General features: G+C 37.1%; 60 protein-coding genes, 1 pseudogene and 1 riboswitch (1 of these 62 only partly in view). Of the genes and pseudogenes, 49 read left to right on the top strand and 12 right to left on the bottom strand.

Going from position 1 to position 57,671, the window contains the following annotated elements:
* Positions 1 to 401 precede the first annotated feature (401 nt).
* Positions 402 to 1,127, top strand: a complete 726-nt coding sequence (locus CLLU_RS02255) for a DUF434 domain-containing protein (RefSeq protein WP_106007949.1) — start codon at positions 402 to 404, stop codon at positions 1,125 to 1,127.
* Positions 1,128 to 1,172: 45 nt separating this feature from the next.
* On the opposite strand, the gene CLLU_RS02250 is transcribed toward CLLU_RS02255, so the two are convergent.
* The 4 genes from CLLU_RS02250 to CLLU_RS02235 all read right to left on the bottom strand — a co-directional run bounded on the left by CLLU_RS02250 (position 1,173) and on the right by CLLU_RS02235 (position 5,208).
* On the bottom strand, positions 1,173 to 2,345 hold the full coding sequence (locus CLLU_RS02250) for a trans-sulfuration enzyme family protein (protein ID WP_106007948.1): 1,173 nt from the start codon (positions 2,343 to 2,345) through the stop codon (positions 1,173 to 1,175).
* A gap of 90 nt (positions 2,346 to 2,435) precedes the next feature.
* Positions 2,436 to 2,540: riboswitch (SAM riboswitch) on the bottom strand.
* 65 nt (positions 2,541 to 2,605) lie between these two features.
* Positions 2,606 to 3,322: an acetolactate decarboxylase gene (gene budA, locus CLLU_RS02245; protein WP_106007947.1), complete on the bottom strand. Its 717-nt coding sequence runs from the start codon at positions 3,320 to 3,322 to the stop codon at positions 2,606 to 2,608.
* Between the two features lie 55 nt (positions 3,323 to 3,377).
* Positions 3,378 to 3,836, bottom strand: coding sequence for a DUF441 domain-containing protein (locus tag CLLU_RS02240; RefSeq protein ID WP_106007946.1), 459 nt, complete (start codon positions 3,834 to 3,836; stop codon positions 3,378 to 3,380).
* A 100-nt stretch (positions 3,837 to 3,936) separates the two neighbouring features.
* Positions 3,937 to 5,208 carry a DNA recombination protein RmuC gene (locus CLLU_RS02235; protein ID WP_242977456.1) on the bottom strand — a complete coding sequence of 424 codons (1,272 nt, stop codon included), beginning with the start codon at positions 5,206 to 5,208 and terminating at the stop codon, positions 3,937 to 3,939.
* Between the two features lie 243 nt (positions 5,209 to 5,451).
* Here CLLU_RS02235 and CLLU_RS02230 point away from each other — a divergent pair, with 243 nt between their 5' ends.
* Positions 5,452 to 6,024, top strand: a complete 573-nt coding sequence (locus CLLU_RS02230) for a DUF3867 domain-containing protein (protein ID WP_106007944.1) — start codon at positions 5,452 to 5,454, stop codon at positions 6,022 to 6,024.
* Between the two features lie 69 nt (positions 6,025 to 6,093).
* Here the strand turns inward: CLLU_RS02230 and CLLU_RS02225 are convergent.
* Positions 6,094 to 8,141, bottom strand: a pseudogene (locus tag CLLU_RS02225) (thioredoxin domain-containing protein).
* 207 nt (positions 8,142 to 8,348) lie between these two features.
* Here CLLU_RS02225 and CLLU_RS02215 point away from each other — a divergent pair.
* The 3 genes from CLLU_RS02215 to CLLU_RS02210 all read left to right on the top strand — a co-directional run bounded on the left by CLLU_RS02215 (position 8,349) and on the right by CLLU_RS02210 (position 9,250).
* Positions 8,349 to 8,564 carry a hypothetical protein gene (locus CLLU_RS02215; protein WP_106007941.1) on the top strand — a complete coding sequence of 72 codons (216 nt, stop codon included), beginning with the start codon at positions 8,349 to 8,351 and terminating at the stop codon, positions 8,562 to 8,564.
* Positions 8,554 to 8,688 (top strand): hypothetical protein, encoded by a 135-nt coding sequence (locus CLLU_RS19275; RefSeq protein ID WP_273346348.1) that lies wholly within the window; start codon positions 8,554 to 8,556, stop codon positions 8,686 to 8,688. Before CLLU_RS02215 ends, CLLU_RS19275 begins: the two co-directional genes overlap by 11 nt.
* Before the next feature lie 160 nt (positions 8,689 to 8,848).
* On the top strand, positions 8,849 to 9,250 hold the full coding sequence (locus CLLU_RS02210; RefSeq protein WP_106007940.1) for a hypothetical protein: 402 nt from the start codon (positions 8,849 to 8,851) through the stop codon (positions 9,248 to 9,250).
* Positions 9,251 to 9,470: 220 nt separating this feature from the next.
* On the opposite strand, the gene CLLU_RS02205 is transcribed toward CLLU_RS02210, so the two are convergent.
* Positions 9,471 to 10,160 (bottom strand): response regulator transcription factor, encoded by a 690-nt coding sequence (locus CLLU_RS02205; protein ID WP_106007939.1) that lies wholly within the window; start codon positions 10,158 to 10,160, stop codon positions 9,471 to 9,473.
* 141 nt (positions 10,161 to 10,301) lie between these two features.
* Between CLLU_RS02205 and CLLU_RS02200 the strand changes: the two genes are divergently transcribed.
* Positions 10,302 to 11,681 carry a D-serine ammonia-lyase gene (locus tag CLLU_RS02200; RefSeq protein WP_106007938.1) on the top strand — a complete coding sequence of 460 codons (1,380 nt, stop codon included), beginning with the start codon at positions 10,302 to 10,304 and terminating at the stop codon, positions 11,679 to 11,681.
* 55 nt (positions 11,682 to 11,736) lie between these two features.
* Here CLLU_RS02200 and greA read toward each other — a convergent pair whose 3' ends face one another.
* On the bottom strand, positions 11,737 to 12,198 hold the full coding sequence (greA, locus tag CLLU_RS02195; RefSeq protein ID WP_106007937.1) for a transcription elongation factor GreA: 462 nt from the start codon (positions 12,196 to 12,198) through the stop codon (positions 11,737 to 11,739).
* Between the two features lie 148 nt (positions 12,199 to 12,346).
* Here greA and dut point away from each other — a divergent pair, with 148 nt between their 5' ends.
* On the top strand, positions 12,347 to 12,778 hold the full coding sequence (dut, locus tag CLLU_RS02190; RefSeq protein WP_106007936.1) for a dUTP diphosphatase: 432 nt from the start codon (positions 12,347 to 12,349) through the stop codon (positions 12,776 to 12,778).
* Positions 12,779 to 12,821: 43 nt separating this feature from the next.
* Here dut and CLLU_RS02185 read toward each other — a convergent pair whose 3' ends face one another.
* On the bottom strand, positions 12,822 to 13,547 hold the full coding sequence (locus tag CLLU_RS02185) for an adenosylcobinamide amidohydrolase (protein WP_106007935.1): 726 nt from the start codon (positions 13,545 to 13,547) through the stop codon (positions 12,822 to 12,824).
* 15 nt (positions 13,548 to 13,562) lie between these two features.
* Entirely contained in the window at positions 13,563 to 14,300 is a 738-nt protein-coding gene (locus tag CLLU_RS02180) for an MBL fold metallo-hydrolase (protein ID WP_106007934.1), read from the bottom strand.
* A gap of 132 nt (positions 14,301 to 14,432) precedes the next feature.
* Here CLLU_RS02180 and CLLU_RS02175 point away from each other — a divergent pair, with 132 nt between their 5' ends.
* The 33 genes from CLLU_RS02175 (at position 14,433) to CLLU_RS02015 (ending at position 41,888) form a co-directional block, all read left to right on the top strand.
* On the top strand, positions 14,433 to 14,804 hold the full coding sequence (locus CLLU_RS02175) for a VOC family protein (protein ID WP_106007933.1): 372 nt from the start codon (positions 14,433 to 14,435) through the stop codon (positions 14,802 to 14,804).
* Between the two features lie 113 nt (positions 14,805 to 14,917).
* A complete protein-coding gene (locus CLLU_RS02170) occupies positions 14,918 to 15,253 on the top strand; it encodes a single-stranded DNA-binding protein (RefSeq protein ID WP_242977455.1) in 336 nt (111 codons plus the stop codon).
* 133 nt (positions 15,254 to 15,386) lie between these two features.
* Entirely contained in the window at positions 15,387 to 15,728 is a 342-nt protein-coding gene (locus CLLU_RS02165; protein ID WP_242977454.1) for a hypothetical protein, read from the top strand.
* 168 nt (positions 15,729 to 15,896) lie between these two features.
* Complete coding sequence (locus CLLU_RS02160) at positions 15,897 to 17,336, top strand: cell wall-binding repeat-containing protein (protein ID WP_158255869.1); 1,440 nt, start codon at positions 15,897 to 15,899, stop codon at positions 17,334 to 17,336.
* 43 nt (positions 17,337 to 17,379) lie between these two features.
* The gene (locus tag CLLU_RS02155; protein ID WP_106007930.1) at positions 17,380 to 18,237 is read left to right on the top strand and encodes a flagellin; all 858 of its coding nucleotides are present in this window, start codon (positions 17,380 to 17,382) and stop codon (positions 18,235 to 18,237) included.
* 409 nt (positions 18,238 to 18,646) lie between these two features.
* Positions 18,647 to 19,048 (top strand): flagellar basal body rod protein FlgB, encoded by a 402-nt coding sequence (gene flgB, locus CLLU_RS02150; protein ID WP_106007929.1) that lies wholly within the window; start codon positions 18,647 to 18,649, stop codon positions 19,046 to 19,048.
* 25 nt (positions 19,049 to 19,073) lie between these two features.
* A complete protein-coding gene (gene flgC, locus CLLU_RS02145; RefSeq protein ID WP_106007928.1) occupies positions 19,074 to 19,505 on the top strand; it encodes a flagellar basal body rod protein FlgC in 432 nt (143 codons plus the stop codon).
* A gap of 18 nt (positions 19,506 to 19,523) precedes the next feature.
* Complete coding sequence (fliE, locus tag CLLU_RS02140) at positions 19,524 to 19,892, top strand: flagellar hook-basal body complex protein FliE (RefSeq protein WP_106007927.1); 369 nt, start codon at positions 19,524 to 19,526, stop codon at positions 19,890 to 19,892.
* Positions 19,893 to 19,908: 16 nt separating this feature from the next.
* A complete protein-coding gene (gene fliF / locus CLLU_RS02135) occupies positions 19,909 to 21,495 on the top strand; it encodes a flagellar basal-body MS-ring/collar protein FliF (protein ID WP_106007926.1) in 1,587 nt (528 codons plus the stop codon).
* 5 nt (positions 21,496 to 21,500) lie between these two features.
* Positions 21,501 to 22,517, top strand: coding sequence for a flagellar motor switch protein FliG (fliG, locus tag CLLU_RS02130; RefSeq protein ID WP_106007925.1), 1,017 nt, complete (start codon positions 21,501 to 21,503; stop codon positions 22,515 to 22,517).
* Positions 22,501 to 23,268, top strand: coding sequence for a FliH/SctL family protein (locus tag CLLU_RS02125; protein ID WP_106007924.1), 768 nt, complete (start codon positions 22,501 to 22,503; stop codon positions 23,266 to 23,268). The genes fliG and CLLU_RS02125 overlap by 17 nt, the downstream gene beginning before the upstream one ends.
* Before the next feature lie 30 nt (positions 23,269 to 23,298).
* Entirely contained in the window at positions 23,299 to 24,606 is a 1,308-nt protein-coding gene (gene fliI / locus CLLU_RS02120; RefSeq protein WP_106007923.1) for a flagellar protein export ATPase FliI, read from the top strand.
* A 19-nt stretch (positions 24,607 to 24,625) separates the two neighbouring features.
* Positions 24,626 to 25,060: a flagellar export protein FliJ gene (gene fliJ / locus CLLU_RS02115; RefSeq protein WP_106007922.1), complete on the top strand. Its 435-nt coding sequence runs from the start codon at positions 24,626 to 24,628 to the stop codon at positions 25,058 to 25,060.
* A gap of 50 nt (positions 25,061 to 25,110) precedes the next feature.
* Positions 25,111 to 26,622, top strand: a complete 1,512-nt coding sequence (locus CLLU_RS02110) for a flagellar hook-length control protein FliK (RefSeq protein ID WP_106007921.1) — start codon at positions 25,111 to 25,113, stop codon at positions 26,620 to 26,622.
* A gap of 20 nt (positions 26,623 to 26,642) precedes the next feature.
* Positions 26,643 to 27,428 carry a flagellar hook assembly protein FlgD gene (locus CLLU_RS02105; RefSeq protein WP_106007920.1) on the top strand — a complete coding sequence of 262 codons (786 nt, stop codon included), beginning with the start codon at positions 26,643 to 26,645 and terminating at the stop codon, positions 27,426 to 27,428.
* 20 nt (positions 27,429 to 27,448) lie between these two features.
* Positions 27,449 to 27,847, top strand: coding sequence for a TIGR02530 family flagellar biosynthesis protein (locus tag CLLU_RS02100; protein WP_106007919.1), 399 nt, complete (start codon positions 27,449 to 27,451; stop codon positions 27,845 to 27,847).
* A gap of 246 nt (positions 27,848 to 28,093) precedes the next feature.
* On the top strand, positions 28,094 to 29,254 hold the full coding sequence (locus tag CLLU_RS02095; protein WP_106007918.1) for a flagellar hook-basal body complex protein: 1,161 nt from the start codon (positions 28,094 to 28,096) through the stop codon (positions 29,252 to 29,254).
* Positions 29,255 to 29,483: 229 nt separating this feature from the next.
* Complete coding sequence (locus CLLU_RS02090; RefSeq protein WP_106007917.1) at positions 29,484 to 29,678, top strand: flagellar FlbD family protein; 195 nt, start codon at positions 29,484 to 29,486, stop codon at positions 29,676 to 29,678.
* 46 nt (positions 29,679 to 29,724) lie between these two features.
* A complete protein-coding gene (locus CLLU_RS02085) occupies positions 29,725 to 30,252 on the top strand; it encodes a flagellar basal body-associated FliL family protein (RefSeq protein WP_106007916.1) in 528 nt (175 codons plus the stop codon).
* A gap of 16 nt (positions 30,253 to 30,268) precedes the next feature.
* Positions 30,269 to 30,682, top strand: coding sequence for a flagellar biosynthetic protein FliO (locus CLLU_RS02080; protein ID WP_106007915.1), 414 nt, complete (start codon positions 30,269 to 30,271; stop codon positions 30,680 to 30,682).
* A gap of 16 nt (positions 30,683 to 30,698) precedes the next feature.
* Positions 30,699 to 31,448, top strand: coding sequence for a flagellar type III secretion system pore protein FliP (gene fliP / locus CLLU_RS02075; RefSeq protein WP_242977460.1), 750 nt, complete (start codon positions 30,699 to 30,701; stop codon positions 31,446 to 31,448).
* 11 nt (positions 31,449 to 31,459) lie between these two features.
* On the top strand, positions 31,460 to 31,729 hold the full coding sequence (gene fliQ / locus CLLU_RS02070) for a flagellar biosynthesis protein FliQ (RefSeq protein ID WP_106007913.1): 270 nt from the start codon (positions 31,460 to 31,462) through the stop codon (positions 31,727 to 31,729).
* Positions 31,730 to 31,769: 40 nt separating this feature from the next.
* Complete coding sequence (locus tag CLLU_RS02065) at positions 31,770 to 33,593, top strand: fused FliR family export protein/FlhB family type III secretion system protein (protein ID WP_106007912.1); 1,824 nt, start codon at positions 31,770 to 31,772, stop codon at positions 33,591 to 33,593.
* Between the two features lie 55 nt (positions 33,594 to 33,648).
* Complete coding sequence (gene flhA / locus CLLU_RS02060; RefSeq protein ID WP_420866701.1) at positions 33,649 to 35,664, top strand: flagellar biosynthesis protein FlhA; 2,016 nt, start codon at positions 33,649 to 33,651, stop codon at positions 35,662 to 35,664.
* On the top strand, positions 35,664 to 36,806 hold the full coding sequence (gene flhF / locus CLLU_RS02055) for a flagellar biosynthesis GTPase FlhF (RefSeq protein ID WP_106007910.1): 1,143 nt from the start codon (positions 35,664 to 35,666) through the stop codon (positions 36,804 to 36,806). Before flhA ends, flhF begins: the two co-directional genes overlap by 1 nt.
* Positions 36,800 to 37,675: a MinD/ParA family protein gene (locus tag CLLU_RS02050; RefSeq protein ID WP_106007909.1), complete on the top strand. Its 876-nt coding sequence runs from the start codon at positions 36,800 to 36,802 to the stop codon at positions 37,673 to 37,675. Before flhF ends, CLLU_RS02050 begins: the two co-directional genes overlap by 7 nt.
* 14 nt (positions 37,676 to 37,689) lie before the next feature.
* Positions 37,690 to 38,361, top strand: a complete 672-nt coding sequence (locus tag CLLU_RS02045; protein ID WP_106007908.1) for a flagellar brake protein — start codon at positions 37,690 to 37,692, stop codon at positions 38,359 to 38,361.
* A 5-nt stretch (positions 38,362 to 38,366) separates the two neighbouring features.
* Entirely contained in the window at positions 38,367 to 39,104 is a 738-nt protein-coding gene (locus CLLU_RS02040) for a FliA/WhiG family RNA polymerase sigma factor (protein ID WP_106007907.1), read from the top strand.
* A 22-nt stretch (positions 39,105 to 39,126) separates the two neighbouring features.
* Positions 39,127 to 39,621: a hypothetical protein gene (locus CLLU_RS02035; RefSeq protein ID WP_106007906.1), complete on the top strand. Its 495-nt coding sequence runs from the start codon at positions 39,127 to 39,129 to the stop codon at positions 39,619 to 39,621.
* Positions 39,618 to 39,821, top strand: coding sequence for a hypothetical protein (locus tag CLLU_RS02030; protein WP_106007905.1), 204 nt, complete (start codon positions 39,618 to 39,620; stop codon positions 39,819 to 39,821). Before CLLU_RS02035 ends, CLLU_RS02030 begins: the two co-directional genes overlap by 4 nt.
* Entirely contained in the window at positions 39,818 to 40,585 is a 768-nt protein-coding gene (locus CLLU_RS02025; RefSeq protein ID WP_106007904.1) for a flagellar basal-body rod protein FlgG, read from the top strand. The genes CLLU_RS02030 and CLLU_RS02025 overlap by 4 nt, the downstream gene beginning before the upstream one ends.
* 33 nt (positions 40,586 to 40,618) lie before the next feature.
* Positions 40,619 to 41,404 (top strand): flagellar basal-body rod protein FlgG, encoded by a 786-nt coding sequence (locus CLLU_RS02020; protein WP_106007903.1) that lies wholly within the window; start codon positions 40,619 to 40,621, stop codon positions 41,402 to 41,404.
* A gap of 82 nt (positions 41,405 to 41,486) precedes the next feature.
* Positions 41,487 to 41,888, top strand: coding sequence for a hypothetical protein (locus CLLU_RS02015; RefSeq protein ID WP_106007902.1), 402 nt, complete (start codon positions 41,487 to 41,489; stop codon positions 41,886 to 41,888).
* 66 nt (positions 41,889 to 41,954) lie between these two features.
* On the opposite strand, the gene CLLU_RS02010 is transcribed toward CLLU_RS02015, so the two are convergent.
* The gene (locus CLLU_RS02010; protein ID WP_106007901.1) at positions 41,955 to 43,271 is read right to left on the bottom strand and encodes a putative manganese-dependent inorganic diphosphatase; all 1,317 of its coding nucleotides are present in this window, start codon (positions 43,269 to 43,271) and stop codon (positions 41,955 to 41,957) included.
* Positions 43,272 to 43,563: 292 nt separating this feature from the next.
* Between CLLU_RS02010 and CLLU_RS02005 the strand changes: the two genes are divergently transcribed.
* From CLLU_RS02005 to CLLU_RS01990, 4 genes are all read left to right on the top strand, one after another.
* Positions 43,564 to 46,113 carry a calcium-translocating P-type ATPase, PMCA-type gene (locus tag CLLU_RS02005; RefSeq protein ID WP_207655935.1) on the top strand — a complete coding sequence of 850 codons (2,550 nt, stop codon included), beginning with the start codon at positions 43,564 to 43,566 and terminating at the stop codon, positions 46,111 to 46,113.
* Positions 46,114 to 46,385: 272 nt separating this feature from the next.
* Positions 46,386 to 47,852 carry an aminoacyl-histidine dipeptidase gene (locus CLLU_RS02000; RefSeq protein WP_106007899.1) on the top strand — a complete coding sequence of 489 codons (1,467 nt, stop codon included), beginning with the start codon at positions 46,386 to 46,388 and terminating at the stop codon, positions 47,850 to 47,852.
* Between the two features lie 172 nt (positions 47,853 to 48,024).
* Complete coding sequence (locus tag CLLU_RS01995; RefSeq protein ID WP_106007898.1) at positions 48,025 to 49,944, top strand: OPT/YSL family transporter; 1,920 nt, start codon at positions 48,025 to 48,027, stop codon at positions 49,942 to 49,944.
* Positions 49,937 to 50,284 carry a PqqD family protein gene (locus CLLU_RS01990; RefSeq protein WP_106007897.1) on the top strand — a complete coding sequence of 116 codons (348 nt, stop codon included), beginning with the start codon at positions 49,937 to 49,939 and terminating at the stop codon, positions 50,282 to 50,284. The genes CLLU_RS01995 and CLLU_RS01990 overlap by 8 nt, the downstream gene beginning before the upstream one ends.
* A gap of 91 nt (positions 50,285 to 50,375) precedes the next feature.
* On the opposite strand, the gene CLLU_RS01985 is transcribed toward CLLU_RS01990, so the two are convergent.
* The gene (locus CLLU_RS01985) at positions 50,376 to 50,783 is read right to left on the bottom strand and encodes a hypothetical protein (protein WP_106007896.1); all 408 of its coding nucleotides are present in this window, start codon (positions 50,781 to 50,783) and stop codon (positions 50,376 to 50,378) included.
* A gap of 209 nt (positions 50,784 to 50,992) precedes the next feature.
* On the opposite strand from CLLU_RS01985, the gene CLLU_RS01980 reads away from it, so the two are divergent.
* Entirely contained in the window at positions 50,993 to 53,323 is a 2,331-nt protein-coding gene (locus tag CLLU_RS01980; protein WP_106007895.1) for an AAA family ATPase, read from the top strand.
* 64 nt (positions 53,324 to 53,387) lie between these two features.
* Here CLLU_RS01980 and ychF read toward each other — a convergent pair whose 3' ends face one another.
* The gene (gene ychF, locus CLLU_RS01975) at positions 53,388 to 54,485 is read right to left on the bottom strand and encodes a redox-regulated ATPase YchF (RefSeq protein WP_106007894.1); all 1,098 of its coding nucleotides are present in this window, start codon (positions 54,483 to 54,485) and stop codon (positions 53,388 to 53,390) included.
* 304 nt (positions 54,486 to 54,789) lie between these two features.
* Here ychF and mraZ point away from each other — a divergent pair, with 304 nt between their 5' ends.
* The 4 genes in view from mraZ to CLLU_RS01955 are tightly spaced (at most 36 nt apart) and all read left to right on the top strand, a layout consistent with a single transcriptional unit that may run on beyond the window.
* The gene (mraZ, locus tag CLLU_RS01970; RefSeq protein ID WP_106007893.1) at positions 54,790 to 55,218 is read left to right on the top strand and encodes a division/cell wall cluster transcriptional repressor MraZ; all 429 of its coding nucleotides are present in this window, start codon (positions 54,790 to 54,792) and stop codon (positions 55,216 to 55,218) included.
* Between the two features lie 21 nt (positions 55,219 to 55,239).
* Positions 55,240 to 56,169, top strand: coding sequence for a 16S rRNA (cytosine(1402)-N(4))-methyltransferase RsmH (gene rsmH / locus CLLU_RS01965; protein WP_106007892.1), 930 nt, complete (start codon positions 55,240 to 55,242; stop codon positions 56,167 to 56,169).
* A 36-nt stretch (positions 56,170 to 56,205) separates the two neighbouring features.
* On the top strand, positions 56,206 to 56,679 hold the full coding sequence (locus CLLU_RS01960; protein ID WP_207655934.1) for a hypothetical protein: 474 nt from the start codon (positions 56,206 to 56,208) through the stop codon (positions 56,677 to 56,679).
* Between the two features lie 6 nt (positions 56,680 to 56,685).
* On the top strand, positions 56,686 to 57,671 hold the 5' portion of the coding sequence (locus CLLU_RS01955) for a stage V sporulation protein D (protein ID WP_106007987.1). 856 nt of this gene lie beyond the right edge of the window; only the first 986 of its 1,842 coding nucleotides appear in the window; the start codon lies at positions 56,686 to 56,688; its stop codon lies off the right edge, out of view.

Genomic DNA, 57,671 nt, shown 5'->3' with positions numbered 1-57,671 from the left:
TCTATTGTAACTGCTTCATGTCTGCATCTGCAGCATTATACGAACGCATTTCCATCATAGGCAGCGATAATTCACCCCGGTTTGTCTTAAAATAGTGAATAAATTTTATACTATGCAGGAAAATAAAGCCCAACTTGCAATTTCTATATTTTTCTCAATAATATCATTAAATTGATAATATGTCAATACTTGAATAAAGACCAACTCCATGTTCCTCTAAAAAATTTAATGCAGTTTAAATAGAGTATTTGATATAAAATCCAGTGGGAAACGTAAAATCTATCTGCAGAAATTTTGTGAATAAAGGTTTAAAATTGAAATTGCATAGTATAACCTTTATAAATGGGGTAAAATAGATGTTGATGAATTGCTTTATTATTATTTGTTGTGGGAGATATGATATGTGTGGGAAATTAAAGACGGTTAATAGGGGAATTGATGCTGAAGATGACAGGTGGTTTTCAGGAGAAGCTGTTGTAAAGCTTCAGAAGGCCCAACATGAGATAAAATGGCTTCTCAATAGAGATTACAATGTAAATTCTGTTCTGAAGATGGTTGGAAACCATTACCAGTTTTCTTCCAGGCAGAGAGATGCTCTCAGGCGTTCTACAGCATCGGATGAAAAATCAGAGGCTAGAATATCAAAGTGCATTTGTGGAAATGCATTGAAGAACAGCATTTTGTATATAGATGGATTTAATTTGATCATTACGTTGGAGGCAGCCTTTTCAGGAGCACCTATAATACTGTGCAGTGATGGTACATTCAGGGATCTGGCAGGGCTTAGAGGTACATATAGGATTATCGATAAAACTCGTCTCGCCGTAAATGCGGTAGGAAAAGAACTTTACATCACGGAGGCCGCCGGGGCTGAATTTTTTTTGGACAAAGGCGTTTCAAATTCTGGAAGATTGAAAAAATTCATATTGGAGAGTTCTGCAGGCTGGAATACCCGTGTGAAGGTAGAGCTCATGGATTCAGTGGATTCTTTTTTATATGGCAAAGAATATGTAGTGACCAGCGATTCCATAATACTTGATCAGTGTCTAAGCTGGTGCAATTTCGCCAGGATTATTGTAGAGAACTGTATTCCGGATACGCATATAGTGGATTTAAGTGGTAAATAGGGGACTGACCCCCTTCTATTTTATGGAAGGGGGTCAGTCCCTGTTTTATAGTCCGCATTTTTGCAAGGCCTGTTTTAAGTCTTCAATGATGTCTTCCGCACTTTCAAGTCCTACACTGAATCTTATGTATCCATCTCTGAAATTTTCTGGATAAAAATTGATCCTTTCATCACTTGCTCCAGTGTATACAATCAGGCTCTCGTCATGTCCCAGGGAAACCGCAGGGACGATGAGCTCAAGTGAATTTATAAATTTATTATGAGTTTCCGCATCTGCTTTAAGTGCAAAAGCTATAATTCCTGAGTAGAGCTTCATCTGTTTTTTGGCAATTTCATGCTGCGGATGGCTTTCAAGACCCGGATATGCCACGAACTTAACTGAAGAATTTGATTCCAGATATTGGGCAACTTTGAGAGCGGTATGGCTGTGCTGCTCCATACGCAGGGGAAGTGTCACAACACCTCTCATTATAAGCCATGCATTAAAAGGACTTATAGTTCCCCCCAGATTCACCATGGCCTGGGCTTTAATTTTGTCTATGAGATCTTTTTTGCCCAGCACTGCTCCACCCATGGCATCACCATGTCCATTTATATATTTTGTCAAACTGTGTATAACAAGATCTGCTCCCAGTTCAAGAGGGCGCTGCAGGTATGGGGAAGCAAATGTGCTGTCAACACTAAGTAGAGCTCCTGCGGATTTTGCAATTTTTGCAATTTCTTCAATGTCGCTTATCCTCGTAGTGGGGTTTCCTGGAGTCTCAACATGAATGAGCCTGGTATTGGGGCGTATGGCCTTTTTTATTTCTTCCAGGTTTGAGGTATCTACAAGGGATGTCTCTATATTGTATTTTTCAGGAAGATATTCGTTTAACAGTCTGTAAACTGCTATATATGATACATTTGAACAGATTACATGTGAATTTTTGTCAAGGAAAGTAAAAAATACACCTGCCAGTGCAGCAACACCACTTGCAAGGACCACACAGTCTTCTGCACCTTCCAGTGAAGCAAGTCTTTGCTGAAGATAAAGTTGATTTGCAGAGGTATTTCTGGTATATAATATCTGGTTTGGATCACTCCAGTTGATTGAAGATGCATCTTCGGGGAGCCTGTAACAGTTTGCCATGGTTATTGGCCGCCTTATGGCCCTGGTTTCTTTGTCAATACCATTTCCCACGTGAATGCATTTTGTTATGAAACTAGTTTCTTTGCTCATATATTTTCCTCCTCGTGAATTGTATATAGTATAAAATAAAAAGCTGTTTTTCATAAGAAAAACAGCTTTAAAGTTACAACTTGAAAATTTTTCTTATCTTTCAGAATAATCTGTTGGAATTAACACCATACATTAAATGAAATGTTGGTTGTCGGGCATCATAGGGCCAAATCCCTCCACCGCTCTTGATAAGATTTAAATTATTTGATTTTTTCTATAATATACCTAAATAAAAATTTTGTCAATGGGGTCAGTCCCCTTTATTTCTCAACTTGTTTTATTTCATTATTTCTGTTTGTGACTTTCATGTTGTAGAAATTCTCATTATCGGGAAGTTCCATTCTAAAGCAGGAACACTTTTGAATACGAACATCTGCATTTTTAATGGAGAATTCACTTACATGTCCGCCCAATTTTTTATCTTTGCTTATAAAATGAAAATGATATCCTGGAACGTTGAGACCTTCTACAAAAGAAGGGCATCTAAATCCCATCAGGTGTCCTTCGACCTCATCATATTCAAAAACATGTTGATCTCTAATGGCATTCAGCATGGGCCTGTAGGGTAAATTCTGTTTTACTACGGTTTTGGTCTTCATGTGGCTGAATACACCGTTAAAATAAAAAGCATAAAATACATTTTTACTCTCGATTAAATTGTCAAGGTATTTTTTTATATTGGCATAGCAATTGCAATCTCTGATGCTGTAAGTACGGTATTCCTCAAATTCGGTTACCACAGCAAAAGGAACAAATTCATTTTTTGTGCATTTGTAAACACTTCCATCAGGTCTTGTGCGGTAAAAGCTGCCATTTAGCAAAGTCAATTCACCGTCTAGCCCTTTGAAGGTGCCTATTCCGAAATTTCCTTTTTGAAGAAGCTTATTTAATGAGATGCATCCATCGTAAAGTCCTGACACTAAAGCATTTATTGTTGACATTTGATATATGTGGTTTGGAATTTTTGATTCATCCATTGCATTCACCTCGGGATAATTATATCATAATAAGAAAGTTAACTAGCATATGTGTTTAAATTTTGTGGAAAAGTTTTAATCCGAATGCAATTATTCCTGAAGTTATAAGTGGACCTACTGGAACTCCTCCTAAAAATGCAGCTGCAATTACTGCTCCAAGTATCAGGGCAGGCATGACTTCGCTGTGTCCCTGTACAGTCAAATACTGCATTCCAAGACCACTTAAATAAGTTGTAAAAAGTGAGGCCAGCAGAGCAAATAATCCGATCCATGAGGTAAATATGCCTATGATATTTGTATATTTTACATTTCCGTTTGCTATTGGAATTAGAATGGAGGCAACCAGTATCACAATTCCCCAGAAAACTCCGTTTTTCTCTAAAGAGGGAAATATGTACTTATCCACATTTAAAAGTTTCAAAAGTAAAAGTATGCAGACAGCTGTGGCAACAGAGTTTGCTCTGCCTATAACTGCAGCTGCCAATATTATAATTAATATAACAGTTGATTCCAATATGATCATCTCCTGAATTAGTATATGATCCGAAAAATTATATTATGAGCTGTTCAGGTAAAATTATATTATGAAAATAAAATATAGGAGAAATATCAAATTATTCCTTTGCCTCTAGTATACTGCTGCTCTTATCTAAAGGTAACTCTTCCACTGATCTTAATTTTCTTTCTATAGTTCTTGATTTTCTTGAAGCTGTTTCTATGGTATTGCTGGCTTCTTGAAGTTTTTTCTGAGTTTTTTCAAGAATATCACCAAATTTTGAAAACTGGGTTTTAACAGCACCAAGAAGTTCCCAGACTTCACTGGAACGCCTTTCGATTGCCAGAGTTCTGAAGCCCATCTGGAGACTGTTTAGAAAAGCCGCTATTGTAGATGGACCGGTTACTATAATTTTGAATTTTTTTTGCAGCTGTTCCATAAGCCCCGCTTCCTTTACTACCTCTGAATAGAGACTTTCAGTGGGAAGAAATATGATCCCAAAGTCAGTCGTATTTGGAGGATCAAGGTACTTTTTGCTTACATCCTGAGCCTCTGATTTTATTCTGGCAATTAAAGCCTTTTTTGACTGATCTACCAAAAGCTTGTCTCCCTTTTCTTCTGCAGACAGCAGTTTCTGATAGTCCTCCTGAGGGAATTTTGAATCTATGGGCAGATATATAAATTGATTTTTTTCATCCTTTGAGGGGATTTTAATGGCAAACTCAACTCTTTCATTACTTCCTTTTTTAGTTGCTACATTTGTTTCATACTGTTCCCTTGTAAGAATGTCCTCCAATATGGAATTCAACTGAATTTCTCCAAATGTTCCCCTCACTTTTATATTTGTAAGTGCCCTTTTTAGATCATTTACACCATTTGCCAGGCTTCCTATTTCACCAAGTTGTTTATAGAGTATCTCCAATCTCTGGCTTATGGAGGAAAAAGAAGTTGTGAGTTTTTTGTCCAGGGATTCATTGAGTTTTTCATCCACCAGATTTCTGATCTCCTCAAGTTTTTTGTCATTTCCATTTTGAAGTGCTAAAATTCTTGTTTCAATTGTTTCTCTCATCTTGTTGAGTTTTTCTTCGTTGGAATTTGTAAGGGATAAAAGCTGCTTGGAAAAGCTGTCCAGCTGATTTCTCTGTATATCGGAAATATTTTTCAGATTATTGGAGAGCTCAATATTGCTTTGAGTTCTTGAAGAACTGTTTTCCTGTCTGTTTCTTGAGAATTCATCCTTTATTGTAGAATCCATATCTGTAAAAATGTCCCTTATAGATTTGTATAAATTTGAGATATCTTTTGAATTTTTGTCTGTATTTCCCTTCAGTATGAGTATAGAGGTTAAAACTACATTTAGTACCATAAGAATTATAATAGCTTTTTCCATAAGATCACTCCAATTGTCAAAACTTATTATATTCATTATAATATTGTTTTATTGTTAAATAAACAGGTTTTAATATTTATATAGTATTATATTGCGAATTTTGATAAAATTAATATATAGATGATTTTTAATTTATCCGAAAGCTGTCACTTGCTTTCAATGTACAATGCAGGATTCATAATTTATTTGCAGTGCAGATATTAAATATTAAAAGAATCACTTTATATGAAAGAGAGGATTTTTATGAGTGATAAAGATGATAGAATTGTAAATTTTAATGATATTAAAAACAAGGCCAGAGAAAAAGATGTGGAGAAATTTGAAGATTATGTATACCAGCTTTCCTACGATATGTCCCAGGGTAAGCTTTCCATGGGTGACTTTTATAGAGATATTCAGGAATATATGACCAAAAACAATATATCCCAGGAAAAGCTGTTTAACATCCAGAAAGAACTTATGAAAAGATACGGATTTAATATGGAAGATGTAGAAAATCAGATGAAGAGCATGGGTATTGAAATTCCCCACGTGGAGAAAAATTCTGATTATGAAACCTTGAGAAAAAAATTGAGCTTTCAGGAAAAATACAAGGACGGTATAGGCAGTTCCATCATGACCACCTATGATATAAAAAATTCCTTGAATGATCTGACTGCATTTATAAGCGATGACAAGGTTATTTTAAAAAGTCAGAAAGAGATAAATTTACAGGATTCTGAGTTAAATGAATTTTTATGTTCTTATAAAAAGGTGGTAAAAGATAAAAAGCTTCAAATATCCCTGTGTGAAAATGTCGGGACTTTTGAGTATTGATTGCAAGACAACAGCCCTGCACATATATTTTTTCATGCAGGGTTTTTTATTCTTTTGTTTTTTAAGTATCTACAGCAGAGTCTGCAGAAGGTTCATATCTGTGATGGGCTTTTGACAGGTGAAGTTTTCACAGATGTATACAGTTGTTTTTCCCCTGATGGCAATATAGCTGCTGATGGAGGGAAGAAATTTTACTAAATCCTCATTTAAGTGGGAATATAAAAGAGAAATTGAAAATGGGTTATATTTTTTATTCACAAGGGCCACTGCTTTTTTTGTATCTTCGCTGTTATCTCCTGCAGATATTATGATCTGTCTCGTGGGATATTTGGAAAACAGCAGTCCACACAGTAAAAAGGAGTATGCCATGGGAAATCCGTTTATTTCATCAGAAAAATTTTCAAACAACTGCTGAATTTTACCCTTGAATTCATAACTGGTGGTTAAATGTGACAATCTGAGCATATTAAGTACTGCTGCAGAATTGCCGGAGGGAATGGCACCGTCGTATATTTCCTTTGGACGCATAATCAGCTGCTGGCTGTCTTTCCCGTACAGAAAAAAACCTCCCTCCTTTTCATCCCAGAAAAATTCAAACAGATCTTCATTTAAATCCAGGGCTTTTTCCAGATACTCTACATTGTAGGTTGATTCGTATAATTCTATTAGTCCCCATATCAGAAAGGCATAATCGTCCAAATAACCTGGAAGGGAAGAACTTCCATCGCGGTAACTTGCCAGAAGCCTCCCTTTTTCACCTATCAAATTCTTAAAGATGAAATCAGCTGCACTTTTTGCTGCCATTGTATATTTCTTATTGTTTAAAACTCTTCCGGCTATTGACATGGCTGCAATCATAAGACCGTTCCAGGAAGTCAATATCTTGTCGTCCTTATGGGGATGTACCCTGGTTTCTCTTGCTTTAAACAGCTTTTTCCTGCTGCTTTTTATGAAATTCATATCTTCAGTTAAAATGGAGGATCCTATTAAATTGGGTATATTTTTGCCGTTGAAATTACCGGAAGGTGATATGTTGAAATAATTGCAGAACTTATTTCCATTTTCTTCTCCCAGAATTTCTTTTATTTCTTCTGTGGTCCAGGTATAAAATTTACCTTCTTCTCCTTCAGAATCTGCATCTTCTGCAGAATAAAAACCTCCTTCTTTTGAAGTCATATCCCTTAGAATGTAAGTTAGCATATTCTCTGCAGTTTCCGAGTACTTTTTATTTCCGGTGACCTGAAAGGTCTCTACATATGCTATGGCAAGCAGTGCATTGTCATAGAGCATTTTTTCGAAATGGGGTATAAGCCATTTTCTGTCTGTGGAATAACGGCTGAATCCAAAGCCTATATGATCATATATACCTCCTTTTTGCATGCAGTCCAGTGTTTTTTTTACCATTTCAAGGGCAGAATTTTCCCTGGTAATGTAAAAATATCTTAATAGAAAAAGCAGATTATGAGGTGTTGGAAATTTCGGAGCAGCGCCGAATCCTCCATATACCTGGTCAAAATTACGTTTGAACTCAGAAAAGGCTTTTTCAAGTATGTCTTTCTCAATGCCCTTTAAGGGAGCCTTGTTGGATTCGGCTATTGAATCCATTAAGGAGCTACTTGCCTGCAAAAGTTGGGCTCTGTTTAAATCCCATGTTGTGGAAATACGTTTTAAAATACTTGTCAGTCCTAAAGCTTCACCTATATCATCTTTTGGGAAATAGGTTCCTGCAAAAAAAGGCTTTTGCTCCGGGGTCATGATAACCGTAAGAGGCCATCCGCCACTACCTGTGATGGATTGGCATATTTTCATATAGACGCTGTCTACGTCGGGTCTTTCTTCTCTATCCACTTTTATTGAGACAAAATTATCGTTTAGTATTTTGGCCACATCTGAATCTTCGAAACTTTCATGGGCCATAACGTGGCACCAGTGACATGTGTTTTTCATGAACCAATTCAGCTATACCCAATAGATAAAAAGATTGGTTTATCTTCTGATTTCGCCTTATCAAATGCTTCCTGTCCCCAGGGAAACCAATCCACAGGATTGTAGGCGTGTTGTAATAGATAGGGACTTTTCTCGCTAATTAATCTATTGGGCGTACTTGTTAGGTTCATAAGACCACCTCCTTTAAAATATTTATCCGAACGCTGCAATTTTACTATAAAGTTCAAAGAATAAATATTAAATATCAAATTTAGAATCACTTGATAAATATAGTATAACCGGATAATGCATTTTCACTCCATAAAAATATAATAACAAAGAAAGAGGGCTGACTTTTTAACTCTTTCTACATTTCTAGTGAGAAAGAGGTTGTATAAATGACTATGAAAGAAAAATGTGTACTGCATAGAAAGTGCAAAAACTTCAATACCAGCAAGTGCAATAATTACTGTTATCCATATGTATTTATAGTAAATAGCCTTGTTATAAGTAGTGGTTTCAAACTTAAAATAGGTAATACAATATTTACTATTTTAGATATAAATGTTAATAGTAATTTTATAGAGTTGGAAGGTGTAAAAAATGGACTTTGAAAATCATGTTATAATAGCGGTTGATCCTATAGAGTTCAGTAAATTTGTGTATAATAGGCAGTTTAAGCACATATCAGTAGCGGAGGACAGCTTATACACATTCTATATATGGGATTACTGGTAGAATATAATCTGGTGCTTGTGGAATATATGAATAATAAATATATTGCTGAACTAAACACAGATAAAAAGGATTTTACAGTCAAGGAACTCAGCAGTTAAAAACAAATTGACATATACAAATATAACCAGTTATAATAATTAATATATAGGAGGTCCGAAAAATGTTAGATAAGCAGGATATTGAAATTATAAAGGAGCTATTACAGCCGATAAATGACAAGTTAGACGAACACTCAGCAAAATTAAATGAACTGCAAACAGGACAAAACAAACACTCTATACTCCTTGAAGAATTAAAAAAGAATATGAATACAGTAATAGAAGGACAGCAGGCACAAGCAGAACAAACTGACAGACATTTTAAAAAGCTGGAGGACAATATAAAAGATGATAGCACACTAATTAAAACAGCATTAAAAACGGTGTCTGGTGATGTAAAGGACTTGAAGAAAACAGCGGACGAACTAAAGGCAGATTATGAAGAGGTCAAAGGAGTAACGGAACAAAATAGTTATGACGTGCAATCATTAAGGAATAGATATAAAAAGAGGTCACAAGGTTAAAAAGTGGATATGGAGATTTTGGATATTGATAGTAGTGATTAATCACTGTTTATTGTGATGTAAAAAATAAAGCATGAAAAAGACAGATTTTACAGCATATAATTGGAGGCTTTTGACATCTGCCGAAAACCTCCAAAATTGTGGGACATAACGGAAGTACCCGATGTAGCTTGTCCACTTACAATTGCATATTATGAATTGTCAAATGTGAATTGGACAATCAGCTCCTGAGTCTGTATCCTGCTCCCCAGACTGTTTCTATGTATTGGGGGTGGGAAGGATCAAACTCTATTTTCTCTCTTATTCTTCTTATGTGTACTGTGATAGTGGCATTATCACCCATGGCATCCAGCCCCCATATATTTTCAAATAATTCCTCTCTGCTGAACACCCTGTTGGGATTTTGAGCCATATAAAGCAGAAGATCAAATTCTTTCTGTGCCAGGAATACCTCGGTTCCGTTTACCAGTACCTGCCTTGAATCTCGCAGTATTTCAAGACCCCTTATGACTATTCTGGGATATCTGGAATTGAATTTATTTTTTATCCTTTCATAGTTTTGAATATGAGATTTGACCCTGGCCACCAACTCGCTGGGACTAAAAGGTTTTGTGATATAATCGTCAGCGCCGAGAGTGAACCCTTTTATTTTATCAATTTCTTCTTTTTTAGCAGAGACTAACAGTACGGGAATGTCTTTTTTGTCCTGTATGCTGCGCAGAATACTGTATCCATCCATTTTAGGCAGCATTAAATCTAAAATGACCAGATCAAATTCAGCATTGTTTAAGGTATTCAGGCCTTTTACCCCATCTGCACACAGTGTTACCTCAAACCCTTCCAGTTCGAGATAGTCTCTTTGGAGTTCTGCTATGCTCAAATCATCTTCAATTATTAAAATTTTTTTCATAACAACCTTCCTTGTATATTTCATTTATATTTCTGATTTCATGAATCTCTCTATCTATCATAACATATTTTTGAGGATGAAATAGAGTAGTATTTGTACTATAATCAACTTAATATATTATTGAAGAAAGAAGGACTGGGCATGGGAAATAAAATAATTCAGGGGAAATCCACAGAAGAATGGAAAAAACAGTTTCCGCTATTGAACAGGATTACTTCCATGGAGCAATTGTTTTGGGTAAATTCTAGAGGTGAAAAATTTGAAGATGCCATAAAAAAAATTTCACTTAAAGAAGAAGATGTAAAAGATGCAGAAAAGAGACTCAAAAGATTTGCTCCCTATATATCGAAAGTTTTTCCGGAAACTCAAAAAGAAAAGGGAATTATTGAATCACCTGTTGTTAAAATATCTGATATGCAAAATAATATTGAAAAGATGTTTCATGAGAAGGTTCCGGGCAGGATGCTTTTAAAATGTGACAATGCGCTTGCTGTTTCGGGATCAATTAAGGCAAGAGGGGGTATTTACGAAGTCTTAAAGTATGCAGAGAATCTTGCCACACAAAATAATATGTTAAAGGAAACAGATGATTATTCCGCTTTTGACAGCCATGAATTTAGGAAATTTTTTTCACAATACTCTATTGCAGTGGCATCCACCGGGAATTTGGGCCTGAGTATTGGCATAATTAGTGCAAAGCTTGGATTTAAAGTATATGTGCATATGTCGGCTGATGCAAGACAGTGGAAGAAAGATCTTCTGAGAAGCAGAGGAGTTACAGTAATTGAGTATAAAGAGGATTACAGCAGGGCTATAGTGGAGGCCAGAAAACAATCACTGCTGGATCCTAACATGTATTTTGTAGATGATGAAAATTCCAGAGATTTGTTTTTAGGGTATTCAGTGGCAGCCTGCAGGCTGAAAAATCAGCTGGAGAAAATTCATGTTCAGGTTGATGAAGATCATCCGCTTTTTGTTTATCTTCCCTGCGGAGTAGGAGGAGGGCCGGGAGGGGTTGCCTTTGGATTAAAATTGGTTTTCAAGGATAATGTACATTGTTTTTTTGCAGAACCAACTCATTCACCCTGCATGCTTCTCGGACTCATGACAGGGCTTCATGATAAAATATGTGTTCAGGATTTTGGAATTGACGGAATCACTGAAGCAGATGGACTTGCAGTGGCAAGGGCTTCAAAATTTGTGGGAAAGACGATGGAAAATCTGATAAGCGGCTGTTATACGGTAGAGGATGAAACACTGTATATGCTTTTAAAATCCATGGTGGATCTGGAAGATATCTCATTGGAACCTTCGGCGCTGGCGGGAATTTCAGGGCCGGTCCAGTTGTTTGGGAATGAATCAGGGAAAAAATATATAGAGGATAATAATTTGAAGAATAAGCTGAACGATGCCTGCCATATTTCCTGGGCAACAGGCGGAAGTATGGTTCCAAAAGATATAATGAAATCCTATTATGAAAGAGCAGAGGATATTTCAAATAAAAAAGCTTTCTTCAGCTGATTTTAAATGAGTTTCTGGATGGACAAAATATAATTGACATCCAGAAACTGCCACTTTATTCTACGCCTTCAATTTCAACATAATATTGTCCTTCAGGTGATTTTACCGCAACACGGTCACCTGACGTATGTTTGTATATTGCGGATCCGAGAGGGGATTCTATGCTTATTTTATTGTTCATCGGATCTGCCTCTATGGTAGTTACTATGTTGAAGGCTTCACTTTCTTTTTCTTTGGGAAATTTAAGGTATACAGTTTTTCCTATTCCAACCTGATCCTCTGAAATGGTGTCTTTTATTATTTTGGCGGTTCTTATCATTTTTTCCAGATATCTTATTCTGCTTTCGTTATGTGCTCTGTCTCTTTTGGCAGCTTTATATTCAAAGTTTTCACTCAGATCTCCCTGAGCCCGGGCTTCCTTCAAATCCTCATTTATTTTACGCCGTACAACTACTTTCCTGTGTTCAATTTCTTCTTTAAGCTTATCTATGGCCTCTTTGGTAAGATAATTGTACATATTTATGACCACCTTCTTATATATAGATAATAACATTGCCGCTGAAATATTTCCATATATGCTTCAAAATTGTATTTGTGTTTTATAGGTTTTGATGGTATTTTATTATTAGGATTTTAACTAAATAAAGAAAAATGAGGTATGATCTATGAAACTACTGGTAAAAAAAATAAATACTGATGCAAAAATACCATTTTACGCCCACAGCGGTGATGCTGGTCTTGACTTGTTTTCAGTAGAGGAAGTTCCCATAAGACCCATGGAGAGAAAACTTGTATCCACAGGAATAAAAATTCAACTTCCGAAAAACACGGAAGCCCAGGTAAGGCCCAGAAGTGGACTTGCCTTAAAATATGGCATTACCCTTTTGAATTCGCCGGGCACGGTAGATGAAGGCTATCGGGGAGAGATAAAAGTGCTTATGATAAATTTTGGAGAGAAGACATTTCTGGTGGAAAAAGGCATGAAAATTGCTCAAATGGTAATAAAACCGGTGGAGCAGGTGTGTGTAGAAGAAACAGATAAATTAGATGATACGGAAAGAGGATGGATGGGTTTCGGATCAACTGGACTTAAATGAGAAAAGTACAAAGTTCAGATATTAAATATCTGAACTTTGCATCCTAAATCCACTGGGTTCCGCCCCAGGAGACTATTTCGGATAAGGAATCTTTTAAAGCCTTTAGTACTGCCTTTGCCACCATTTCTCCCATCAAGACATGTTTTCCGCAGTAATCTATGTTTTCTCCTGTGCCGGTAAAAACCACGCAGGAGTCTGTACCCGTTCCGGTAGCGGTTTTTCCGCTTACAGAGCTAAGTATATTGAAGTCCTGCATTACACAGGTCTTTGCTTCTGAAATTATCATAATGGCCTCTACCATGGCAGCTTTTGATAACCTGGCGTTTGTTCCTAAAATAATATTTATGGTGCCGGGTTTTGGACTATGGGAATTAAAACTTTTCCAGTCCGCAGTATCTCCTGCACGTCGTGCATTGGATACTCCCAGGGTGATGAAGCTCTGGACTATTACACTGCCTTGAACCTCGCGGCTTGTTCTAAAGGATTTCATATTGGCTGCAGTCATTATTCCAACGGAACTACCCTCCCATTTTTTTGATTTTATGTACTGCTGAAGGGTGACTTCAGGAGGTGGAAATATTTTATTGCTGTCTTTATTTTTGTTTTGACCAACTTTCACATTGACTATATTGCTGGCTCTGGTAAAACCTCCGTTTAATATGGCAGAGCTCAATATTTCCACTGGTTCTGAAAAATTAATGTGGACATGGTTGTCAGTTACTTCTAATCTGGCGTTGTTAAAATCTAAATTCTCATTGAGTTGTGGCACTTCTTGCTATCCCCCCTACGTAAAATCAAATGTCTGGCCTCTGTGATCTATAACGAGGCATTTTGAAAGAGAATGTTTCATGAGCTCTGCAAAATTTTTGGTTATATAACTGTTATCCCAGAAATGCATGGGTATGAAAAATGCAGGATGAATTTCATTTATAAAATATTCTCCTCCCGAGCAGTAGTATTCTTCCAGTCTTGGATCTACAGGAAAAAATGCAAAATCTATATCTTCTCCCTTTATTTTACTTATTTCCATCTTGAAATTATTTTCCGCAGCTTTTTGTTCGCTTTTGGAGTCTTCTTTCCAGTACCATAGGTTTAGATCTCCCGCATGAAAAATAGTGACTCCATCTAATTTTACCAAAAATGAAATTCCTATATCTGTGGAACCATAAGCTTTAACAAATACATTGCCCAAATTTAAACATTCGTAAGTGGACAGCTTGTGATAATTTTCAGGAGGATTTTTTATTTTTATGTCACTGCTCAGTATGTATCTTATACCAGGATTTGCTCTTTGCCATTTTAGTATTATAGGATTGAAATGATCTGGATGCTTATGAGAACAGAATACCAGCACATCTTTTTTATTTTTTAAGAGATCTTGTGATATAAGGCCATTTTCCAAGGTTTGAGGACAGGAATCAAAAGAATCCCTGTAATAGTCAAATATCAAAAAATGTGAAGAGGTTTCTACGGCAAAGCCGCTGTGATAGAGATAATGAATTTTAATATTATAGTTTTTCAATATACTTCACCTACCTTACATATTCAATTGCTTTTATTATAACATAATAAAAAGTAAATTTTATTATTTAGTTAACATATGTGGTAATATAGGATATAATTGTATCATCATTATATGAGAGGTTGATGAATTATGAAATTTACATTTGATCATAACAACATAAATGTACTTAATCTGGATAAAAGCATAGAATTTTATAAAGAGGCTCTTGAATTTAAGGAGATCAGAAGAAAAGAAGCAGATGATAAAAGTTTTACGCTGGTTTTCATGGGAGATGGAGTAAAAGATTATAAAATAGAACTTACCTGGCTGAAAGACAGAAAAGAACCCTATAATTTAGGAGATAATGAAATCCACATGGCTGTCAGAACGGATGATTTTAAAGCTGCATATGAACATCATAAAAAAATGGGATGTATATGTTATGAAAATAAAAAGATGGGTCTTTACTTTATAGCTGATCCTGATGGTTATTGGACAGAAATTTTACCTCTTGAATCTTAAAATTTATAAATTTTCAAGATATTTATACGAAAATTTATTTAAAAGGAAGATTATATTGAATAAGACTCTCTCCCTGGGGCATAATTACAGGAAAAAACAACAGGGAGGTAAAGGTGTTGAACAGTGTTACTCTTATTGGAAGATTGACTAAAGATGCAGAGATTATTAAAATGGAAAACAATGTTAGAGGTGTGATCAAGTTTATTCTGGCTGTTAATAAAGATTTTTTAAACAGCAGTGGTGAGAGGGAAGCAGATTTTATTTTAGTTTCCTATTGGACCAACAGAGGGGATAATTTATGTCCATATTTGAAAAAAGGCAGATTATTGGGTGTAAATGGAAAAGTAAGCACTAAAAGTTATGTGAAAGATGGAGTCAAAAAATTTTCCACCATAGTGGAAGCGGACAAAATTCAATTTTTGGAATATAAAGAGAAAGATCTGGCTTAACTTTAAATTAATTGTGTCTGTAAATGGGGTGAAACTTGAATGAGTTTCACCTTTGATATTATATATTGGGCTCTGGTTGATAGAATGAAAATGATTTGGTAAAATTATAACTTGAGGAAAGGTGGGGAGTTTTGTGGAAAGTGAAAAATCAGAAAAAATACTTATTGATAGAAAATGCATAGATATGTTGATTTCAGGATTAAAAGATATAAAAATGACTTCCGTGGAAAAGTCCATAAAAAAAGAAGCAGATAAAATGCTGAATTTATTAAAGGAAGAACTGGATAGGGGAAATATCTCTCTCAAGGAAAAGATACTTGAAAAGATGAGGGAAACCAAAAGTGCGGATCCAGGTCTGAATGCCACCCTATATATATTATACCGTAATCTGGACAGCGGACAGATAAGTGAAGAGAAGGCACTTGAATTATTTAATATGTATGTAAAAATAGAACCTTATGACAGAACTATATAATACATAAATAAGTGGATATTAATTTCATAAAATAATTAATTGGTATATATTAAATTTTCCCTAAAGCACTTTGTGGTTGTTATCGATAATAAAACAATGGATTTATTCATGTGCTGACAGTAGGATGTATTTTATTTAAGGAGAATTGGAAGGGAGAATGTAATGTACATGGAAGACATTAAATTTTTTAATGTGTTTGGAAGTAGAAAATTACGGCTGGCAGCTGTGCTGACGGTTTTTATATTGAGTGCTGGCTTTACAAAAGTACATGCACAGGTTGATATAGATAGGTACAGCGGTACAGACAGATACGAAACTGCAGCTAAGGTATGCCAGGATGGCTGGAAAGAATCAAGTGATTATGCTGTACTGGTAAACGGTGAAAACTTTCCGGATGCACTATCTGCAGCTCCACTGGCAAAAAAATATGATGCTCCTATTTTGCTGATGGGCAATGACAGCTTGAGTCCGTATACTTCCGTAGAACTCAGCAGATTAAACGTAAAAAATGCCTTTATAGTAGGTGGAAAGGGAGTCATATCCCAAAGCGTTGAAGATGCTGTCAAGTCCAGGGGGATAAAAGTTACAAGACTTGGGGGATCAGATAGGTATGAAACCAGTATTGAGGTAGCTAAAAAATTGGGGAACGCCAATCAGATAGCTGTGGTAAATGGAGATAATTTTTATGATGGCATATCCATGGCTCCTATTGCAGCATTAAAGGGAATGCCTATAGTTTTGACTACGAGAGACAATATACCGGATAGCACGGCTAAATTTTTAAACGGCAAGAAAAAGGCAGATGCCGTATATGTAATAGGGGGACAAACTCAGATAAGTGATGATATATTGAAAGTTATTCCACAGTGTAAGAGAATAGGAGACGGAGATATATTTTCAAGGAACATAGACATAATAGATGCATTTAAAAGTGAATTGAATACATCTACGGTATATATAGCTTCTGACAGAGCTTTTCCTGATTCACTGGTAGCTTCTGCCATAGCTTCTCGAACAGCTTCACCTATAGTGTTTGTAGATGATTATGTGCCCAATGCCATCTATAATTTTTTGAAATCTGAAATCGTAAGTAACATGAAAATACTCGGAGGCGGTGGTTCTGTAAGCTATAGTATTGAGAATGAGTTGAAATCAATTCCGCTTTCTGTATCCTATGTGAATAATTTTACAGATACCATATGGCAGAATGATAAATATATTCCCAGATCTACTGTGCTTGTGACTGCTGATGCAGGTGTTGTAAAAGATGTACCTGTAACCTGGAATCTGTCTAAAATAAATACCTCCAATCCAGGTAAATTTGTTCTATATGGTAAAATAGAGGGAAGTGACAAACAGGTTACTGCGACATTGATTGTAAAACCCATACCTGTTGAAATTGAGGATGTTTCCAAAGAAATATACAGTGGAAATAACTACACTCTTCCCAAGACTGTGAAAGCGAAAATGTCAGATGGAGATACCAAGAATGTTGAAGTTACATGGGAGTATGGTGAGCAGAATACGAAGGATTCAGGAATATATACCTTCTATGGTACTGTAGAAAAATATAGTAAAAAGGTAAAACTTATGCTGACAGTCATATAGGAATTGAAAAAAATATTCTATGAATTAAGAGGAGTGGAATTTTATGAGAATAAGCTATAATATGCCTGCATTGACTATGAATTTTCTACAGAATCAAGCTTTGAGCAGACAAAGCGGGAATTCACTTAGAATTTCCAGCGGCCTTAAATTAAATAGTGCCAAGGACAACCCCAGCGGCATGGTGCAAAGTCAGAATATGAAACTACAGATAGGCGGACTTCAAGCTGCCGCCAGAAATGTTCAGGACGGGGTGAGCATGCTCCAGACTGCAGAGGGCGGCCTTCAGGAAATTACCAGCATGATTCAGAGGATAAGACAGCTTACCCTACAGGCTGGCAATGGGACAACCACCCCGGAAGATAAGAGTGTAATACAAAATGAGATAGATCAGATGCTGGATGGAATAAGTTCCACAGCTGATCAGACAGAATTCAACGGATTGAAACTGCTGGCTCAAAATGGGGAGGATAAAGTCTTGAATATGCCAACAGGAGCCAATGCAGGGGAAAGTACGGATATACCACAGTTGGATTTGACCGACAGTGGACAGGGCGACATACCGGATTTATATTCAATTAGAAGCGGTGAGGGTAAAGATGTACTGGATGGAAACATAGATGATACTTTGGGGACAATAGACAGTACTTTAAGCAGGATTGTTTCTTATAGAAGCAAATATGGTGCACTGGAAAATAAATTTGAAACCAGTTATTACAATATGCAGAATTTAACTGATCAGATGATTAGTGCAGACAGTGACTTGAGTGATGCGGATATAGCGGAAGAAATAACCAATTACTCAAAAGAAGGTATAATTATGGAAGCATCTACTGCCATGATTGCCCAGGCCAATAAACTTCCTCAGGATGTGCTTAAAATACTGGAAAACATCAGAAAATAATTTTTAAGTTATAGTACTGTTTGAAAACAGGATATGTTTTGTTTTCAAACAGTATTTTATTTTTTTTAAAAAAAATCTAGATATTTATGTTAAATAACATAAATATAATATAAATATAATATAAATAGTGGAAAATAAAAAATGAAGATGTAAAAGGGAATAATATGTATATATTTGTGTAATATTAGTTGCAAAATAAGGGAGCATTTTTAATAAAAATTTATAATAATTAGGAAAAATTTCATATAATTATAGCATTAACATACAATTTTGTGATATTATAAATTATATTAAAATAAGATTTTAATATAAAGTAAAATAAAATTAAATTATTAACTATACCTACAATTTGTGAATGAATTTTTTGTAAAATACTATAAAAAAATAGTGTGGAAAGAGGGATCAATAATTGAATATATCACAGTTGCCTAAAGATGAATTGGTATATGACCTCTTGCAGAAGGGTCTGGATGCATCCCAGGCCAGGAGTGAGGCCACGGCTGATAATATGGCCAATATAAATACCGAAGGGTATAAGAGAAAATATGTCACTTTTGAAGAATCCTTGAAAAAAAGTGTGGATGATCTGGAACTTAAAACGGATGATGAAAAGCATATAAAGGTAAACAGTGAATATGGTTCCGTAAATGTGAAGACAGATGACAGCACCAGCATGAATGAGGATGGAAACAATGTGGATATTGACAATGAAATGGTGAATCAGTCGGCTAATGCCCTCATGTACAATGCACTTGTAACCCAGGTAAACAACAAGTTGTCCATGAGAAGATATGTAATAGATGGAAAGTAATAAATAGTAGAGGAGGAGCAGATTTATGATTGAAGCTTTCAATACGCTGAGAATAAGTGCCAGCGGACTTTCGGCAGAAAGGCTAAGAATGGATACCATAGCTTCCAACATGGCCAATGCAGAGACTACAAGGGGAGCTGATGGACAGCCATATAGAAGAAAGGTTGCTGTGTTCCAGGAGAATCTGAACAGTGAATTGAATAAGAATGGACAATATACTCAGGTACCTATGGGAGTGAAGGCCATAGGGGTGGTGGAAGATCCTTCACCGCTCAGAAGAGTATATGATCCTGCTAATCCTGATGCAGATGCAGATGGATATGTATCCATGCCTAATGTAAACATATTGAATGAGATGGCGGATATGATGGTGGCTACAAGATCCTATGAGGCGAATGTAAGTGCCGTTAATGCAGAAAAGAGCATGTTTTCAAAAGCTCTGGAAATAGGGAAATAATAGGAGGATGGTGTATATATGAGAATAAATGAGTATGTACCTGACAGCAGTATATTTGATTTCAACAAAACTGTACAGGGCAGTAATGTAAGCAGCAATATCTCAGCAGGCAATACCATATCGGATGATGCCAAAATAGATGGAGACACAGATACGGACAGCAGCATATCCGATTTTTCATCCATGCTCAAAAGCAAGCTGGATGAAGTAAACAGACAGCAGTTACAGGCAGATAACAGTACCCAGGAACTTATAGAAGGGGATAGAACGGATATACATAACGTAATGCTGGATACAGAACAGGCCAAGATGTCACTGGAACTGGCAGTACAGATCAGAAACAAATTGGTAGATGCATATCAGGAGTTGAATAGAACACAGTTATAGAGGGAGTGCTAATTAAATGGATAAGCTATCACAATTTTTAAAGAATCTAATGGACAGATGGAAAAATTTGAGTAGAAATAAAAAGATAGCTTTTGGAGTTATAGCAGCAGGGCTTATAGCGGCAGTCATATTTGGAGGAATATCCTTGGGAAAGAAAAAATATGCAGTACTTTTCTCAAATATGAATCAGACTGATTCAGCAGCAGTGTATAAAAAACTCCAAGATGACAAAGTAGATGTTAAAGTGGAAGGAAATTCAATTTTGGTACCTAAGGATGAAGTGGACAGTGACAGAATGAAGGTACTTTCAGAAGTGCAGCTTACCAATGGAAGCCAGGGATTTGAATTATTTGATAAAACCAATCTTGGTACTACGGATGCCGAGATAAAGGTAAATTATCAGAGGGCACTGCAGGGAGAACTGGAGAGAACTATAAAAGCCCTTCCGCAGGTTCAGGACGCCAGAGTGCACCTGGTACTTCCTGATGATACTGAATTTGTGAAAGACACTCAGCCGGGAAGTGCTTCGGTAACACTGAAACTGAAAAGCGGACAGCAGCTCAGCCAGGATCAGGTGAAAGCTTTGGTGGCACTTGTATCTGGAGGTGTAAAGAATATACCTAAAGAAAATGTCCAGGTCATAGATGATAAAATGAATCTTTTGTCTAAAAATCTGTATCAGGATGAAAATGGCAATGCAGAGGACAGCACTGTGCCGGCGGAAAAACAGCAGCAGCTTAAGCAGCAGTATGAAAAGGACATGGAAAAAAGACTTTTAAGTATGCTGGAAACTGTATATGGAAAAAACAAGGTTCAGGTACAGGTGAATGCGGATCTTGATTTTGATGCCGTACAGCAGGACGCCACAACTTATGATCCAAACAGGACTGCAGTGGTAAGTGAACACACGGTAAACAGTACAAACACAGGAGGAACTGATAATGCAGGTGCCAGTCCTGTGGACAACAATATGAGCAATACCATAAATACCACTGGAAATAATGGAAATTCCACCAATAATGAAGTTACCAGAAATTATGATGTATCCAAGGTGGAGCAGAAAACTGTGAAAGCGCCGGGAAGTGTAAAAAGGCTTACTGCTTCTGTAGCACTGGACGGAAATGTGGACGATGCTACTACAACTGCAATAAGAAATCTGGCGGTTTCTGCCATAGGATATGATGCCAACAGGGGAGATACCATAAGTGTGGAGGGAATACCTTTTGATACTACAGCCCAGGATAATGCGCAGAAGGATATGAATGCCATGAATCAGGCAGAACAACAGGCAAGGAGAAACAGACTTTTCGCTATTATAGGAGGAATTGCAGCAGCTGTAATTGCTGTTATAGTTGGAGTTGTACTCTGGAGAAGAAAGCATGAGGAAGAGGATTTGTTTGATGAGGAAATGGAGCCTCAGGGCATAGATACAGTTGTAGGGGATGAGACCCAGGTTAAAGAAAAGCCTAAATTCAATCCGCTGGAGCTTGAAAAAGAAGATGAAGATACCCATATTGAAAATGAAATAAAGAAATATGCCAAAAACAAGCCTGATCAAGTTGTAGATATAATAAAATCGTGGATGGCAGAGGATGAGAGGTGATAAAAATGGCTAGAGACAATCAAAAATTAACTGGAGTTCAAAAGGCGGCCATATTATTCATAACTCTTGGGCCAGAAGCAGCCGCAGGTATAATTAAGAAATTGCCGGATGCTGAGATACAGAAGATAACTTATGAAATAGCCAATATAAGCTCGGTTAAGTCGGATCAAAAAAAGGAAATACTTGAGGAATTTGTTCAGATGAACAAGGCCAAGGATTATCTGCTGGAGGGCGGTATAGAATATGCCAGAAATCTTCTGTCAAAAGCTCTTGGAAGTCAAAGGGCCATTGAGATACTGGATAAAGTTACAGAAGCGACCCAGCAGTTCAGACCTTTTGCCATAGCCAGAAAGGCAGATGCCCACCAGCTCTTGAACATAATATCAGATGAACATCCCCAGACTATAGCTCTCATACTCTGCTATCTTCAAGCGGATAAGGCGGGACAGATACTTTCAGCACTTCCTGAAAATGTCCAGGCGGAAGTATCCTACAGAATTGCAACAATGAGTACTACTTCACATGATGTGGTGAAGGAGATAGAAAAGGTGCTTGATGATAAACTGTCCTCTGTGGTTAGGTCCGATATGAAGGTGATCGGTGGCGTCCAGACCATTGTGGATATACTGAATCAGGTAGATAGATCTACTGAAAAGAATATTACGGAGGGCCTGGAGAAAGAAGATGCGGAACTGGCAGAAAAAGTCAGGGAGTCCATGTTTGTATTTGAGGATATTGTCACCCTTGATGATGTATCTATTCAGAGAGTTCTTAGAGAAGTGGATTCAAAGGATCTTTCCCTTGCGCTTAAAGGCTGTTCCGAAGAGGTAGCTGAATGTATATTCAGGAACCAATCCAAGAGGGCTTCAGCAGCATTGAAAGAGGATATCGAATTCCTGGGACCTGTGAGACTGATGGATGTAGAAAAAGCACAGCAGGGTATTGTAAATATTATAAGAAGGCTGGATGAAGCAGGAGAAGTAGTTATGGCAAGAGGTGGAGAAGATGCGATCATCGTATAAAATTATAAAGGGCAGCAGTATAGATGAAAGCGGAGTACAGAACGTAGTCACCATATTCAAAAAACATACTGTTAAAAAAAGTGAAAACCACGAAAGTTCACCTGTGAATGATTATGACAATTTAATAAAGACCATGATGAAGGGTGCCGCAGTGGATAGGGAAAAAATACTTTCTGATGCCAAAATTCAAGCCAGGGAAATTAAAGAAAAAGCTTATGCTGCCGCCAGTAAGAAGGGCTATGAAGATGGAGAGAAAAAGGGGCATGATGAGGGCTTTAAAAATGCCTATGATGAAGGTTATGTCAAAAATATAGAAAAGGCCCAAGCTGAGGGCAAAGCTATAAGGGACAGGGCTGATGCGGTTTTGAGAGCTGCCGTAGAGGAAAAAAACAGGTATCTCATGGAAAAAGAAGCTGAAATAAAAAAATTCATGATAAATACAGTGGAAACTATTTTAAAGCGGGAAATTAAAGATAAAGACAGTTTGAATAACATGGTTTTTGATGCCCTTTCTCAGGCCAAGGATTCCAGGACTTTTATTGTGAAGAGCAGAGAGAAATACTGCAGTGAATTCAGAGAACAAATTGGCAGATGGAAGGAACAGCTTCCTTTTAAGGGTGATATATTTGTAATACCCGATGAAAGCATAGAAGAAGGCGGTGTGATTATAGAAAGAGACAGCGGGAAGGTTGTCTTATCTGTAGATATAGCCATGAAGAAGCTGAAGGATATATTTAGTGATGTGAAATAATCAATTTTGTTCCACAAAGGTGATGATTTGGTGATAAATTTAAACTTTCAGGAGTTGAACAACAGAATAGGCGAAGCTAATTTTTCTTATCAGGAGGGAACTGTAAAAAAAGTCATAGGACTTACCATAGAAGTGCAGGGAATAAAGGCCTTTATAGGGGAAGTCTGCAGCATTTACAATGAAGAAAATCATAAAATTGTCTGTGAAGTGGTGGGCTTTGAAGAAGATGATGTGATACTTATGCCGCTTGGGGAGCTTACCGGGATTTCTCCGGGATGCAGGGTAGTTCCTGAGAGAAGACATCTAAATGTAGAGTGTTCAGAAGAACTGTTTGGAAAGGTTCTGGATGGGCTTGGCAATCCACTTAATGGAGAGCCCGTACATGAGGGCAGTTTTTATGAATTGGATGCAGAACCTCCTGATCCCCTTAAAAGAAGAAGAATAAGCAGTTCCATTTCCACAGGCATACGTGCCATAGATGGTTTTCTGACCTGCGGAGAGGGCCAGAGAATTGGTATATTTGCAGGAAGCGGAGTCGGGAAAAGCACCACTCTCGGCATGATTGCCAGATATGCGGAAGCGGATGTAAATGTAATAGCGCTTATAGGAGAAAGAGGAAGAGAAGTAAAAGATTTTATAGAACAGGATCTGGGAGAAGAAGGACTTAAAAAATCCATAATAGTGTGTGCCACTTCCGACAAGCCGGCACTGGTCAGATTAAAGGGTGCATTTACAGCCACTGCCATTGCGGAATATTTCAGGGATAAAGGGAAAAAAGTAATACTGATGATGGATTCCGTCACCAGGTTTGCCATGGCCCAGAGAGAAATAGGACTTGCCGTAGGGGAACCTCCGGCTACAAAAGGTTATACTCCATCTGTGTTTGCGAAACTTCCCAGGCTTATGGAGAGGGCTGGCATGTCTGACAAAGGCTCTATAACTGCTTTTTATACGGTGCTTGTGGATGGAGATGATTTGAATGAACCCATTGCAGATGCAGTGAGAAGCATACTGGATGGTCATATAGTGCTGTCCAGGGCTCTGGCAAATAAAAATCACTACCCTGCAATAGATATACTGGCAAGTATAAGCAGGCTCATGCCTGAAGTAACTACGGAAGAACACAGAAAAAGTGCCTCCTTTGCCAGGGATATGCTGTCTACATATAGAAATTCAGAGGATTTGATAAATATAGGTGCCTATGTGAAGGGGAACAATAAAAAAGTGGACATGGCTATAAAATATTATGAACCGCTTGTTGATTATTTAAAGCAGAAGATGGATGAGTATTCGACACTTAAAGACAGTACAGACAGATTGGAAAATATGTTCAGCTGAAACAGGAGATGAAAAATTTATGAAGTACAAGTTTAAATTGCAGAAGCTCTTGGATATTAGGATCGACAAGGAAGATGAAAGTAAAATGGAATTTCAAAAGGCCCAGGGTGAAAGGATAAAGGTGAAGAAAAAGCTCACCGACCTGGAGGAAAAATACAATGAGTATAAAAACAGGCCTTTGCCTGCATCTGTCATAGAGCAGAAGATAACACATATTTATATAAATGCCCTTAACTATAATATAGATGAAACCTCCCGGGAACTCAGCAGAAAAGAAAAGATCGTAGAGGGGAAAAGAGAAGAACTGAAGCAGAGACAAATTGACAGAAAGACAGTAGAGATATTGAAGGACAAAGGATACAGGGCCTTTGTGCAGGAACAGAATAAAATAGAGCAGAAGTTGAATGATGAATTTGCCCTCTATGGATTTATGAGAAATTTTGGTACAAGATAATAATTTTATATAAATTGTTGTTTTGAAATATATGAAAGGAGGTGAATAAAATGACAGGTATAAATTTTGCAGCGGCAATTAATACAAAAACAGCTGCTGTAGGCAGTACATCAAGTACATTTTCTACTGACAGATCCCAGGTCAGCAGCGGAAGTGATTTTAAAAGTGCCTTAAAAAAATCCACTCAGGAAATTTCAGAGAATTCCAGGAGTTCAGATGAAAATACATCTACAGGAAAAGTAGCAGATCATTCAGATGAAAATAAAATTTCTTCCCGGGATAATGGTGACAGCAAAGATGAAGTTTTAGATAAAAAACTGAAGGAGGAATTAAAAGAAGCAGGATTCAGCGATGAAGATATACAGAAGATAGAGGATGAAGTCTCCAAAGGAAATATAGACAGGAACAGCTTGGTATATCTTTTGAACGTACTGCTTTTCAATGGGGAAAATTCAAAAGACACTATTGAAGGAACCATAGATAAAATAAGTGACAGTATAAGCAGTGATATTTTAAAAAATCTCCAATCCATAGTGTCGGATAATACAGTGGAGGACAAGAATGCATCAGGCAAAAGTACAATAGATAAAATAGTGGAAAAAAATGCAGGTGAATTCTTTGATATACTGCAAAAACTTGGATTGAGCAAGGAGTTCAGTGAAAAATCAGCTGAAAAGCTAAGAAGTGCTATTTTGTCTAAACTGTCACAGAGTGCAGATTTGGAACAAAATTTATATAACAAGATAAAAAGTGAGATAAATCTGGCTCTGCTGGCGCAGATGAATACAGATAGTGCAGGAGAAAAGCTGAGTGCTGATCTTACTGGATTTGTACTTCAGAATGTTAACCAGAAGGCTCAGTCAGGATTAAACAATGCTCTGGCATCTCCTCAAAATGGAAATATAGAATCAAATTTGAATAATGCACTGACATCCTCTCAAAACTCCAATATGTCCCAGAATAGTTCTGACAAATCAGGTGACAAGGGCAGCGGAAATTTTACCGGAAGTGAAGATGAAATATTGAAAAATCTAATAGATGGTGGAAGTAAAGACAAGATTGCAAAGGCCGCTAATTTCATGTCACAATTTACAAACATAAATGGAGACAATACTCTGGAGAATTTAAAAAATTTGGTTATAAACAGGGATTCTTTTACTTCTGATATTATAAAAACTTTAAAGTACATGGATCTTAACAATGTGAAGCAATTGACGGTGAAGATAAATCCAAGGGAGTTAGGTGAAATCACCATAAACCTGGTTATGGAAGCAGGTAAAATGAAAGCGGCCATCACAGCCTCCAATCAGGATACCTACAATCTTTTGAATTACAATCTGCAGGATCTGTCAAACAAACTACAGGGAAACGACATAAAAATTCAGAGCTTTTCTTTAAATCTATACAATGAGGATACTACCTACTTCAGAGATGAAAGCAGGAAAGGACAGCAAAATCAGGGAAACAGTAAAGGAAAGAATTTAACTGTAGATGGTGTATCACCTGAAGAACTAACACAGGATGATTATTATGATGAAAATAATGTAAATATACTGGCTTAATTTAGAGAGGAGGTAGTTGTATGGCTATATCAGTTGATAATAATTTGAATTCAAATTATAATATGGCTGCCGCAGCGGCAGCTGCAGAGAAAAATGCTGTAAATACAAGTGGAACAAATGAAACAAATGATTCATCCAGTGATGACACTAGCATAAATGATTTTTACAGTGACCCTACCAGAACCGAAAGAGGAACAAAAATAGTAAAGGCCAATGGGGACATAGACAAGAACATGTTTTTAAAAATACTTGCGGCAGAACTTTCAAATCAGGATCCCACAAGCAGTGATTCCCAGAGCGGAACAGAGTATGTCAGTCAGCTGGCACAGTTTTCATCTCTGGAGCAGATGGCCAATTTGAACAGCAGCAATAAATTGAACTCGGCCAATTCACTTGTAAACAAATATGTCACCTTCAGTGATCTGGATTCCAACGGCAGCAATTATAACGGCCAGGTGGTGGGAGTCTTAAAAAATGGCGACGAGATAACTTTAAATACACTTATAGGCCAGGATTCAGACGGCAATGGCATATACAAGGATTTTGACATAGATGACGTTATTAAAATTGATGACCTGGGAGATGCTTTTGATCCAACTACAAACAATATGATGCTTTTAAATGCAGCTTCACTTATAGGTAAAAAAGTGGAGATAAATGAAAAAGACGAGGATGGAAATAACTACAGTGGTGTAATTCAGTCTGTATCCAGGGGAACCGGCGGAATAATTGTAAAAGTGCAGATTGGAGACAATGAGACCAAGGACTTCTATTTTGATCAGGTTTCCCAGGTAGAAAATTCGTAGAGTGCAGGTGTGATAGAACCATGGGATATAGAGTTATCAATGGCAAATTGCATTTTGCCCAGGACATAGCTGCAGCATACGGCAGTGTAAATAATGATGTAAAGGGCAGCAGCCCTAAGGAAGTATCCTTCAAAGATACACTGAAAAGCGAACTGGATAAATCCAATAGTTTTACCATATCCAACCATGCTGCAGAGAGGCTGAAAAGCAGGAACATAGTGCTGAGCGAAAGTGACATGAAAAATATAAACTCTGCCATAAACAAGGCGGACAGCAGAGGCTGCAGGGAATCCGCACTGCTGTACAAGGACACCGTGCTCATCACTTCCATAAAAAACAGGACTGTGATTACGGCGCTGAACAAGAATGCGGACAATGACAGCGTGTTTACCAACATAGACAGCATGGTGATAGTGTAATTATTTCAAACATTAAAGTTAAAAAATTGTTCATTGTGAACTGTGTATTGTGAATTGAAAAAAAGCTGGCCGGACCACGATGTGGGAGCCAGGTTCTGTGGAATGAAGGAAGCAGAACGCAAAAAAATATCAGAGTTCAGATATGAAATATCAAATATTGTTGATTTTTGGTGTAACCAAAAGTTCTCATTAATTGTAAACTGTGAATTGTAAATTGTTAATTTAAAATAAATTGGAGGGAAATATATGTTACCATCATTGTACTCAGGAATAAGCGGCCTCAGGGCCAACCAGCAGAAATTGAACGTAGTTGCAAACAACATAGCAAACTCCACCACCACGGGCTTCAAAACCCAGAGTATGAACTTTCAGGACATGATAAGCCAGACCCTTTCAGATCCAAGTGCTCCTTCTGCCAGCATAGGCGGTGTCAACGGAAAGCAGAGCGGACTTGGAGTGAAGGTGGCAGGCATAAGCACTGATTTCACTACAGGAAGTGTGGGAACAACCAACAGAAATCTGGATTTTATGGTAGACGGCACAGGGTATTTTGTAGTGGGAACAGGTTCGTTAGGAGCTCCTAATGATGATGGTACTCCTGATACTAATACTAGTGATAAAACAGGAATATTAATTGATCAGGATACTGACTTAACTACAGCTGATAGTAATATATTAGGACAGAAGAATACAGATACAACTCCAGACCTTGATAATGAGATAGAGACATCTTATACGAGGGACGGTGCTTTTTTCCTGGATACCCAGGGAAATCTTCTCACTGTGGATGGACACAGAGTTATGGGATATCAGGTGACAGATGGTGCTGATACTGATCCTGCTAGTTCCACTATAACATATTCTTCTGATCCCAATGAACAAAATAAAATAAAATTTGTAGATGCTAATACTTCAGAAACAGGTGGTGTGAAAGTAATTGCAGGACAACTGGTGCCACTTTCTATTCCAAACAGTGTGACCAAGCCTGATACTAGTGCTGGTGCTGCTGCCGATGCGACTGTTGAAGTAAAAGTGAAAGCTTTTTCCGTGGGAAAGGACGGTTATATAACTGCACAGCTGGCGGACGGAAGTACGGCAGCCCTGGGACAGATAGCCATGGTGTCCTTCCAGAACGAAGGAGGCCTTGTAAAGCAGGGCGGAAATCTTTACAGTACATCTCCTAACTCAGGTCAGGCTATAGTTAGAAGTGGGAAAGGCTCGAGTGGAGATGGTGACAACAGCGGCAGCTATGGAAACCTGGTACAGGGTGCCCTGGAGATGTCAAATGTGGATCTGGCACAGCAGTTTACGGACATGATAATAGCTACCAGAGCTTTCCAGGCAAATGGAAAGATAATAACTACAGATGACGAGATACTTCAGGATCTGGTGAATTTGAAAAGATAGCAGTATTTAAATATCAGAGTTCAGATATAAAATATCAAATATGGTTGATTTTCGGCAGCCGCCGAAAATCTCCATTAATTGTTAATCATGAACTGTTGATTGTAAAAAAGGATCATCTATGACTGTTTTCACAAATTTTTATTGTATATTATGTCTAATGATGTTAAAATTTATAAAAAGGTGGAGAAATATATACACTTAAAATTCTTTTTAGTTATAGGGGGTCATTATGATAAAACTTACAGGGTTGGATGACAAGAAATTTGTCATAAATGCGGATCATATAGAGAAATTGGCGGAAACTCCCCAGAGTGTGATCACTCTTACAAATGGGAATAAATACATAGTGAAGGAATCAAATGATGAAATAATAAAAAAAGTTATAGAGTACAAGAGAAAAATATACAGAGGAGATTTTAAATAGGATATCTTAACGGTACATACATAATATTTTGAAGGAGGAAAGCATTATGGAAAATGGAATTGAAAAGAAAAAAGGACTGAATTTCAAGATAGTTTTAATGACACTGCTGTTTTTGATTTTAGTAAGTGCAGGAGCCTATTTCGGTTACAGCAAGTTTTTGAAAGACAGCGGCAGCAAGAGCTCAAATGCGGTTGCACAAAACAACAGTCTGGTGCAGGCACAGCAGACCTCCAGCCAGGGAAATAGTAGTACAAGTTATCTGCAGCAGGTGGTTTCAAAATATACTTTTGAGGTGGGTGATTTTACAGTTAATCTGGCAGATGAAGGCGGAAAGAACTATTTGAAAATAAGTGTATTTCTCGGATATGACGACAAGAAACTAAATGAAGAGCTTACGGACAAGAAACCCATGATAAGGGATGCCGTTATTGAAATTCTGAGGACTAAAAAGGTAGAGGATATAAATTCCAAAAACATGGAGAGCATAAAAATGGAAATGATTAAAAACATAAATCCCTTACTTCAAAAAGGAACACTGAACAATATATATTTCAGTGACATATTGACTCAGTAGAAATGGAGAAATTCAAATGGACTTACAGTTTTGGTGGATGCTGTTTAAGATAATTCTGTCACTGCTTTTTATAATTTTCCTCATATATATTTTCGCAAAATATGGAGGTGGAAAGCTCAGGAGCATTCAAGGTGTCAGGTATATAAATATACTTGAAAGGACCCAGCTTTCCAAAGAAAACAGCCTGCTTGTAGTTAAGATAGGTGAAAGTGGATATGTGATTTCATCTTCAAATGGAAAAGTTGAAATAATTTGCGAGCTTGAAAAAGAAGAGATAATGAAGATTGAGAACAGTAAGAGCGTTTATGAATATAGAGATTTAAAGGATCTATACACGAAAAGCGGACTGCAGAATTTGGTAAATAGAGTCAGCCGCAGTATTTCAGCTAAAAAACTTAAAGTGAAAAAGGAAGATAGAGATGAGCGTTAAGCACAGCAAGAGCATTATGGTTATTTCATTTTTAATATTTGTTTTTATTATTCTGGCAGGCTTTAGAGCACATGCAGCCCCTACCGATTTTCCAATACCCAATGTGAATGTATCTGTGGACAATGCTTCCACACCGCAGCAGTATGTGGGCAATATAAAACTGCTTATAGTGCTCACCATTTTAACACTGCTTCCTTCATTCGTAATGATGATGACAAGCTTTGTGAGGATTATAGTGGTGTTTGGATTTTTAAGAAATGCCATTGGAACACAGCAGTCTCCCCCCAATCAGGTGTTGGTAGGACTCGCACTTTTTATGACGGTATTCATAATGCTTCCTGTTTACGGGAAAATAAATTCTACAGCCATACAGCCTTACCTGAATAACCAGATAACTCAGGAACAAGCTATAGAGACGGGAGCAAAACCACTGAGGGAGTTCATGCTCAGGCAGACGAGACAAAAAGATCTCAAGCTTTTTGTGGACAATGCCAAACTCAATTATAAAGTCACAAAGGACAATGCCCCCCTTTACGTGGTGATACCAGCTTATATGATAAGTGAACTGAAAACTGCTTTTCAAATAGGTTTTTTGCTCTATATACCTTTTATGATAATAGATCTGGTGATAGCCAGTGTGCTTATGTCCATGGGAATGTTTATGCTTCCTCCGGTCATGATATCGCTGCCTTTCAAATTGCTTTTGTTTGTCATGGTGGATGGATGGTACCTGCTGGTGAAATCTTTAATAGCAAGTTTTTCGTGAGGTGAATTCATATGAGTGAAAATATGGTGATAAGCATAATAAAAGATGCAATACAGACAGGAGTTTTGATTTCAGCGCCTATTTTGATAGTTTCAGTGCTGGTGGGACTTATAATAAGTATATTTCAGGCTACTACCCAGATACAGGAGCAGACGCTTACTTTTGTACCTAAGCTCATTGCCATTGCAATAGTGGGACTCTTTACAGGAGCCTGGATGCTTCACCAGATAGTAGGTTTTACTGAAAGAATTTTTACATATATAGCACATATAACTCAGTGATTCAAGAGTTAATGGATAAGGTTGGGAGTTGTGAATTGGTTTGATAGATACACTTTATTTTACGGCTCTAGTACTGGTGAGTATTAGAATGTTCTGCTTTTTTATAATGCTTCCCATATTTTTCCCCAGCGGTACTCCCAATACAGTGAAGGTGGGACTGACACTGGTTATGGCATACATACTTCTGCCAGGCATAGATTATTCCACGGTAAACACCATAGACAGTACAATACCCTTTATATACAACTGTGTGAATGAAGCCGCAGCAGGTTTTACACTGGGATTTATGGTGAGCTTGTGCTTTACGGCATTTAGAATTGCAGGAAGCTATATGGATTTACAGATAGGACTTGCCATGATGAGTATGTTTGATCCAAATTCAGAGAGCACGTCAACTCTCATGGAACGTCTTATGTACTGGTTTGTTATGGTGGTATTTCTGGCCGTAGACGGACACCATATGCTTATAAAGTCCCTGCTGGACAGCTTCAGCACTATAAGGCTTGGAAGTTTTTTATTGACCCAGGGATCCGTGAATATTGTAATAAAAGCTTTTATAACATATTTTTCTATAGCAGTGAAGATAGCAGTTCCCATACTGCTTATAATGCTGATGGCGGATTTGACCATGTCACTGGTAGCTAGAACTGTACCCCAGCTCAATGTAATGATACTGGGGCTTCCTATAAAAATACTGTTGGGTATGGCTTCCTTTTGTTTTGCACTTCCCCTATTTTTTCAGATTATGGAGAAGACTTTTTACGCCATACCGGATTCCATAAGGGGATTTTACAACACTCTGCCGCTTATTATGATATTTGCTTCCGATGACAAAACCGAGGAAGCCACTCCGAGAAAGAAAAGCGATGCAAGGAAGAAAGGACAGATTCCAAAAAGCAAAGAGGTTTCCATGGCTCTGACACTATTGGTTTCTGCGTTGGTTATGCTGATCTGGGGAGGTTATGTAGGCTCCCAGGCGAAAAGCACCATGGCGGCTTTCTTGAACAGTTATCTGTCTGTTTCTTTAAATTATGAAAGCCTGAAGGGAATAGCTTTTATAACTATGTGGAGGCTGGGGGCAATGCTTTTGCCTGTAGTACTGCCCATATTGATCATAGGAGTCATGGCAAATTTGCTGCAGACCAGGGGACTTGTAACAGCTCAGACGTTGAAACCGGATTTTTCAAAACTCAATCCTATAAATGGCTTCAAGAGAATGTTTTCCATGAGAGCATTCATGGAGCTTTTCAAGGATACGGTGGTAATCATCATAGTGGGCTTCATAGGGTATAAATTCATAAAAGACAATTATACCTACATAATGACCTTGAGCGATCTAAATTTTGAAGGTGTTGCCAGGGCTGTATTAAAACTCACTGTGGACATATTTTTCAGGGTGACCCTGGTTATGATTATCATAGCCATTATAGATTACATATTTCAAAATTTTCAATACAAGAAGGATCTTAAAATGTCCAAGCAGGAAGTAAAAGAGGAGTATAAGCAGGACGAGGGAGATCCCCAGATTAAAAACAAGATAAAACAAAAACAGAGAGAAATAGGCATGAGAAGAATGATGCAGGAGGTTCCCAAGGCAACGGTGGTGGTTACAAATCCTACCCATGTGGCAGTGGCTCTCAAATATGAAGATGGAAAAAATGATGCACCTGTGGTGGTGGCAAAAGGACTGGATGCAGTAGCCTTCAGAATAAAAAAGGTGGCTGCTGAAAATGACGTACCTGTAATTGAAAATCGTCCTCTTGCAAGACTTATATATGAGGAAGTGGATATTGACATGGAAATTCCTGCAGAAATGTACCAGGCGGTAGCAGAAATACTGGCACTGGTATACAAGATGAGGTGATATTTTGGAAGGAAGCAGAAAGAAATTCAAATTGAAAGACAATGTGGATATACTTATGGCACTTATGATCATAATGGTAGTGTTTATGATTATAATCCCACTTCCGGCAAAATTGCTGGATATATTCATTGCATTTAATATAACGCTGTCTATAATTATAATACTTTTGACTATGTTCACTACGGAAATACTTCAGTTTTCAGTATTTCCAACACTGCTTTTGATAACTACGCTTTTCAGGCTGGCACTGAATATTTCTTCTGTGAGGCTGATACTCAGGGATGCCTATGCAGGAGAGGTTATAAACTCTTTTGGGGAATTCGTAGTCAGTGGAAGTTATGTAGTTGGAATAATAATATTTTTGATAATCATCATTATACAATTTATTGTAATAACCAATGGAGCCAACAGGGTTGCAGAGGTGTCAGCCAGATTTACCCTGGATGCAATGCCTGGAAAACAGATGAGCATTGATGCAGATTTGAATTCAGGCCTGATAGATGAAAAGGGAGCCAGGGATAAAAGAGCCAAGCTTCAAAAAGAGGCGGATTTTTACGGGGCCATGGATGGAGCCTCTAAATTTGTAAAAGGGGATGCCATAGCTGCTCTGATAATTGTAGTCATAAATATAATAGCTGGAATAATTACAGGCATAGTTTTAAAGGGAATGGATGCTTCACAAGCCGCCCAGACGTATACCAAACTGACTATAGGCGACGGTCTTGTGTCCCAGCTTCCGGCACTTCTCATTTCCACTGCTTCAGGAATACTTGTCACCCGTTCCGGGGGTGATGAAGATTTTGGTACCATGGCGGTAAAACAGCTGTTTGGATTTCCAAAGGTAATAGGCATAGCTGGTGCAGTACTGTTATTTCTGTCCATGATACCCGGACTTCCGCATCTGGCATTTTTAGTACTTGCTGCGGCCTGCATTACAGCTGCGTATCTTTTATATAAAGATGAACAGCAGCAGAATATGAAACAGGAGGCCATGCAGAATCAGGAAATGACTGAAATAGAGAGCAAGGAGCCGGAGAATGTTATGAATCTCATATCCGTGGAGCCCATGGAGATAGAAATAGGGTATGGACTTATACCGCTGGCGGATGAAAGCTCAGGAGGAGATCTTCTTCAGAGGATAACTTCGGTTAGAAGGCAGTGTGCCATCGAAATGGGCATAGTAGTGCAGCCAATTAGGATAAGGGACAACCTTCAGCTTAAGACCAATGATTATGTTATAAAGATAAGAGGCACTGTAGTGGCCAGGGGAGAACTGATGCCAAATATGCTGTTATGCATGGATCCTACCAATTCAAATAATGATATTCAAGGCATAAGTACCACAGAGCCCTCTTTTGGCCTGCCGGCCATCTGGATAAACAAGGATCAGAGGGAAGAAGCGGAGATCAAAGGTCTGACTGTGGTGGATCCAACTACGGTTATGGTGACTCACCTGACGGAGACAATAAAAAATCATTCCTATGAACTTTTGGGAAGACAGGAAGTCAAACTTATTGTGGATTCTGTTAAAGGAAAATATCCTACTGTAGTTGAAGAACTCATACCGGACCTTTTGACTATAGGAGAGCTTCAGAAAGTGCTGCAGAACCTTTTGAGGGAGAGAGTATCTATAAAGGATATGGTGACTATTTTGGAGTCCCTTGCAGACAATTCAAGAAATACAAAGGATATAGAGCTTCTCACAGAGTATGTACGATTTGCACTGGGAAGGAGCATATGCAATTCTCTTGTAGATGACAAGGGAGCAATTACTGTAGTTACGCTGTCTCAGGATCTGGAAAAATTAATTGGAGGCAATATTCAAAAATCCATGCAGGGTTCTTTTCCTGCCATATCGCCTGATATCACAAGTAAAATATTGAAATCTCTCAGGAAAATACTGGATTCTGTTTATTTTTATGAAAATCAGCCTGTAGTTCTGGTTTCACCGAAAATAAGGGCACCTTTCAGGAGGCTGATTGAAATGGTATTTCCAGCTGTAAATGTACTATCATTAAATGAAATACCAAATGATATAGAGATAAAGACTGAAGGAGTGGTTTCAATATAATGATTATCAAAAAATATAAAGCCAACAGTATGAATGAAGCTATTACCAGAATTAAATATGAACTTGGCAGTGAGGCAGTTATTATAAGTCAGAGAAAAATAAGAAAGAAAGGGATACTGGGCTTCTTTTCTAAAAAAATACTGGAGGTAACTGCTGCTGTAGACAACAAAAAAAGAGAAGATAATGTGAATTATGGTATTAGAACCATAAAGAAAATAGTGAATGCCGGTATGAAAGATGATTTGAGTTCCGGCGAGAAATCTGCCGGTACAGGAAATTTTTATGAAAATAATATAACACGGAAAAATAATGAAGAACTGATAAAAGAGGTACAGCAGATGAAGGGCATGTTAAATAAAATGATGAACAGTCCCTATGGTAATATCGGCAAAAGTGAGCTTCAGTTAAAACTTGAAAGCAGTGATTTGAATGATAAGGTAATAAAAAAGATATTGAGCAGTATAAATATCATGGAGGATGACAGAAAAGATGAAGAGAAGTTAAAAGAAGTAGTGCAGAACATGATAAAGGTGGATAAAAAGAAACTGGCTCATGTGGCGGTGCTGGTAGGGCCTACGGGTGTGGGCAAAACCACTACCATTGCCAAGCTTGCTGGAAGACTTGCACTTATGGAGAAGAAAAAAATTGGACTTATAACTATAGATACATACAGAATAGGTGCTGTGGAACAGCTGAGAACCTATGCAGATATAATGAACATACCTTTTAAGGTGGTGTTTACCATAAAGGATATGGAGAAGGCCACTGAGGACATGAAAAATTGTGACACCATTCTAATAGATACTACAGGCAGAAACAGTAAAAATAAAATGCAGATATCGGAGCTCAGGGCATTTATAGACAAGGTTAAAACAGATAACATACATCTGGTAATAAGCTGTACTACAAAGGACAGGGATGTAGATGCCATAGTAAATGGGTACAAACAGCTGAACTATAACAATATAATAATTACCAAACTCGATGAAACCTGTACTTATGGTTCCATATTAAACATTCTGCAGTCTGCTAAAAAGCCCATAAGCTTTGTAACTACAGGACAAAATGTACCTGAGGACATAAAGACCATGAGTTCGGAAGAATTGACAAAGCTGGTACTGGGAGAGGATATTGTATGCTAGATCAGGCTGAAAAATTGAGAAGATTGGTTTTAAAAGACAGAGAGGCAGAAAGAGATGCTGCAGGGTATATTTCAAGACCTAGAATAATAACAGTCACCTCCGGCAAGGGGGGAGTGGGAAAAAGCAATTTTGTTGTGAATACAGCCATAGCACTTCAGAGAATGAAAAAAAAAGTTTTGATATTTGATGCAGATATGGGTATGGGAAATGATCATGTTCTCATGGGATTTTTACCTAAATACAGCGTATATGATGTGATTCTGGGGAACAAGGATATAGAGGAAATCCTTATAACAGGACCTTTTGGGGTAAAACTGCTTCCAGGAGGAACGGGAATATCGAGGATTGAAGAGATATCAAAATCACAGAGAGAAAATTTTATAAAAAAATTATCTCTGTTGGGTAATCTGGATTATATAATATTGGATACCGGAGCGGGGATAAGCAGAGATGTGCTTGGCTTCATCACCTGCTGTGAGCAGGTAATTGTGATCACCACACCTGAACCTACATCTCTTACAGATGCGTATAGCCTGGTTAAAGCTATAAATTATTTCAAATTGAAAAATTCGGTGGAAATTATTATTAATAAAGTTATGAATATGGAGGAAGGCAGAAAAACCTTCGATAAATTCAGCAATGTGGTAAACAGGTTTTTAAATGTTGAAGTCGAATATCTGGGAAGCATGTCGGAGGATAAAAGACTTATACAGGCAGTAAGGCAGCAGAGTCCATTTTTAATAAGCCATCCCAATTCAAGGATTTCAAGAGATATAAATCTTATAGCTGGTAAATTGATTGGTACTAAAGGGGAAGAAGGAGGAGGTATTCAAGAGCTGTTTAAAAAAATTTTTGACGTTTTTTCATAGGGGGAAGTGATAAAGTGAAGTGCAATATTGAATTTGTAGTCAACAGCAGGATTGAAATAGAGATAGATGGAAAAATCTATAAGAGCAATATTCAGGACATTTCGGAGGATTACATAGGCATAAATATACCCGTAAATAATCATAAATATATAGTTCTAAAAAAAGGTGACAAGATAGCTGCAGTATACTATTTGGGAAAAAACATATATAGGTTTAATACTGTAGTTATAGGACGTAAAATAGAAAAAATACTTATAATAATGATAAAAAAGCCCGAGGAAGTAGAGGTTGTACAGAGAAGAAATTTTGTAAGAGTTCCATTGGTTTTAAATGTGCTTTGTGCTGTGGTGCCCGTGAATAAGGATCCTCACAATTTGGATGAACAGGTAGAGGTGTTCAATGCCCATTCTCTTGATTTGAGCGGCGGTGGGATGAAAATATCCGTGGATGACAAACTGAAATGCAAAGTGTCAGCTGGAGATATAATTATGGTTACCATCCCCATGGAAGATGACAGCTTAGCTGTAAAGGGAAAGGTAGTCAGAATCAGCAGAAATAATGATAAGTCAAAGATTATTTTTGGATTGAACTTTGTAGATTTAGATAAAATCAACAGGGAGAGAATTATAAAACTATTGTTTCAGGTGATGAGAAAACATATAGAAAAAGGAGCGAAGGAGGATTAAATAATATGGCTTTGGCAAATGAATTGAATGTAAAAGAAGAATTAGTGAAAAAATATCTTCCTCTGGTAAAATACATTGCCTCTAGAGTTATAATAGGAAAAACCAAGTATATAGAATATGAAGATTTGGTAAGCTATGGTATCCTGGGATTGATGGATGCAATGAATAAATTTGATAAGGGAAGAGGTATGAAATTCTCTACTTATGCATCTATAAGAATAAAAGGGGCTATGATAGATGAATTGAGAAGAAATAGTCCCATTTCCAAGGGCTCCATGGATAAGCTCAATAGGTACAATGGAGCAGTGGAATCACTTCAAAAGGAACTTGGCAGGGAGCCTAAAAGTATTGAAATAGCAAATAAGCTCCATATATCTTTGAAGGAAATGATGGAAATTGAAAATTATATCAATTATATATCCATAGTGTCACTGGAGGATTTGATATTTTCAGATGACGATGATATTGCTCTTATAGGGACTATAGAAGATACCAAAAGTCCTAGTCCAGAAAAGAGCCTGGAGGAAAAAGAAAAATTAGAATACTTAGCCAAAGCTTTAGAACTTTTAAACGAAAAGGATAATTTAGTCCTCACTTTGTACTACTATGAGGGATTGACATTAAAGGAAATAGGGCATATTTTAAATGTATCTGAATCAAGAGTGTGTCAGCTTCACAGCAGAGCTATCATTCATTTGAGAAAAGCTATGATAAAATTAAAATATAACATATACAGGCAATGACGATTGCGGAAAGGAAATTTTTATGGTTCCAGTTATATTGATTGCAGTGGGAATAATTTTAATAGCTTTAAATTTAAATGCAGTGCTGAGGGAAAAAAAATCTTTTCGGGAGCAGCTGGATTTAAAGCAAAATGAAATGGGAGATTATAAAATAGAGATTGGCAAGATAAGAAAAGAGTTTGCTGAAACAGTATTCGAGCTCCAAAAAGAGATAGAGAGCCTAAAAAGTGAAAACAGGAATAATATGAATGAGGTCATGTTATACAATAGATCGGGGAAGAAGACAGCTGGTGATTCTAGTCCTCAAAAGTCAAGTACAAATGATTCCAGCTACCAAAGATCAAGTGCAGATGCAGAAAACAGTGATGAAATTGAATCTGAAATAAATGAAAACAATGTGAAAATTGATGAAGTGAGAGATTTATTGAGCAAGAATATGCCTGTAGATGAAATATCTCAGAAAACCGGCATTGGCAAGGGGGAGGTTCTATTAATAAAGGAATTATACACAAAATGAGAGGAATTTTTGATTTTTTTAGTGACAGGAAACTGCTGATAGGCATAGGAATAGGCATTTTGCTGGCTACTTTTATCATGAGTGGAGTCCATAACCAGTATCAGATGAGTAAAAGTCAAATTGAGGACAAGGCCAGGTCCATGGGAATGCAGTATCCTGATGAAATGAAGGTAATCAATAGTGGAGGTGAAAATAAATGATCAGAAGTTTTTATTCAGCAGTATCGGGCATGATAACCCAAGAAGCAAAACAGGATGTAATAACCAATAATCTTGCTAATGTGAGTACTGTGGGTTTCAAGGAAGATATTCTGGCGGTAAAACCATTTAATGAAGTGCTTTTACAGAATTATGATAAAGTGGAGGGAGGTAAAAATGTAAGGAATATAATAGGAAGTATAAATTTGGGAAGCGGAGTGGATTCGGTAAATACCGGATTTACCCAGGGAACTATAGAATCCACCGGTATATCCACCGATTTTGCCATAGATGGCAGAGGCTTTTTTACAGTTCAGAGAGCTGATGGAAATGAATTTTATACTAGGGATGGACATTTTCACGTGAATATAGACGGGATACTTGTGGATGATTCGGGAAACGAAGTTATAGCCAGGGATCTTCAGACTGGAAATTTAGGACAGATAAATGTAGGAGAAGGCAAGATGACCTCTGATTATTATGGAAATATAAGTATAGATGGGGTTCCCAGATATAAAATTTACACTGTGGATTTTGGTGACTATAATAATCTGACTAAAATTGGGGATAATCTGTATACTGGAGCAAATCCCCAGGAGTATAATGCAGTGGTTAGGCAGAATTCACTGGAAAAATCCAATGTAAATGTAGTGAATGCCATGTCTGATCTGCTTACAACCATGAGAAGCTTTGAGACAGATCAAAAGGCAGTACAATCCATTGATGAGACTTTAGACAAGCTTATAAATGAAGTGGGAAAAGTATAGAATCTAAAAACTAATTGAAAAGGTGGTTTTGTTATGCTTAGAGCTATATGGAACAGCAGAAGTGCTATGAATGCACAGCAGGAAAAGCTTGATAGTATATCCAACAATATGGCCAATGTAAATACTGCTGGATATAAAAGGGAAGATACAAATTTTCAGGATCTGGTATATGAAACTTTAAACAGGGTAGGGTATCCTGCTAATCCAGATGGAGTGAATACAATTAATGGAACAGGAGTTAAAACTACGCAGTGGATTAGAGATACCTCCCAGGGAAGTATCAAAGAGACCGGACTTAGGACAGATATGGCCATAGATGGGGATGGATTTTTTAGAGTCACCCTGGCGGATGGTACGGCGGCTTATGAAAGGGCAGGCAATTTCAGTGTAGATGCAGCTGGAAATTTGGTTGATGCGGATGGAAATAGACTGGAGGTAAATCTTACACCTGAGGGCACAGCTCTTTTTAATGCAGGAACAGTATTTAAGGACAATAATTTTACTGTAGATGCAAAAGGCCAGATATACATGAATATAGGTGATAACAGCGTACTGTATGGTAAAATAAATGTGTACAATACCATAGGACAGGATTCCATGAGATCCATTGGAGATAATTTATATGTACCCAAAGATGGTGTCCAGATGAATGTAAATGGCAATGCCGATATAATTCAGAATTATCTTGAGCAGTCAAATGTGGATTTGGGAAAGGAAGTCACTGATATGATAATTGCACAAAGAGCTTTTGAACTGGCATCCAAGGGGATTACAACTTCAGATGAGATGTGGGGACTTATAAACAGTATGAAAAGATAACTGCTTTTGAATTTTTATGTAAACATATGGGAACTATGTACATATAATATATAGATGTAATATTTTCAGGAGGAGTTATAATATGTACAGATGTCCAATTATGGACTCCAATGAGTATATTGGAGAAGATGACATGTATGACTGGGATATGGATTATTATCCTATGCAGTATATATACCCGCCTAATATGTATAGAATGTGTCCAGTGATTTTGAACAATTCAAGTCCATGTATGAATTGCATGCGTCAAATGGACTACAACAGTCAATGGCCACCACAAACATATCCATCACATAGCAGATCAGAGGAAAGCACGGGATATTACAGTCCAGATGATTATGATGATATGGATGACTTAGATGAAGTTGAGCCCGCTGATTTAGAGCCGGAAGATGAAGTAAAATATGAAGATGAGGAATTTGAAGACAATGATAAACGTAAAACTAAAATAAGAACTGTGGATATATCAGAGATTCGGGACTGATGATTCAAAGATTGAAGTTCAAAGAACTAAAAAAACAAAGGGAGCTGAATTGCTCCCTTTGTTTTTTTAGGACAGAGCAGCGGTAAGTGGTGGAATGACCTGCTTTTTTCTCGAAAGAATGCCCGGAACATATGCACTTCCGCCTTTTAGATTTACTCCAAAGGCTTTTGGAATTATATCCTTGTCATCACCTACTACAATCAGCTCAGATCCATTTTTTAATATATTTGTTACCATGAGTATTATCATATCAAAATTTTCAGCCTTGTGTTTTGATTTCATGGAATTTACCACATCATCTCTCACAGAATTGAATCCTTCTGTATCCATTGTGGAAACCTGACCCACCCCTATTTTTGTGCTGGATATGTTGAAGACTTTAAAGTCCTGATTTAATATGTCATCTGGAGTTTTCCCATCCAGGGAAGATCCTGCCTTAAACATCTGTGTGGAAAAAGATTCTGGCTCTATACCGGCTATAGAGGACAGCTTTTTCAGCACTTCTTTGTCAGCATCTGTGGAAGTGGGTGATCTGAATAAAAGGGTGTCTGAAATTATAGCAGCACATAAGAGACCTGCAGTTTTTGGAGAAGGTTCTATTCCATTCTCAAAAAATCTTGAAGCCACTATGGTTGCGGTACAGCCTACCGGCTCGTTCCTAAAGTATATGGGAGAACCAGTTTGTATATCTCCTATTTTGTGATGATCCAGTATCTCCAATATTTCTGCATCCTCCAGACCGGACACGGACTGGGCCTTTTCATTGTGATCTACTAGTATTATTTTTTTCTTCTTCTGTGATTTGAGATTATCCCTGGAAATACTTCCTATGACTTTGTTTTCAGAATCCACCACAGGGTAGCTCCTGTATCTGGTTTTAAGCATTACATCTCTTACATCATCTATAAGCTCACAGGTCTTGAAAGATATTATATCATCTTTTTTCATTACACAGTCTACGGAAATATTTTGCGGTATGATTCCGGCAGATGTATTGGCATCCAATGTATCCATGTAATAGGAAGCTATATCGGATCGGGATACGATACCCACTAGTTTCCCGGAATCATCTGCTACAGGAAGAGTCTTTACATTGCTACTGTGTATTATTTCCCGGGCAGTTTTAAGAGATGTTTCCGGAGATATGGGATTTACAATGTCTATATTCAAATCAGAAATCTGCGGCTTCACATTTTCTACCAGTTTTTGAGGCTCAACATGAAAATAATCAAGTACAAATTTTGTTTCGCTGTTTAAGTCTCCAAGTCTTATGGGAACTGCATTTGATCCCATCTTGTTTTTAAATTCTGCATAAGCTATTGAAGAGCATATGGAATCTGTATCAGGATTTTTATGCCCTGTAATGTATACAACATCATTCATAATTAATTTTCCTCCTAAGTGTACATGAATAAAACAATATTTATATGTAAAATCATTATTATGGATTAACATACAAATATTATAGCAAAATACGGCGTGATTATCCACCCGTATTCAATTATCAAGCTTCAAAGTATAAATATAAAATAATGATGGATTTTCGGTGCAGCAAAAAATCTATCATTGAATTGTACATTGACAATTGTCAATTGATAATTGTCATAATACCATACAAAGGGGGCATATACTTAATTAACATAGAGGTAATAATTACTTTGGAGGGATAAAATTGATCAATGAAAGAGAGATAGAAGGTGGTCTCACCCAGGTTGAAGCAGAGAGAAGACTTAAAAAATATGGACCTAATGCCATTGAAAAGAAAAACGGCATATCTCCTGTAAAGATATTTCTTTCTCAATTCAATGATTTTATAACCTGGATTCTTATAGTTGCCACTGTAATATCTGGTTTTATGGGGGAAAAAGCGGATGCTATAACCATACTTATTATTGTGATTATGAATGCCATATTGGGATTTGTACAGGAGTTTAAAACAGAAAGATCCCTGGAAACATTAAAGGAACTGGCTTCTCCCACCTCAAAAGTTCTTAGAGACGGTAAAATTAGAATTATAAATGCACAGGAGCTTGTAATAGGAGACGTGATATTCCTGGAATCTGGAGACAAGATACCTGCAGATTGTATTTTACTGTCTAGAAGCAATTTTATGGTGGATGAATCCCTTTTGACAGGAGAATCCGAAGGAGTTGAAAAAAGCAGCTCCGGTAAGAATAATTCTATATACATGGGGACAATAGTGATAAAGGGCAAGGGAAAAGCCAGGGTGATACAGACTGGAATGAAAACAGAAATGGGGAAGATAGCAGGTATGCTTCAGAACATTGAAAAGGATAGATCTCCCCTCAAGGAAAAGCTTACATCTCTTGGCAAGGTACTGGTGGTCATGTGTATTGCCATATGTATTTTAGTAACTTTAACCGGTGTCTGGAGAGGACAGGATAAGTATGAGATGTTTTTAGTAGGGGTGAGTTTGGCAGTAGCGGCTATTCCGGAGGGACTTGCAGCTATAGTTACTGTTGCACTGGCTCTCGGGGTATCCAGGATGTTAAAGAGGAATGCACTGGTGAGAAAATTACCGGCAGTGGAGACCCTGGGCTGTACTTCTGTAATCTGCAGTGACAAGACAGGTACTCTTACTGAAAATAAAATGACCGTGAAAGCTCTCTATTTCAATGGAAGAATACACAAAACAAAGGGAGAAGCCTTTTCCGAAAATATGATGATGAAGAAAGCTTTTACATATTGCAACGATTGTGATTTTGACGTAAAAAAAGCCAATATTTCAGAGGCACTTATAGGTGATCCTACAGAAACGGCTTTGATAAAGGCATTTTTTACAGAGGGAAAAGCCTTGAAAAAATTTATGGACAAAGCAGATAGAATCTACGACATACCTTTTGATTCCGACAGGAAAATGATGTCTGTAATAATGAGGGAAGGCAGTAAGAAGGTGTGCTATGTAAAAGGGGCTCCCGAAAGGGTGATAAATAGATGCAAATATATACTGTCTAATGGACAGGTCAAGCTTTTTACCTTAACTGAAAGAAACAGGGTTTTAAGAGCAGTGGAAAATATGACTTCTGATGCACTGAGATGTATAGCTGGAGCGTACAAGGACAATGCAGTAACTGCGGGAAGATCGCTGGAAAATAATTTGATTTTTATAGGGATAGCCGGGATTATAGATCCGCCCAGAAAAGAAGCAAAAGATGCAGTATTAAAATGCAGGCTGGCAGGTATAAGACCCATCATGATAACGGGAGATCATAAAAATACAGCTTTTGCCATTGGAAAAGAACTGGATATATGTAAAACACAGTCTCAGGTTATAACGGGAGAAGAATTAGACAAGCTGAATGACAGAGAGCTTTCCAGAAAAATACGTGATATCTCCATATTTGCAAGAGTCAATCCGGGACACAAATTTAGAATAGTAAAAGCCTTTAAAGCTCAAAATAATATTGTGGCCATGACAGGGGATGGTGTAAATGATGCTCCGGCGGTAAAAGAGGCGGATATCGGGATCTGTATGGGAATTTCAGGTACTGATGTGACGAAGGAGGCATCCTCCATGATACTTCTGGATGACAATTTTGCCACCATAGTATCTGCAGTGGAAGAAGGAAGAGTTATTTACGACAATATAAGAAAATTCATAAGATATCTGCTGTCCTGCAACCTGGGAGAAGTTCTGACCATGCTTCTTACATCCATATTTTCACTGGATACACCGCTCCTGCCCATACAAATACTTATGGTGAACCTGGCTACAGATGGGCTGCCTGCCATAGCACTTGGAGTAGATCCTCCAGAGGGGGATATAATGAGAGGAAAACCCAGGGCTAAAAATGAAAGCATATTTGCCAGAGGGCTTAGTGAGAAGATCATTGTAAGAGGGACACTTATCGGTGTATGTACCGTACTTGCCTTTGTCATAGGTTTATATCTGGGATTTGATCTTAAAACCGCAAGAACCATGGCACTTTGTACACTTATAATATCCCAGCTCATACATGTATTTGAGTGTAGATCCGAAAAACACTCCATATTTGAAATAAGCTTGTTTACTAATTTGTATCTTCTGGCTGCAGTTTCCATATCCATGATCATGCTTTTATGTACGATATATGTACCATTTTTGCAGATGGTGTTCCATACTTCGGCGCTTATGATTTCACAATGGGTTATAGTATTGTTTTTTTCAGGAATAATTGCATTTATGAACAGTCTGTATTTATATTTTAAATCCAATAATGCTTGAATTTGAAGCATGCCCATATTTCAAGGTACAGACGAAAGGTGTATTTTCAAAAATGAAAATACACCTTTTTATGAAATTGCAATTAAAATTTGTTGCAAATTGTCATATTGTCATGTGGCTGATGTAAAGTAGAATATAAGATAAGCAGGAATATCAAAAAAATGAAAAATCAAATAATTACATACATTGATTTTTTATTGATTTTGTGATGAAATATAAATAGGCAGTATTTTGCTAAAATTGGATGTTCTAGTGTTAGGAGGAGATTGTAAATGGAAAATAGAGCATTAGAAAACGTTGAACCTGTTGAAGTATTTAAATATTTTGAGGAAATAAGCAGTATTCCGAGAGGTTCAGGTAATGAAAAGGGAATCAGTGATTATCTGGTTTCTTTTGCGAAGAAACATAAACTGGATGTTATACAAGATGAAGCGTTAAATGTAATCATGAAGAAGCCAGCTTCCAGGGGATATGAAAATAGTCCTGGTATAGTAATTCAGGGACACATGGATATGGTCTGCGAGAAAAAGCCTGAAGTAGAACATGATTTTATAAAAGATCCCATTAAATTGAGAGTAGTAGATGACATGTTATATGCAGAAGGCACAACTTTGGGAGGGGACGACGGTATAGCAGTTGCCATGGGATTGGCAGTTATGGCTTCTGAGAATATAGCACATCCGCCAATTGAATTGGTGGTTACCACTTCTGAGGAAACAGGAATGGATGGAGCGCTGGCACTGGATCCTAAAAATGTATCCGGTAAAACACTTATAAATATAGATTCAGAAGAGGAGGGAATGCTCCTTGTAAGCTGTGCCGGAGGATGTTCATCAAAGACAAATATTCCAATAGCCTGGAAAGATTTAAATGGGAATTTGGAACCTTTTTCAATTGAAATCCAGGGGTTAAAGGGCGGACATTCCGGAGCGGAAATACACAAGGGAAGAGCCAATTCAAACAAGCTGCTGGCACGTCTGCTTAAAAGCTTGAGTCCTAAAATGAGCTTCAATATAAGCTATATAAAGGGAGGTTCAAAACACAATGCCATTGCCCGTGAGGCCCAGGCAGTTATATGTATAAATGGTGAAAATAAAGCTCTGTTGAAAGATCAAGTTTCCAAGCTGGAAAAAATATTTAAAGATGAATTCAAGACGGCAGATCCGGATTTAAAAGTTAATTTGAAGGCTGCAGAGGAAAAACCGAAGAAAATCATGGATGACGCAACTACAAAAAATGTAGTAAATTTCCTCTATCTTATTCCAAATGGAGTTCAGAGCATGAGCATGGACATAGAGAATCTGGTGGAAAGTTCCTTGAATTTAGGAGTAGTTCAGACTAAAGATGATAGTGTTGAAATCATAAGCTCCATAAGGAGCTCTGTGGGAAGCATAAAGGAAAATATATTTGATACCATAACTGCAATAGCCAGTCTCACCAATGGAAAAGTAGTTGCGGAATCAGCTTATCCGGAATGGAAATACAATCCTAATTCCAAAATAAGAGAAATTTTTATAGATGTCTATGAAAAGTTATTTGGGAAGAAGCCTTTGGTAACTGCAATTCATGCAGGACTTGAATGTGCGCTTTTTGAAGAAAAGTTCAATGGACAGCTGGACATGATATCTTTTGGACCGACTATGTTTGGGGTTCATACTGCAGACGAACATCTGAGCATACCTTCCACCCAGAGAACATGGAAATATCTGGTAGAAGTTCTAAGAGCTCTTAAGCAATAGGAGAAAAACATCTGCTGATGGATATTTGATTTACTATGAAAATACTCAATATGGGTATTATAAAAATTAAAAAATAAGCTTATACATGAGCTTATATAATAGTTATGCTATAATTATTAAGTATAACTGTAAAAATGTTAAGTAAAACTGTACGAGGAGGTATATAGTATTTATGAACAAAAAATTATCTAAAAATGCGTACGGCGGCATAGCTGGTAAAGATTATGTCCCCTACGTTTCCAGCGGCTCTAAATCCGGAGGAAATATTGCTGTATTAATTATCGGTATTATTTTAGCTGTACTATTTGCAGCATCTACTGCTTATTCAGGCATGAAGGCAGGACTTACAGTTGCCGCCGGCATACCTGGTTCTATATTGGGGTCCGTATTTATAGCTGTATTTGCCAAACAAAAGGGTATTCTCGGCAAGAACCTGCTACAAGGTATGTCAAGTGGTGGAGAATCCATTGCCAGTGGTATGATATTTGTTTTACCTGCGATACTTTTAATAGGTTCAAAAGTTTCTTTTTTGGAAGGCTTTGTTGTTGGTGTAGGCGGAGCACTATTTGGAATAGGAACAGCTTCACTTGTTTACAATTATTTAATAGTTGAGGAACATGGTAAATTGATGTATCCTGAATCCATGGCCATATCTGAAACACTTGTTGCTTCTGAAGGTGCTGAAGAATCAATCAGGTACATGGGAATCGGATTTGGAATAGGCGGTGCTTTAACTGTTTTAACCGGCTCTTTTCTAAATGTGGCCAACAATGTAATAAGTTATGTAAATGAGTCCTTCTACAAATGGAAATTTGAAGTTGAAGTCAATCCTCTGTTATTGGGCATAGGATTTATAGTTGGTATGGAAGTATCTCTGGCTATGTTTGCCAGTTCTCTGCTGTCTAATTTTGCTATTATGCCTTTGATAGGCTACTTTGCTTCACTGGGGCAGGGAGGTCCAGCTGTATGGAATGATCCGAATGTTTCTGTAAATGCTATGCAGGTCAAGGATATAGCAGGCAGTTATGTAAAATACATTGGAGCAGGTATGATGCTTTCCGGCGGTTTGATAAGTGCTGTAAGGCTTATACCAACCATAGGATCTTCCGTAAGAGAAACTCTTAATGTCAAGACTTCGAAGGATACCGGCACTTCATCTGCTGAAAATCTCATATTGCTTGGCGGTATAGTGATAGGCTTTATAGGCGGTTTTCTGGTATCTGGCGGCAACATATTGATGGCAGTAATTGTTTCTATTTTATCATTATTGCTGTCACTGCTGTTCGTTATAGTTTCCGGGCGTTTAACTGGTACTATAGGAACTTCCAATCTTCCAGTATCCGGCATGACTATAGCTTCCATAGTTATTGTAACATTGCTGTTTGTGGGAATGGGATGGAAAAGTATTGGAGACAACAGATCACTCCTGCTATTCGGTACATTTATAGTTACTGCCATAGCCGCAGCCGGAGGTTACTCACAATCACAAAAAGTTACTTTTATAGTGGGCGGTGACAAGAATGAAATGCAGAAATATTTTGCTGTAGCCAGTGTAGTTGGTGTTGCAGTAGTTACCGGTGTCATATTGCTGCTTTCAAGCCAGCTTGCAATGACTGGTGATAACGTACCCTTTGCACTGCCTCAGGCTAATTTGATGTCAACCTTGACTGCAGGTATAATGTCAAGTAAATTACCCTGGGTAATGATAATTGTGGGTGCCGTTATGGGAGGTGTGCTGTTCTTGTTAAAACTCCCTGTAATGACAGTTGCCATAGGATTTTATCTGCCCATATCTACCACTTCCATAATATTGGTAGGTGCACTTATTCGTTTATTTGTAGAAAAAGTTTCTAAAACCGAGAAAGAAAAAGAAGTCAAGGTTTCCAATGGTATAAGTTTGTCATCCGGGCTGGTTGCCGGTGGATCCATAATAGGACTTATCGGTATAATACTTCAAGTATCCGGTGTTATAAAAGGAAGCGGACCAAGCGGATTTGCCGCTACCAATGGAATGGCATTTATAATGCTTATAATTCTTGTAATATTGGCTGCAGTACCTATACTGAAAAGTAAAGTGAAAGACGTTGAGTAACAGTGAAGAAGTATTGAATATAATATTTAAAATTTCGGATAACCTGGAATATGAAGTTGATAAAGATGGTATTGTGACTGTACTTGAGAAACAGGATCACAAGATCCAGAAGTTTTTTAGAAAACTTAAATTCGCAATTCCGGAATATAAAAAAATCACCATGGATGAGTATGGAAGTTATGTGTTTTTACAGATAGACGGAAGTAAAACTGTAAAAGATATTGGAGAGACTCTAGAAGTGAAATACGGTAATGAAGTTCATCCGCTGTACGAAAGGTTATTATTATTTTTAAATCATATTGATGCCAATTGTCATTATATAGAAAGAATAAATTTGTAAAATAAAGAAGGTGACACTGCACTATATTGCAGCTGCCATCTTCTTTATTTTAATTGTTCTCAATTTTAAATTTTTGAGTTACCGTGGCAAATTATTTGAAACGCTGAACTTTCCTCTGTACTTTGGGCATTTTACCTTCTATAGGTATCAGATCTTTTTTAGTGGTCATATTTCTTACGTTGATAAGTTCTACGTATTCTTTGTGTTCCTTTCCACTTTTGCTTTTAAGACCTTGAATTAAGAGCAGGTTTCCCTGGCTTATGGGTATGAAATCCGGCTTTTTAAACCACCTTTTTTTCGAATAGGAACATCTTACTATGTTTCTGCTTCTTTCAGGTCTTACCAAGAGGGTCACCGACAATTTATTGAATATCCACAATATAGTTTTTCTCTTTATTTTAACAGATATTACAGTACCCTGTACCTGTGTCAATCTATCACCATATTTTTTCAAATAGGATTTTGTGTAATATTGCGCAATTTTTTCTTTAAAACTCATGTATATACGGACTCCTTTATTATTTTATATAAGTGTAAATTGCATAAAAATTTAATTATATTATACCATAGTATATTCTGTTTTAAAATATGTCAGTGATTTTATTATGGTTTACATATACAGGACAGTATATACTTATTTTTAAAATTCGTTCCTAAATATAGCCTTGAAGAATACTATTATATTAAGCACTTAAAAGGAGGAAGAATATGAATAGAGAACTATCTAAAGAAGAAATTATATATAATTTTGAATTGAACGATGTGGATTTTAATTTTGATGATAGAAACAATTTAGATAATGGACTTAAGTCCGAATCTGAATATGGAGAAATATATGAAAGAATCAAAACTGCGCTTAATATAGATAAAGAAGGATATAATGTATATATTATAGAAAATTTTTCAAAAGATAGGCTTGAAAATATTATGAATTTTATAGACAGGGTTATTGGGAGCAAGAAGAAGATACAGGATATATGTTATGTAGTAATGAAAGATGGTAAAATTCCAAAGGCTATGTTTTTACCGGCAGGCAGAGGAAAAAAATTAAAATATATGCTGAATGAAGTACAAAATTTGTATTTTAAATGCACTTACGAATTCTATAATGATTCTTCAAATCAACAAAAACAAATTCTGGAAAGAGATCTTCAGATAAAAAGGGGCAATTTGATAAATAAAGCTGTGGAAATGGCCCAAGGTGAGGGATTTAGTTTAAAAATTACTGAAGATGGATTTAGTTTCATTCCACTAAAAGAACAGGGCAAGATGATGAGTGAAGAAGAATATGATCTGCTCAGCTTGAAAGACAAAGAGGAAATATTAAACAAGGTGAGCCGTCTTAAAAGCAATATGGAAGGAATACTTGAGCAGTTAAAGAATATGGAGCTCAGTCAGATTGAGAGAATAAAACTTCTTCTAAGTGAATATTATAAGGAAAAAACAGGTCAAATCAAAAGAGAATATTTGGAGATGTTTAAGGGGAATGAAGCTGCTGTAAGCTTTTTAAATAGGGTATGCGGCAATATAGAAAGAGAAATACAGAGTATATATACTATAAATTATGAAGTCGACAAGGAAAATATAATCAAGTCGATTTACAAATACTCAATAAACGTGCTGGTGGATAACGGTGGAAAAGATAAGCCTCCCATAATATTTGAAGAGGATCCAAGTATAAGCAATCTGCTTGGAAGTATAGAATATGAAAATAAGAATGGAAATTACATTACAGATGTGAGTCTTATTACTCCAGGATCGCTTTTGAAAGCCAATGGGGGGTGTTTAATACTTCGAGTGAGTGATCTTTTAAACAACAAGGGAGCTTATTATTATTTAAAAAAATCTGTTATGACCGGTAAGGTAGATTTGAATTACAGCAGAGGATATTTAGAATTATTATCTTTGAGCGGATTGAAGCCTGAACCTATAAAATTCAACGAAAAAATAATACTTATAGGAGATTATGGAACCTACGATCTGCTTTACAGATATGATGAAGATTTCAAGAAGATGTTTAAATTGAAGGGAGAGCACAAATCCCTTTTGAAGATAAATAAAAATACAAAAGCGGCATTCCTCAGAAAAGTTTTTTCCATATACAAAGAGAACAGTCTGCACCCGGTTAATGAAAGTGCAATAAGGGAATTGGCCAGGGTTTTGTCCAAGAAAGCCGAAGATAAAAATAAATTGTTGATGGATGACTATGAATTGGAAAAAATTTTGATGATTTCCGACAATAAAGTTTCTGAAAGAAAAAAGCAGGTTATAGATAAAGAGGATATCTTAAATGCAGTCTATGGTGAGAAAATGCTGGAAGAACAGCTGGAGGACATGTATAGGGAAGGTCAGATATTTATAGATGTAAAGGAGAAAGTGGTGGGTCAGATAAATGGACTTTCTGTCATAAGCACAGGATATTTCAGTTTAGGCAAGCCTGTGAGAATAACCTGTTCCTGCTTAAAAGGCAGTGGAAATATTGTAGACATTCAGAAAGAAAGTGATTTGAGCGGCAAAATTCACAATAAATCCGTGAATATTTTAAGAGGATGTATAAGCAGATTCATTGGGGAATATGAAAAATTACCTGTGGATTTTCACCTGAGCTTTGAACAGACATACGGTAAAATAGATGGAGACAGTGCTTCTGTGGCGGAAACTTTAAGTATCATATCTTCCCTTAGCAAAATAGGAATCAAGCAAAATATAGCGGTAACCGGCTCTATAAACCAATTTGGTGAGGTACAGCCTGTAGGTGGAATAAATGAAAAAATAGAAGGCTTCTTCAAGGTGTGCAAAATATTGGACAGTGCAAGAGATAAGGGAGTACTCATACCCAGGTCAAACGTAAGTGGACTCGTATTAAATGACGAGGTGGAACAGGAGATAATAAAAGATAATTTTCATATATATTATATGTATAATTTAAAAGATGCAGTGGAAATTCTTATGGGAAGAGATTACAGCGAGGTAATTAATGAGGTCAGGAAAGAATTAAAGAAGTATTCATCCAGCAAGGAAAAGCATAAAAGCAGCTGATGAAAATGCAGTAGATTTATTTATAAATCTACTGCAAAATTTACAATAATTTTAAATTTCAGTATCATACATTGAATCTAAAATTTACTACATCTCCATCCTGCATAATATAGTCCTTGCCTTCAAGCCTGTAATATCCCTTTTCCTTTGCAGCTGTTTCCGAACCGCATTCTACAAGTTTGTCATAGGATATGATCTCGGCTCTTATAAAACCCCTTTGTATATCCGTGTGTATTTTACCTGCGGCTTCCGGAGCTTTTGTGCCGCGTTCTATAGTCCAGGCTCTTACTTCTTTTTCACCGGCAGTTAAAAAACTCATAAGTCCAAGCAGTTTATAGCTGGCGCCTATAAGTTTATCCAGGCCAGCTTCTTCCAGACCATATTCTTTAAGCATCTCTGATTTTTCATCGTCATCTAAGGTGGAGAGCTCTTCTTCTATTTTGGCAGAGATGACAACTACCTGGGAGTTTTCATCTTTGGCATATTCCTTGACTTTTTTTACAAATTTATTTTCCAGATTTCCGGAAGTCAGATCATCCTCCGAGATATTGGCTACATATAGTACGGGTTTAGTGGTGAGCAGAAAAAAACCTTTTACAAGCTCCCTTTCATCTTCGGTTAATTCCATAGTTCGTACAGGCTTACCTGCTTCCAGATGATCTTTCACTTTAAGCATGAAAGTGTATTGTGCCTTGGCTTCCTTGTCTCCGCTTTTGGCGAGTTTTGATATTTTTTCTATCCTTCTGTCCATGACTTCCAAATCTGAAAATATAAGTTCCAGATTTACAGTTTCAATATCCCGGACAGGATCCACGCTGCCCTCCACGTGAACTACATTTTCATCTTCAAAACATCGAACTACATGGATTATAGCTTCTACTTCCCTTATGTGGGATAGGAATTTATTTCCCAGTCCTTCTCCTTTGCTGGCACCTTTCACCAATCCCGCTATATCGTAGAATTCTATAGTTGTATATACCTTCTTTTTTGAATTGTACATGTTTTCCAGTATATCTAATCTTTTATCGGGTACACTGACCACCCCTATATTTGGCTCTATAGTACAAAATGGATAATTAGCAGACTCAGCTCCTGCCTTTGTTATTGCATTGAACAGAGTGCTTTTACCTACATTTGGCAGTCCAACAATTCCAAGTTTCATCTATGTACATTCCCTTCCTAAATTTATAATTGACTAAATACGAAATCCTTTATAAATTATACTCTACAGAAAATATTATTTCAATCAAATACACAGGCAATGTACTTAATTGTTCCATATTCCATGGAATATTTTCCAAGAAAATAATGCGGTAAAATTTTGTAAAAACCTATAATTTAATGGATTTAAAAAATATATTAAAAGCAGGTTAAAAAAGAAGGAATTTTCACCTAAGTATAGAATACATATTTAGTGGTTTAAAGTGGTTGAAAGTGGAGCAAAATAACAGCAAAGGGGTGCAATAATGTTTTTAGGTGAATATGAACATGCTCTGGATGGAAAGAAGAGAATAATTATACCTTCTAAATTTAGAGAGGAACTGGGAGCAAAATTCATATTGACCAAGGGACTGGATGGATGTCTCTATGCTTTCCCACTTAATGAATGGCATGTTTTGGAGGAAAAACTAAAAGGTCTTCCATTTACTAATAAAAATGCCAGAGCTTTTGTCAGGTTTTTTTTCTCTGGTGCAAATGAAATGGAACCTGATAAACAGGGAAGAATTGTGATGCCCCAGCCACTTTTGGAATATGCGCGTATAAATAAGGATATAGTGAGCATAGGAGTATCAAGCAGGGTGGAGATATGGAGCAAAGAAGGCTGGCAGAAATATAATAATTCCAATATAGATTTTGACAGCATAGCAGAACAGCTCAGTGAACTTGGAATATAGAAAAATCGGAGGATGCTTTTTATGAAGTTTAGACATATACCTGTACTTTTACAGGAAACTATAGATAGCTTGAATATTAAGAAAGATGGAATCTATGTAGATTGTACTTTAGGCGGAGGAGGCCATTCCAGGGAAATATTGAAAAGATTATCCCCAAAAGGAAAACTCATCGGAATTGATGAGGATATTTCGGCAATTGATGCAGCAAAGGAAAATTTAAGTGAATTTCAAAATGTAATCTATGTACATAGAAATTTCTGCTATATTAAAGAAATTTTAAATGAACTTGAGATAAGCAGTGTAGATGGAATACTTATGGATCTGGGGGTTTCATCTTATCAACTGGATAATTCGGACAGGGGTTTCAGTTATATGAAGGATGCACCTCTGGATATGAGGATGGACAGAGACAATTCTCTTTCTGCCTATGAAGTGGTAAACAAGTATGGAAGAGAAGAACTATACAGTATTTTAAAAGACTACGGTGAAGAAAAATTTGCCAATAGAATAGTGAATTCTATAGTGAGGGAAAGAGAAAAATCGCCCATAAATACGACTTTACAGCTGGTGGACATAATAAGAAGGGCAATACCAATGAAATTTCAAAAAGATGGCCATCCGGCCAAGAGAACTTTTCAGGGGATACGTATAGAAGTTAATAAAGAGCTTAAGATACTTGATGAGGCACTGGAGGATAGTGTGGGAAAGCTGGGCAGCGGTGGGAGGATATCTGTCATAACATTTCATTCCTTAGAGGACAGAATAGTGAAATCCAAATTTAAGAATCTGGAGAATCCATGTACCTGTCCACCCGATTTCCCAATCTGTGTATGCAATAAAAAACCTGTTGTAAAGCTGATAAATAAAAAACCCATAGTGCCTACCCGGGAGGAAATGGAAAGAAATCCAAGGAGCAAGAGTTCTAAGCTTAGGACAGCTGAAAAAATTTAGTTCTAAAGTTTGAGTGGGGTGAATAAAGTGATAGTGATGGATGAAGGAAATATGGTAAATGGCAATACTGTACTGCAGCCGGAATACAAACCTTATAAAAAACATGGTAGTGATATACGTAAGAAGAAAAATATAAATAGACAGGCAAAAGTGAAAAAGAAACTTAAAGTTCTTCTAAGCATCTGTGTGTTTTTTATAATTGGGCTGACTCTCATATACAGGTATTCTGTAATATACAACATGCAGACTGAATTGAATTCACTGGAAAGCAATATAAGCAGCATCAACAAGCAGAATGAAAATTTAACCGTGGAACTGGTGAAATATGATAACCTGGAATACATAGAAAAAAATGCTGCAAATAGTAGGATGGGAATGATAGTGCCCGATAAGGGAAATGCAGTTTACGTAAACCTGAACAGACCGATTATAAAAGCTCAAAGTGATTTGGATGAAGCAAAGAAACAAAAAGGAATATTGGATAAATTGAAGCAATTAATATGGAGGTAAATGATTTTGTATAAAAGGGAATATAGGGATAAAGTTATTATCAGAAAGAGAATGATAATTGTTTTTTGTTTCCTATTTTTAACTTTCTTTTTATTGGTATGTAGAATGGGTTATGTAATGGTATATAGATCACCTGAGCTTAAATCCATGGCTGTAGCTCAGTGGACAAGCGACGTTAAAATTGATGCAAAGAGAGGGAAAATTTTAGACAGAAGCGGGAATGAACTGGCGGTAAGTGCCAATGTGTATAGAATTGATCTGGATATGAACACTTTAAAGGAGAACATGAAGGAGAAAAAAATATCACAGGATAAATTGTCCGGGGAACTTGCAGCTATTCTTTCCATGGATAAAAGTGATATATCCAAAATATTAAATAAAACACTGCCTGGAGGACTTCCCATCGGTTCTGCTACTCTAAAAAGAAGAGTGGAAAAAGATGCGGCAGATAAGGTGAGAAATTTAAATTTAAACGGAATACTCATATCCTCGGATACCAAAAGGTATTATCCAAACGACAATTTTTTGTCCCAGGTAATGGGACATACCAATTCAGATGGAGTGGGATTGACGGGAGTTGAACTCTATTATAACAAGGAACTGGCGGGTACTCCCGGAAGCAGAATTGCAGAACTGGACAGAAAGAGCCAGGAACTTCCCTACACCATTTCTGAATTTACAAAGCCTGTAGACGGAAAGGATGTAGTGCTGACCATAGATGAGATGATCCAGCATTTTGCGGAAAAATCAGCGGATCAGGCTCTTAATGATTATAAGGCAAAGGCAGTTTCAATAATAGTGATGAATCCTAAAAATGGAGAGATACTGGCCATGGCAAACAAGCCGGATTACAATCCCAATGATCCCTGGATCAAGGATCTGTCCTATGATGAACTTCAAAAAGTGTGGAGGAATAGGGCAGTCAGTGATACTTTTGAACCGGGTTCCATATTCAAGGTGGTAACCGCTCAGACTGCATTGGAAACCAATTC

The sequence above is a fragment of the Clostridium luticellarii genome (genome assembly GCF_002995845.1).
GTDB lineage: Bacteria > Bacillota > Clostridia > Clostridiales > Clostridiaceae > Clostridium_B > Clostridium_B luticellarii.
Note: the sequence above shows the minus strand (reverse complement) of the source record. Positions and strands in the feature narration are given on the sequence as shown.

What these genes read in the sequence shown, in the direction of transcription:
- CLLU_RS02255 (WP_106007949.1), top strand. Translation starts at nt 402, where the DNA reads ATGTGTGGGAAATTAAAGACGGTTAATAGGGGAATTGATGCTGAAGAT.
- CLLU_RS02250 (WP_106007948.1), bottom strand. Translation starts at nt 2,345, where the DNA reads ATGAGCAAAGAAACTAGTTTCATAACAAAATGCATTCACGTGGGAAAT.
- budA (WP_106007947.1), bottom strand. Translation starts at nt 3,322, where the DNA reads ATGGATGAATCAAAAATTCCAAACCACATATATCAAATGTCAACAATA.
- CLLU_RS02235 (WP_242977456.1), bottom strand. Translation starts at nt 5,208, where the DNA reads ATGGAAAAAGCTATTATAATTCTTATGGTACTAAATGTAGTTTTAACC.
- CLLU_RS02230 (WP_106007944.1), top strand. Translation starts at nt 5,452, where the DNA reads ATGAGTGATAAAGATGATAGAATTGTAAATTTTAATGATATTAAAAAC.
- CLLU_RS02215 (WP_106007941.1), top strand. Translation starts at nt 8,349, where the DNA reads ATGACTATGAAAGAAAAATGTGTACTGCATAGAAAGTGCAAAAACTTC.
- CLLU_RS19275 (WP_273346348.1), top strand. Translation starts at nt 8,554, where the DNA reads ATGGACTTTGAAAATCATGTTATAATAGCGGTTGATCCTATAGAGTTC.
- CLLU_RS02210 (WP_106007940.1), top strand. Translation starts at nt 8,849, where the DNA reads ATGTTAGATAAGCAGGATATTGAAATTATAAAGGAGCTATTACAGCCG.
- CLLU_RS02205 (WP_106007939.1), bottom strand. Translation starts at nt 10,160, where the DNA reads ATGAAAAAAATTTTAATAATTGAAGATGATTTGAGCATAGCAGAACTC.
- CLLU_RS02200 (WP_106007938.1), top strand. Translation starts at nt 10,302, where the DNA reads ATGGGAAATAAAATAATTCAGGGGAAATCCACAGAAGAATGGAAAAAA.
- greA (WP_106007937.1), bottom strand. Translation starts at nt 12,198, where the DNA reads ATGTACAATTATCTTACCAAAGAGGCCATAGATAAGCTTAAAGAAGAA.
- dut (WP_106007936.1), top strand. Translation starts at nt 12,347, where the DNA reads ATGAAACTACTGGTAAAAAAAATAAATACTGATGCAAAAATACCATTT.
- CLLU_RS02175 (WP_106007933.1), top strand. Translation starts at nt 14,433, where the DNA reads ATGAAATTTACATTTGATCATAACAACATAAATGTACTTAATCTGGAT.
- CLLU_RS02160 (WP_158255869.1), top strand. Translation starts at nt 15,897, where the DNA reads ATGGAAGACATTAAATTTTTTAATGTGTTTGGAAGTAGAAAATTACGG.
- CLLU_RS02155 (WP_106007930.1), top strand. Translation starts at nt 17,380, where the DNA reads ATGAGAATAAGCTATAATATGCCTGCATTGACTATGAATTTTCTACAG.
- flgC (WP_106007928.1), top strand. Translation starts at nt 19,074, where the DNA reads ATGATTGAAGCTTTCAATACGCTGAGAATAAGTGCCAGCGGACTTTCG.
- fliE (WP_106007927.1), top strand. Translation starts at nt 19,524, where the DNA reads ATGAGAATAAATGAGTATGTACCTGACAGCAGTATATTTGATTTCAAC.
- fliF (WP_106007926.1), top strand. Translation starts at nt 19,909, where the DNA reads ATGGATAAGCTATCACAATTTTTAAAGAATCTAATGGACAGATGGAAA.
- fliG (WP_106007925.1), top strand. Translation starts at nt 21,501, where the DNA reads ATGGCTAGAGACAATCAAAAATTAACTGGAGTTCAAAAGGCGGCCATA.
- CLLU_RS02125 (WP_106007924.1), top strand. Translation starts at nt 22,501, where the DNA reads ATGCGATCATCGTATAAAATTATAAAGGGCAGCAGTATAGATGAAAGC.
- fliJ (WP_106007922.1), top strand. Translation starts at nt 24,626, where the DNA reads ATGAAGTACAAGTTTAAATTGCAGAAGCTCTTGGATATTAGGATCGAC.
- CLLU_RS02110 (WP_106007921.1), top strand. Translation starts at nt 25,111, where the DNA reads ATGACAGGTATAAATTTTGCAGCGGCAATTAATACAAAAACAGCTGCT.
- CLLU_RS02105 (WP_106007920.1), top strand. Translation starts at nt 26,643, where the DNA reads ATGGCTATATCAGTTGATAATAATTTGAATTCAAATTATAATATGGCT.
- CLLU_RS02100 (WP_106007919.1), top strand. Translation starts at nt 27,449, where the DNA reads ATGGGATATAGAGTTATCAATGGCAAATTGCATTTTGCCCAGGACATA.
- CLLU_RS02095 (WP_106007918.1), top strand. Translation starts at nt 28,094, where the DNA reads ATGTTACCATCATTGTACTCAGGAATAAGCGGCCTCAGGGCCAACCAG.
- CLLU_RS02090 (WP_106007917.1), top strand. Translation starts at nt 29,484, where the DNA reads ATGATAAAACTTACAGGGTTGGATGACAAGAAATTTGTCATAAATGCG.
- CLLU_RS02085 (WP_106007916.1), top strand. Translation starts at nt 29,725, where the DNA reads ATGGAAAATGGAATTGAAAAGAAAAAAGGACTGAATTTCAAGATAGTT.
- CLLU_RS02080 (WP_106007915.1), top strand. Translation starts at nt 30,269, where the DNA reads ATGGACTTACAGTTTTGGTGGATGCTGTTTAAGATAATTCTGTCACTG.
- fliP (WP_242977460.1), top strand. Translation starts at nt 30,699, where the DNA reads ATGGTTATTTCATTTTTAATATTTGTTTTTATTATTCTGGCAGGCTTT.
- fliQ (WP_106007913.1), top strand. Translation starts at nt 31,460, where the DNA reads ATGAGTGAAAATATGGTGATAAGCATAATAAAAGATGCAATACAGACA.
- flhA (WP_420866701.1), top strand. Translation starts at nt 33,649, where the DNA reads ATGGCACTTATGATCATAATGGTAGTGTTTATGATTATAATCCCACTT.
- flhF (WP_106007910.1), top strand. Translation starts at nt 35,664, where the DNA reads ATGATTATCAAAAAATATAAAGCCAACAGTATGAATGAAGCTATTACC.
- CLLU_RS02050 (WP_106007909.1), top strand. Translation starts at nt 36,800, where the DNA reads ATGCTAGATCAGGCTGAAAAATTGAGAAGATTGGTTTTAAAAGACAGA.
- CLLU_RS02040 (WP_106007907.1), top strand. Translation starts at nt 38,367, where the DNA reads ATGGCTTTGGCAAATGAATTGAATGTAAAAGAAGAATTAGTGAAAAAA.
- CLLU_RS02035 (WP_106007906.1), top strand. Translation starts at nt 39,127, where the DNA reads ATGGTTCCAGTTATATTGATTGCAGTGGGAATAATTTTAATAGCTTTA.
- CLLU_RS02030 (WP_106007905.1), top strand. Translation starts at nt 39,618, where the DNA reads ATGAGAGGAATTTTTGATTTTTTTAGTGACAGGAAACTGCTGATAGGC.
- CLLU_RS02025 (WP_106007904.1), top strand. Translation starts at nt 39,818, where the DNA reads ATGATCAGAAGTTTTTATTCAGCAGTATCGGGCATGATAACCCAAGAA.
- CLLU_RS02020 (WP_106007903.1), top strand. Translation starts at nt 40,619, where the DNA reads ATGCTTAGAGCTATATGGAACAGCAGAAGTGCTATGAATGCACAGCAG.
- CLLU_RS02015 (WP_106007902.1), top strand. Translation starts at nt 41,487, where the DNA reads ATGTACAGATGTCCAATTATGGACTCCAATGAGTATATTGGAGAAGAT.
- CLLU_RS02010 (WP_106007901.1), bottom strand. Translation starts at nt 43,271, where the DNA reads ATGAATGATGTTGTATACATTACAGGGCATAAAAATCCTGATACAGAT.
- CLLU_RS02000 (WP_106007899.1), top strand. Translation starts at nt 46,386, where the DNA reads ATGGAAAATAGAGCATTAGAAAACGTTGAACCTGTTGAAGTATTTAAA.
- CLLU_RS01995 (WP_106007898.1), top strand. Translation starts at nt 48,025, where the DNA reads ATGAACAAAAAATTATCTAAAAATGCGTACGGCGGCATAGCTGGTAAA.
- CLLU_RS01985 (WP_106007896.1), bottom strand. Translation starts at nt 50,783, where the DNA reads ATGAGTTTTAAAGAAAAAATTGCGCAATATTACACAAAATCCTATTTG.
- CLLU_RS01980 (WP_106007895.1), top strand. Translation starts at nt 50,993, where the DNA reads ATGAATAGAGAACTATCTAAAGAAGAAATTATATATAATTTTGAATTG.
- ychF (WP_106007894.1), bottom strand. Translation starts at nt 54,485, where the DNA reads ATGAAACTTGGAATTGTTGGACTGCCAAATGTAGGTAAAAGCACTCTG.
- mraZ (WP_106007893.1), top strand. Translation starts at nt 54,790, where the DNA reads ATGTTTTTAGGTGAATATGAACATGCTCTGGATGGAAAGAAGAGAATA.
- rsmH (WP_106007892.1), top strand. Translation starts at nt 55,240, where the DNA reads ATGAAGTTTAGACATATACCTGTACTTTTACAGGAAACTATAGATAGC.
- CLLU_RS01960 (WP_207655934.1), top strand. Translation starts at nt 56,206, where the DNA reads ATGGATGAAGGAAATATGGTAAATGGCAATACTGTACTGCAGCCGGAA.